Source organism: Actinacidiphila sp. DG2A-62 (genome assembly GCF_035825295.1).
Taxonomy (GTDB): Bacteria; Actinomycetota; Actinomycetes; order Streptomycetales; family Streptomycetaceae; genus Actinacidiphila.
On record NZ_JAYMGI010000002.1, the window covers coordinates 685,736 to 743,406 of the forward strand.

Sequence of the window (57,671 nt, forward strand, 5' to 3'; positions counted from 1 at the left end):
GACGGCACCGACGTGGTCGGTCTGGAGGCGCCGGACCCGTCCCGGATCACCGGGGTACGGGTCCGCAGCCGCCGGCCCGGCTCCCCCGAGGAGGTGCTGCCCGCCGACCTGGTGGTGGACGCCACCGGCCGGGGCTCGCGCACCCCGCGCCTGCTGGCCGAACTGGGCTACGGCACGGTCCGCCAGGAGCGCGTGGCGATGGATCTGACCTACACCACCTGCGACTTCGAGGGACCGCTCGACCCCGACCCGATCGGCGAGGACATCGCGCTGGTCGCGGTGGCCACGCCCGTCATGCCGCGCGGCGCGATCTTCGCCCGCCTGCCCGACCGCTACTCGCTGTCGCTCACCGGCCTCCTCGGCGACCGGCCGCCGACCGACCACGCCGGCTTCCTGGCCTATGCCGCCACGCTGCCGGTGCCGGAAATCCACCGGGCGGTCCGGAAGGCGGTCCCGCTCGGCGAGCCGGCCACCTTCCGCTTCCCGGCCAGCGTCCGCCGGCGCTACGAGGAACTCGACCGCCTGCCGGAGGGCCTGGTCGTGATCGGCGACGCCGCCTGCGTGTTCAACCCGGTCTACGCGCAGGGAATGTCGGTCGCCGCCATGGAGGCCCTGCTGCTGGCCCGGCAGGTGGCCGAAGGCCCGCTGTCGCCGCGGCGGTTCATGGCCGACGTGGCGGCGCTGACCGACGCGCCCTGGGAGATGGCCGTCGGCGCCGACCTGGGCTTCCCCGGCGTGCAGGGCCTGCGCACCGCGGACGTGCGGATGGGCAACAGCTACCTGCCGAAGCTCCAGGGCGCCGCCGCGGTCGACCCGGAGTTGTCCACGGCGTTCCTGCGCGCCGCCGGTCTGATCGACCCGCCGCAGGCCCTGCTGCGGCCGGAGACCATGGCGCGAGTGCTGAGCGCCCGCGCCGCCTGACCCGCGGGGCCCAGGCGCCTGGGCGCCTGGGCGCCTGGGCGCGCAGGGGGCCTGGGCGCGCAGGGGGCCTGGGCGCGCAGGGGGCCTGGGCGCGCAGGGGGCCGGAACCGCTCACCGCGGTTCCGGCCCCCTGCTCCTGGCGGATCCTCCGTGCGGTGCCCACGGGCCCGGCGGCCGGGGACGGCCGGCGGGCCCGGCTGCCTCAGATGAACGCCGAATTGGGCTCAAGCCCGCACAGCACCCGCCCGTACAGCTCGCGCGTGGCGCTCGGCAGGTGCAGCGAGTGGACGGTGATGGCCTGGAGGTTGCGGCGGATCCGCTGGATCAGCTGGTCGCTGTAGATCGACGACGCGCCGCTCGCCCCGGCCAGCAGGTTCACCGCCTCACTGGCCAGTTGCGGCACCCGGCCGCCCATGGCCCGCGCGTACGCCCGCTCGCGCAGCGTCCACTCCTCGCCGGTCTTGGCCTTCTCGTCGGCCATCGCGGCGATCCTGCGCGCGTGGAACTCGGCCTCGTCGACCTTCAACGACGCCTCGGCCAGCTGCAGATGGGTGATCGGGGCGTCGATCTGCCGCTCGTAGTCGGTGTTGGTGATCGGCCGCCCGGCGATCCTGGCGAGGAAGTCGTCGATCGCCGCGCGGGCCATGCCGACGCTCTTGCCGCCGGTGGAGGCGCCGACCGCCGTCACCAGCGGGGCCTGGAACATCGCCAGGCCCGCGTTGAGCTGCGAGTCGTACTCGCCCCGGGTGAAGGCCGGGATGCTCATGATCCGCGCGGTGGGCACGAAGACGTTCTCGGCCTCCACCGTGACGCTGCCGGTGCCGCGCAGTCCCGCCGAGTCCCAGTCGTCGAGCATCCGCAGCTGGGTCATCGGCACCACGGCCATCACCGGTTCCGGCTCGCCGTCCGCGGTGGGCCGCATCACCGACAGCAGCTTCCAGCTGCTGTGCGCGGCACCGCTGTTGAAGCGCCAGGTGCCGTTGACGACGGCGCCGCCGCTCTTGGGCTCGGCGGTGCCGCCGATCACCAGCGTCCCGCAGATCCGTGCGTCCGGATCGGCGAAGACCTCGTCCTGCGCCTCGTCGGAGAACAGCCCGACGTTCCAGGAGGTGATCCACCAGGTGGCCAGGCAGAACGCCACCGCGCCGTCGCCGCGGCCCAGTTCGATGCCCACGTCGACCAGCGTCGACCAGTCGGACTCGTAGCCGCCGTACCTGGCCGGCACCCGCAGCCGGAAGATCCCTGCGTCGGTGAGCGCCTGCACGGTCTCGTCGGCGAGACGCGCGTTGCGCTCCGACCAGTCGGCGTTGCGCCGCAGCACCGGGGCGAGGGCGGCAGCCCTCGCCACCACCTCGTCCCGGCCGGGCCTCACTTGGGTCTCCACGGATCGCCTCCTCGGTGCGCGCTCGGTGCGCGCATTCCGCCGGATCGCCTGCACTCGTCCCACGATGCGAAGCCTGACCGGCTTCCAGCTTCTCCGAGGGTGCCGTGGGCGATCCGGCGCACAGCCGCGCCGAGGCCGGCGTCGGCCGAGACGATCGACGCCGGCGCTCGACGGCACCCGGCGCCCCCGCGGGTGCCGTCCGGCCGGGGAGGCGGCCTCCGGGCCGGGGGAGGCGGCCCCCGGGCCGGGGCGGGGCCCGACGCCGGGCCGGGGCGGGGCCCGACGCCGGGCCGGGGCGGGGCCCGACGCCGGGCCGGCGACCTCCGGGCCAGGGCGGTCCGTCCGGCCGGGGCGGCAGCGTCCGGGGGTGCCGCCCGCCGGGACGACGGCGTCCACCGGGGCAGTGCCGCCCACCCGGGGGCGATGGCGTCCACCCGCGGCGGTGGCGTCCGTCCGGTTCCTGCGGCGGCTCTGCGGGCGGGACGGCCGGCGGTGCGGGCGAGGGTTTCCGGCCGTTTTCCGGTGTGGCCGACGAGGCGGGCGGCGATCGGGCGCCCGCAGGACGGAGCCGGCTCCGGGCGGCTTCCGGGACGGGGGGCGGCTCGGTGCCGGGGACCGGCGCGCACCGGCGGGGCGGGTAGGGCACGGTGCGTGCGGGACGCGAGCGCGCCGCGCGTGCGAAGGTGCGGCGTCCGCGCGGATGCCGCACCGGCCGTCTCCGGGTCGGGGCCGCGGGCGGGCGCTCCGCAGCGCCGTCGCAGCCGTCGCAGCCGCCGACACCGGTTGCCCGCGGCCCGGACCCGGCGCTGAACTGGGCAGACGCGGTCAGGGGTTCAGCCGGCGACGCCCGCGTACAGGAGTACGGTCCGGCGGCGGAACGGTCGGAGCGAGCCCGCCGCCGGGCGGCCGGCGATGTTCCTCGGTCTGCGGTCCGGCGCCATGCGGCGGCCTCGGCGCCGCGCCCGCACCGTCGCGGGGACGGCGGCGAGCGGAGCCGTACGCCACCGGCGCCACGGGAGCCGGCGGGGACGGGAGCAGCGGCGAGAGGGGGCATCGGCCGGACCCGTACGCCCGGCCCCGGGCCACGCCGGTCCCGGTGACCGCCCGACAACGCCTGTACACGACGGCCGAATCGTCTCCGTTCGCGGCCTCCGCCAGTACCGGCGCCGCCACGCCCGACACGCGACGGCGCGTCACGACGACGCCCCCGGCCCCTTCCCCTGCCCCCGCGCCTACCCCGCGCGCGGTCCGCCCGCACAGAAATGTCAGCGTTTCCACCCCTCGCGCCGGTCCCGCTCCCCCGCCGCGCGCTCCGGCGAGCACCGGCCGCCGCCCGGCGGTGCCACGCCCACCGTGGGGCTCCCGCACGGCGGTCCACCGCGTGCCCGGCGCACACGCCGAGCGCCGGCGCACCTCACGCCGCGCCGTCGCGCATGGCCGAGTCCTCCTCCTGACGCCCAGGACCCCCTCCCGCCACAGGGTCCCCGTCTCCTACCGTCAAAAGTCCCGACACAACTCCCTTCTCATCATCTCGCGTGATCAGTCGCCGAAGTCAAGACTCCGGCGCGGCGGTCCCGCACGCCTCCGCGCCCCCCGCTCCCGCACGAACACGCCGTGCACACTCCCCCACGTCGCCCGCCGTCCGGGCCCCTTCCGCCGCTCCCCCACCCCCCGCCTGCGCCGGCGTCCACCCGCACGCCGGACCGGCTCGCCCGCGGGCTCGCACCCCCGACCCGCACCCGGCTCACCCCTGACCACCCGACAGGAGTCCGCATGACCACGCACGCCACCGCCTCCTCCGCGCACGCCACCGCCCTCACCGCGGCGACCGTCGCCCCCGCCGCGGCCGTCCCCGCCGGGCGTCCCAGAAGGGCTGCGGGGATATGAGGCGGCACGCCGCAAGGGTGGCCGCCCTGCTCGCTGCCGTCGTGGCCGCGGCGACGGCCTGCACCGCCGCCACCGCGGCCGGCGGCCAGGCGGCGCACTGCCGCCCCACGACCTACCGGGTGACCGTCCCCGGCTCCGGGCCCGGGCAGTTGACGGGCGACCGCTGCGTGCCCGCCCACCCCAACGGCACCACCCTGCTGCTGGTGGCCGGCGGCGGCGAGAACGCGGACTACTGGAACATGCCGGGGTTCGCGTCCTACAGCCTGGTACGGGCCGCGGTCCGCTCCGGCTACACCACATTGGCGCTGGACCGGCTCGGCACGGGACGCTCCAGCATGCCGCGCAGCACCGCCGTCACGTACGCCGCGCACGTCCTAACCGTCCACCAGGTCGCGACGGCCCTGCGCCGGCAGGGCGCGGACCGGGTCGTCGGCGTGGGCCACAGCCTGGGCGCGGGTGTGCTGACCGGCGTCGCCGCGAGGTACCCGAAGGACATGACCGCGCTGGTGCTCACCGGCTACGGCTCCGCGGTCTCCGCGGTGACGCCGCAGCACAACAAGCTCTACCAGCGTCCCGCGGCCGACGTGGACTCCGCCAAGTGGGGGTCGCTGGACGACGGTTACGTCACCGTCGTGCCCTCCGGCGTCCCCGACGACGGCCTGCTCTACCTGCCGGGCGCCACCGAGGCCGCGCTCACCGCCGTCGAGACCCACCAGGGCACGCTGAGCAGGACCGAGCTGGCGACCCGCCCGCAGGGCCGGGCCGCCACCGCCCAGGGGGCCGCGCTCCGGCTGCCGCTGCTGCTGCTCGACGGCCGGTTCGACGAGCACTACTGCACCGTCAACGCACTCCACGAGCCGCCGCGGACCGGCCCGCGGTGCGCGACGGAGCAGGCGTTCGGTCAGTACGGCCGCGCCTTCTTCCCCCACGCGGACCTGACGACGGCCCTGGTCCCCGACGCCGGCCACGCGCTCGAACTGCAGACGAACGCGCCGGCGACCAACGACCGCGTCCTGGACTGGATCTCGGCCCATCCGACCTGACGGCGCACACGTGACGTGGCCGCGCCCACCGGAACCCGACCGCGCCCACCGGACGTGCCCGCGCGGGCGAACGGGACCGGGCGGACATACCGCCGCAACCGCCCCCGTCCGCCCGCGCGGTAGCGTGGCCGTATGCACGCCACGCAACCGGTCGCCTCCGTGCTCTGGGACCCGGGCGGCGGCCAGGGGCTGCGGCAGCTCGGCGAACTCGGGCTCGCGCTGCTGCTGTCGACGCTGATCGGGCTGGAGCGCGCGGTCCAGCAGAAGAGCGCGGGACTGCGCACGCACACCCTGGTCGGCGTCGGCGCCGCGCTGTTCATGGAGGTCTCGCAGCACGGCTTCGGCACGGTCCTGGGCCACCAGGGCGTCGTCCTGGACCCGTCGCGGGTGGCCGCCCAGGTCGTCAGCGGCATCGGCTTCATCGGCGGCGGACTGATCTTCGTACGGTGCGACGCGGTGCGCGGGCTGACCACCGCGGCGACGATCTGGCTGACCGCGGCGATCGGCATGGCCTGCGGCGGCGGGCTGGTGCTGCTCGCGGTCGCGGCGACCGCCGGGCACTTCCTGGTGGTACGGATCTTCCCGCTGGTCACCAGCAGGTTCCCGGCGGTGGCCGGGCCGGGCCAGACCGACCTGCAGATCGCGTACCAGGTCGGCGGCGGAGTGCTCGCCCGCATCCTGGAACGCTGCACCGGCGCGGGACTCCGGGTGGTCGCGCTGCGCGTCGAACGGGCGCCGTGGTCGGAGGCCGGCGAGGAACGGCCGGCCGCCGCGGGCGCGGCGCAGGTGCAGGTGTCGATCGAGGGCACCGGCGACGTCCCGGTCCTCGTCACGCACCTGGCGGAGATGTCCGGCGTGATAGGCGTGTGGTCGCCCGCGGGCGACGGCGACTACTGAGCCGCCGCCCCGGCGGGCAGGCCGCCCCGGGCACGCCGCGTGCCTGGGCCGCGGGTCAGGCGCTGAGCTGGAACAGCTCGCCCAGGCCGGCGAAGACCTCGGTGTTGAAGACGAACGCCCGCCGGCACTCCTCGACCACCCGCTGCCGCTCCTCCGCGTCCACGGTGAGCGCGTCCAGCAGGTGCCGGTACTCGCGCTTGAACGCCGCGGGGTTGTCGATGCCGTCGAAGACGTAGAACCGCACGCCGTCGCCCTTGCGGTCGAAGCCCCAGGTGCGCTCGGCGACGCCGCGGATCACCTGGCCGCCGGACAGGTCGCCGAGGTAGCGGGTGTAGTGGTGGGCGACGTAGCCGGCCGGCCAGGTCGCGGCGACCATGCCGATCCGCTCGGCGTAGCGCGCGGTGGCCGGCAGCGGCTCGGCCCGCTCCCGCCAGTCCCCGCCGAGCAGGTGCGCGAGGTCGCGTTCGAGCGCCGCGCCGCGCAGCAGCTCCGGCCGCAGGAAGGGTCCGACGACCGGGTCGCCGGCCAGCTCCCGCGCGCCGTCCTCCAGCGCGCGGTAGACGAACCACAACTGCTCGGTGTAGCGCGCGTAGGCCGCCACGCCGAGCCGGCCGCCCAGCATCTGGGACATGAAGGCGGAGTTCTCCGCCTCGGTGTGCCGGTCCTGGCTCGCCGCGCGCAGCTCGGCGGAGAAGGGCTGGTTCGACAAGGGGACCTCCTGCGTCGTGGACGTTCCCACCCTTCCCGACATCATGTCGGGAAAAACCTCGCGGGCTGCTCTCAGGCGGGCCGGCCGTGGCGGTCGGGGTGCGGGTGGCCGTACGGGCGGGCCTGCGGGCGGCCCTGCGGATGGGCGAGCAACGCGTGGATCTGGTGGCCGAGTTCGTCCGGGTCCGACAGGGGCCGGGGGAACGGCAGGCGCACGTCGCACTGCCGGCGGTGGTACTCCAGTCGCAGCACGATCCCGTAGCGGTCCAGGGCCAGGGGGGTCACTCGCGTGACGCCCATCAGGTGGCGGTCCTCCAGCAGCCGGGCCAGCGCCTCGACGTGCGCGCGGTGCCCCTCGGCCAGATGCAGCAACAGCCTGGCCTCGCAGGTCGCGACGGGGTCGGGCCGCGCGGCGAGCAGCGACCGGCGTTCGACCTCGGCGGGCTCGCGCCCGCCGGCCGTCAGCTGCGACCGGCGCACGTCGAGGTGGAGGCGCACCGTGTCGCCGGGCCCGGGCTCCAGGTCCGTCATCCGGACCGCGAGGCGCACCCTGGCGCGCACCCGGTCGCGGACCGGGACCGGCGCGAGGTCGGTCCACTCCAGCACCGCGGGGACCGGCGTCGGCGAGGCGCACAGCATCTCGCCGACGACGTGGCAGTCGGCGGGCACGCGCAGCCGGATGCCGTCGCCGAACTCGGCGGCGGCGCCGGCCATGATCTCCTCGCGCGCGCCGGCGGTGGTCACACTGAGCGAGCCGGACGCCGCGAGGATGCTGCGCACCCGCTCGGCGGGCGACGGCTCACAGCGGGCGGGGGACTTGACGACGCTCACACAGCCTCCAAGACTTAGGTAAGGCTCACCTTAGTTGGTGGATCGCGATCCCGCCAGCACCCCCGACCGCCCACGGCCCTCGCGTCGGCCGGCACGCGGGCCGACCCCAGGACCGTACGGCCGAATTCGTCATCGCCATTGACATAAACCTGCCACCCTCCTACGGTCGCCGTCGAAACGCTTCGACGCCGTTCGTCGAAGCGCTTCGACGACGCGTCGCCCGCCATCCTTCCGATCCAGGTGGAGGTCCTTCAATGTCGAAGGCACGCAGGCCCATAGCCCTGACCGCACTCGCCCTGACGGGCGCCCTCCTCCTCGCGGCGTGCGGGAGTTCGGGGGGCGGCGCGCAGGGCGACGGCAAGACGCTCAAGCTGTGGCACTACGAGGCGCCGGACAGCGCCATGGGCGTCGCCTGGAACCAGGCGATCGCCGAGTTCAAGAAGACGCACCCCGGCGTCAAGGTGGAGTTCGAGGCCAAGGGCTTCGAGCAGATCCAGAAGACCGCGTCGATGGTGCTCAACTCCCACGACGCGCCGGACGTCATGGAGTACAACAAGGGCAACGCCACCGCCGGCCTGCTCGCCAAGCAGGGGCTGCTCACCGACCTGACCCCGCAGGTCACCAAGTACGGCTGGGACAAGCTCCTCAGCCCGAGCGTGACCACCACCAGCAAGTACAACGCCCAAGGCGTGATGGGGTCGGGCCAGTGGTACGGCGTCCCCAACTTCGGCGAGTACACGATGGTGTACTACAACAAGGACCTCTTCCGGCGAAACGGCGTCAAGGTGCCCACCACACCCGCCGAGTTCACCGCCGCGCTCGCCGCCTTCAAGGCCAAGGGCATCACACCGCTGGCCGACGCCGGCGCCGAGTACCCGGCTCAGCAGTACTTCTACCAACTGGCCCTGACCAGGGCCGACCGCGCCTGGGTCGACTCCTTCCAGCTGTACAGGGGCAAGGCCGACTTCCACGACCCGGCCTGGACCTACGCGGCCGACACCTTCGCGGACTGGGTCTCCAAGGGCTACATCGCCAAGACGTCCAGCAGCGCCAAGGCCGAGGACGCGGGCGTGTCGTTCATCAACGGCAAGTACCCGATCTTCTTCTCCGGCAGCTGGTGGTACGGCCGCTTCAAGACCGAGAACAAGTTCAGCTGGGGCACGTTCCTGTGGCCGGGCACGACGTTGACGCCCGGCTCCGGCGGCAACCTCTGGGTCGTGCCGAAGAACGCCAAGAACAAGCAACTCGCCTACGACTTCATCGACATCACGATGAAGAAGCAGGTCCAGAACACGCTGGGCAACAACGGGGGCGTCCCGGTGGCCGCCGATCCCTCGGCGATCACCGACCCGGCGTCCAAGCAGCTGATCGAGAACTTCGACCACGTCTCCGGCTCCGACGGCCTGGCCTTCTACCCCGACTGGCCGGTGCCCGGCTTCTACGACGTCATGGTCTCCGCGGTCCAGAAGCTGATCACGGGCAGCGCCAAGCCCGGCGACGTCCTCGACCAGCTCCAGAAGGCCTACGACGAAGGCGTCCCGGCCTCATGACGGTCCGCACGCGCGGCCCGCGCACCACGTACCCGCTGTACCTCCTGCCGGGCGCGGTGGCGTTCCTCGCCGTCGTCGCCCTGCCGTTCGGCATGAACGTCTGGTACAGCCTCACGCGCTGGCAGGGAGTCGGCACCCCGTCCTGGGCCGGACTCGCCAACTACCGGCAGCTGATCCACGACTCGCAGTTCTGGGAGTCCTTCCGGCACAGCCTCGCCATGGTCCTGGCCATGGCGGTGATCCCCACCGTCATCGGGCTGGTGGTCGCCGCGGCGCTGTTCGACTTCGTCGCCAAGCACTACGGGTCGAAGCCCGCCAGCGTGCTGCGGGCGTGTTTCTACCTCCCCCAGGTACTGCCGATCACCGTGGCCGGCATCGTCTGGAGCTGGATCCTGGCGCCCGAGGGCGGCTCGCTCAACGCCCTGCTGAAGGACGTCGGCCTGGGCTCCGCCCGGCAGGACTGGCTGGGTGATCCCGGCATCGCGCTCTACAGCGTGATGGCCGTGATGGTCTGGGTCCAGCTCGGCTTTCCCGTGGTGATCTTCATGTCGGGACTGCAGCGGGTCGACCCGGCCCTGCACGAGGCCGCCGAACTCGACGGAACCTCCTGGTGGCAGCGGTTCTGGCATGTGACGCTCCCGCAACTGCGCCCGGAGATCTACGTGGTGATGCTGTGGTGCACCATCGCGGCACTCAAGGTCTTCGGCGCGGTGTACGTCCTGACCAAGGGCGGACCCGCCGGCGCCACCGACGTGCCGTCCTACTTCTCCTTCGCCACGTTCTTCGAGAAGACCCAGGTCGGTTACGGATCCGCGATCGCGACCGTGCTGACGCTGATCGTCCTGGCGCTGGCCGTGGTGGGCCTGCGCTTCCAGACGAAGGCGGAGGACGAACGATGACCGCCCTCAAGCGCTTCCCCGCCCTGGCCGCGATCGTCCTCGGCGCGGTCCTGATGGTCCTGCCCCTGCTGATCGTGCTGAACAACGCGCTGAAGTCGCCGGGCGACTACTCGGCCCACGGCCCGCTGGCGCTTCCGCACGGCATCTACCTCGACGGGCTGAAAGACTTCTGGAACCGGGTCGACTTCGGCCGGATGCTCCTCAACTCCACCGTGATCTCCGGCTCGGTGGCGGTGCTGGGCGTGGTCCTGTCGGTGTTCAACGGGTACGCGATCGGCATCGGCCGGCTCAAGGGCCGCGTGTGGATCCTCGGCTTCTTCGTGCTGGCCAACGTGCTGCCGCAGGAGTCCCTGGTCTATCCGCTGTACTACCTGTCCAAGCAGGTAGGCCTGTACGACACCCGGCTCAGCCTCGTGATCGTCTTCACGGTGATCCAGTCGGCGTTCGGCACCTATCTGCTCTCCTCGGTGCTGGGCGCCTTCCCCCGGGAGATCATCGAGGCCGCCAGGATCGACGGCGCCAACAGCTGGCAGGTGCTGTGGCGGATCGTGGTGCCGGTCAGCCGGTCCACGCTCGGCGTCCTGCTGGTCTTCTTCTTCATCTGGACCTGGAACGAGTTCCTGCTGCCCCTGGTGCTGCTGCCGTCGAACGACAACCAGACGGTGTCGCTCGCGCTGGGCGTGCTCCAGGGCCAGCGCCTGATGGACGCGACGATGACCAACGCCGCGGGCCTGCTCGGCGCGCTGCCCGCCGTCGTCTTCTTCCTGCTCTTCCAGCGCACGTTGACCCGTGGAATCGCCGTGGGCGCGGTCAAGTGAGGCCACCGGTCTCCCCGTCCGTGCTGCCCGCACCACCCCCGTTCTCCCGCCGCCCGACCGCGAAAGGGCCCCACGATGAAGTTCACCGACGGATACTGGCTGCTCCGCGAAGGGGTGACGGCGGCGTATCCGGCCGAGGTGCTGGACGTGGAGGTGGGCGACGGCACACTGACCGTCCACGCCCCCACCCAGCCGGTCCGCCACCGCGGAGACCTGCTCAAGGGCCCGCTGGTGACGATCGACTGCACGGCGCCGATGCCGGACGTCATCGGGGTGCGCGTCACCCACTTCGCCGGCGGAGAGGACCGCGGTCCGTCCTTCGCCCTGGCCGGCGGCACGCACGCGGCGGTGGCCGAGGCCGGCGCCGAGGAGGCCGTGCTCACCAGCGGCGGGCTGAGCCTGCACGTCGGCCTGCGTGGGGCGTGGTCCATGGACTTCCGGGCCGGCGGCCGTACGCTGACCAGCAGTCCGGGCAAGGGCATGGCCTTCATGGAGACGGCCGACGGCCGCCACTACGTCCGCGAGCAGCTCCGGCTGAACGTCGGGACCTCGGTGTACGGCCTGGGCGAGCGCTTCGGACCGCTGGTCAAGAACGGCCAGAGCGTCGACGTCTGGAACGCCGACGGCGGCACCAGCAGCGAGCAGGCCTACAAGAACGTGCCCTTCTACCTGACCGACGCGGGCTACGGCGTCTTCGTCGACGACCCCGGCAAGGTCTCCTTCGAAGTCGGCTCGGAACAGGTCTCCCGGGTCGGGTTCAGCGTCGAGGGCCACACGCTCCAGTACTACGTGATCCACGGCCCGACGCCGAAGGACATCCTGCGCAGGTACACCGCCCTGACCGGGCGTCCGGCGCTGCCGCCCGCCTGGTCCTTCGGCCTGTGGCTCTCCACCTCCTTCACCACCTCCTACGACGAGCGGACGGTCACCGAGTTCACCGACGGCATGGCCGAACGGGGCCTGCCGCTGTCGGTGTTCCACTTCGACTGCTTCTGGATGCGCGAGTTCAACTGGTGCGACTTCGAATGGGACCCACGGGTCTTCCCCGACCCGCGGGGCATGCTGCGCCGGCTCAAGGAGCGCGGGCTGAACATCTCGGTGTGGATCAACCCGTACATCGCGCAGCGCTCACCGCTGTTCGCGGAGGGGAAGGCCGCCGGGTACCTGCTCAAGCGGCCGGACGGCGGGGTGTGGCAGTGGGACCTGTGGCAGCCCGGCATGGCGCTGGTGGACTTCACCAACCCGGACGCCCGCACCTGGTACGCGGCCAAGCTCACGGCGCTGCTGGACATGGGCGTCGACTGCTTCAAGACCGACTTCGGCGAGCGTGTCCCCACCGACGTGGTCTACTTCGACGGCTCCGACCCGGAGCGGATGCACAACTACTACTCGTTCCTCTACAACAAGACCGTCTTCGACGTGCTGCGCACGCACCGCGGCGAGGGCGACGCGGTGGTGTTCGCCCGCTCGGCGACCGCCGGCGGCCAGCAGTTCCCCGTGCACTGGGGCGGGGACTGCGAATCGACCTGGGAGTCCATGGCCGAGTCGCTGCGCGGCGGTCTGTCCCTCGGCCTGTCCGGCTTCGGCTTCTGGAGCCACGACATCGGCGGATTCGAAGGACTGCCCGACGCGGACCTGTTCAAGCGCTGGACGGCGTTCGGCATGCTCTCCTCGCACAGCCGCCTGCACGGATCGTCGTCCTACCGGGTCCCGTGGCTGTTCGACGAGGAGGCGGTGGACGTCCTGCGCACCTTCACCCGCCTCAAACTCAGCCTCATGCCGTACCTGTACCAGGCGGCGTACCAGGCGCACACCGAGGGCGTCGCGATGATGCGGGCCATGGTGCTGGAGTTTCCCGACGACCCGGGCTGCGCCCATCTCGAACGGCAGTACATGCTGGGCGGCGACCTGCTGGTCGCGCCGGTGTTCTCGCCCACCGGCGAGGTCTCGTACTACGTGCCCGAGGGCACCTGGACCCATTTCTCCACCGGGGAACGCGTCACGGGTCCGCGGTGGGTGCGCGAGACGCACGACTACCTCAGCATCCCGCTGCTGGCGCGCCCGGGAGCCGCGATTCCGGTCGGCGCCCGGGCGGACCGCCCCGACGTGGCCTGGGCGGACGACGTGACCGTCCGGGTGTTCCAGCCGGCGGACGGCTCGCGCACCACCGTGCGCGTCCCGCGCCACGACGGTTCGGCGGGGACGGTGATCACCGTCGTCCGCGACGGCACGACGCTGCGCGCGGAGAGCAGCGACACCACGTTCCCCTGGGGCGTCGAGGTGGTGGGCGGGCCCTCGGCCCGGGCCGCGGCGGGCACCGGTAGCCTCACCCTGGATCTGTCCGGCTTCTGACGGAAGGTCGTATCAGCGGGCCGTCGACCGAGGGAGCTCATGGTCAAGATCAGTGACGTCGCCAGACACGCCGGGGTGTCGCCGAGCACCGTCAGTTACGCGCTCAGCGGCAAACGCCCGATCTCCGAGGAGACACGGCTGCGTATCGAGCGCAGCATCCTCGAACTCGGCTACCGGCCGCACGCCGGCGCCCGGTCCCTGGCCAGCCGGCGGTCCCAGGTGATCGCCCTGGTGCTTCCGCTGCGCAAGGGCATCCATGTGCCGGTGGTGATGCAGTTCGCCACCTCCGTGGTCACCGCCGCCAGGGAGTACGACTACGACGTGCTCCTCCTCACCCAGAGCGAGGGTGAGGAGGGGATCGTCAGAGTGGCGAGGAGCGCCATGGCGGACGCCTTCGTCATCATGGACGTGGAGCTGCACGACCGCCGGCTCCCGCAGCTGCGGACGCTGGACCGGCCCTCGGTGCTGATCGGGTTCCCCGCCGACCCGACCGGTCTGACCTGTATCGACCTCGACTTCCAGCAGGCGGGCGAGACCTGTGTCGACCACCTCGCGGCGCTGGGGCACCGCAGTGTGGCGCTGGTCGGCTCGCCGCCGGAGGTCTACGCACGCGGCACGGGCTTCGCCCAGCGGGTGGCGGCCGGAGTCGGCGCCGCAGCCGAGCGCAACGGCCTGCGCGCCACGGTGCTGCCGTGCGCGGACACCCCGACCGCGGTCCGGGCCCTGGCCGAGCGTCTGCTGCGCGAGCAGCCCGACCTCACCGGCATCGTGGTGCACAACGAGCCGATCGTCCAGCCGCTCATCGAAGCACTGATGTCCCAGGGACTGCGGATCCCGCGGGACGTGTCGGTCACGGCGATCTGCCCCGACGAGATCGCCGAGCACGCCCCGGTCCCCATCACCTCGGTGTCCATCCCGTCGGCCGAGGTGGGCCGCAGGGCGGTGGAGCTGCTGATGTCCAAACTGCAGGGCGACGAGCCCCCCGAGGCCACGGTGCTTCCGGTCCGCTTCACCGCGCGGGCCACCACGGCCGCGCCCCCGGCCCGGTGACGGACGACGAGGACGACCGGCCGCGTGGCGGAACGGGAGAAACGGCCGGGGCCGGCCCGCCGGTGGCCGACTTTCGCGGTTGCCGACGCGGCGCCAGCGGCGCGCTGGGAGGGTGAGCGGGTGATCCTTCGAGCCGACACGAAGCGTTCGACGGCGAACCGGCTGATGCTGGTCGAGGACGACCGGGAGACCGCGGACATGCTGGTGGAGCTCTTCACCGCGGAGGACTACCTGGTCGACGTGGCGCACGACGGCCACCGCGGCCTGCACCTGGGCCTGCAGCCGGCAGCATCAGGTGATGGTCATCGACCGGATGCTGCCGGGCATCGACGGACTGAGCCTGGTACGGCGGCTGCGCCGGGCCGGCGTGGCCACCCGCGTGCTGGTGCTCTCCGCGCTGGGCCAGCTGGACGAGCGGGTCGAGGGGCTCGACGCGGGCGCGGACGACTACCTGGTCAAGCCGTTCGAGGCCGACGAACTCCTGGCCAGGGTACGGGCGTTGCACCGGCGCGACCTGTCGGACGCCGAGCTGCTCCCGCTGGGGGCCGCGCAGCTGGACGTGGCGCTGCGGGAGGTCGTGCTGGCCGACGGGCGGCGGATCGAGCTGTCCTTACGGGAGTCCGCGCTGCTGCGGGTGCTGGCGGAGGAGCCGCGGAGCGTGCACGAGCGCGCCGAGCTGCGGGCGCGCGTCTTCCCCGACACCTCCGCCGAGTCCATCGTCGACACCTACGTCTACTACCTGCGCCGCAAGCTCGGCCGGGACGTGGTCCGCACGGTGCACGGCCGCGGCTACCAGATGGGGACGGCGTGAGGCCCGCGGCGCTCGCCGCCCGCAGGTCCGGCCGGCCCGCCCCGGCGCGGCGCGGCCTGTCGCGCGCCCAGTGGTCGATCACGCTGCGGATCTCCGCGGTGATGTCGGTGATCATCCTGCTGATCGGCGTCATCGTCTACTGCGTGATGCTGTTCGCCCAGCGCGCGGACGCCGAGCGGGACACGCAGTGGGGTGTCGAGCACAACACCGTGGAGAGCCCGCCGGTGTGCGTGTTCATGATCATCGAGGAGAATGGGGTGGTGACCCGGACCCCGGGCACGCCCCGCGGCCTCCCTGTCCGCTCCAGCATGGACGCGGTCCGCGCCGGAGCGGCCCCGATCCTCCAGCGGGTGACCAGGGACGGCGAGCCGTACACGGTGCGCACCGCGCGGCGGGGTTCGCAGGTCGTGCAGGCGGCGTACGGCGAGCGGTTCCAGCGCGCCGACCGCGACCACCTGCTGACGGCCTTCGCGGCGGCCGAGGGCGTCGGGCTGCTGCTGGTCGCCCTGGCCAGCGGGATGCTGGCGCGGCGGGCGATGACCCCGCTGGCGGAGGCGCTGGAGCGGCAGCGGCGGTTCGTCGCCGACGCCAGCCACGAGCTGCGCACGCCGCTGACCCAACTGCACACCCGCGCCCAGCTGCTGGCCCGGCGCTCCGACGCGGCCGGGCCCGGGGCGCTGTCGGCGGACCTGCGCCGGCTGGTGGCGGGGACCCGGCAGCTCGGCGAGGTCATCGACGACCTGCTGCTGTCGGCGCAGCTGTCCTCCTCGCCGTCCGGCCCCCGCGCCCTGGTCGATCTCGACGGCCTCGCGCGGGAGGCGGTGGCGGCGGAGGACGCGCGGGCGCAGGCGGCGGGGGTGTCGGTGCGGCTGCGCAGCGGCCCGGGGCGGCACGTGGTCGCCGGCACCGCCTCGGCGCTGCGCCGGGTGATCGCCGGGCTGCTGGACAACGCGCTGGCGCACACCCCGGCGGGCGGCGAGGTCACGGTGACGCTGGACGCCCTCGGCGCGGACACCGTGCGGCTGACCGTGCGCGACGACGGCACGGGGTTCGATCCGCGGGAGGCCGAGCGCATCTTCGAGCGGTTCGCCCGCGCGTCCGGCGGGCAGGACGGCGGACGCCGCTTCGGGCTCGGCCTGGCGCTGGCCCGCGAGGTGGTCGAGGCGCATCGGGGCCGCATCACCGCAGAGGGGAAGCTGGGCGAGGGCGCGCTGTTCACGGTGGAACTGCCGGCGGCCCGGTCGTCCGCCGACGCGGTCCCGCGCCGACGCCCCGGGGCGCCCGCGGGCGCTTCCGGCGCCGCGGACGAGCGCAGGCCCGGCGCCTTCCGCCGCTGAGCCGCCCGCGCGCCCGTGCTGCCGAACGCCGCGCCGTCCGCCGACCACCCGCGCGCACGCTGCCGCACGCCGCCTCCTCCCCCGCACGCCGCCTCCGCCGCCGCCCCTCCGCCGCCGCACGCCCCTGCGCCACCGAACGCCGTGCGCCGGCGGCCGTTCACGCCGCTCCCGCGCCCACCGGCCGGACGCCTCGGGCCGCAAGGCCGGCGGGGTGCGCGGGTAGCGGGCCAGCGCCTGCTCGTCGAGGCTCTCCGCGAGCGCGGCCAGGGGCGAGCCCGGGGCCCAGGCCAGCGACGTACGGTGCCGGAGCCGGCCGTCGACCACCTGCTTCAGCAGCAGCCCCGGGCGGTACGCGCCCGGCCCGGTGAAGGCGCCGACCGCGCTCCCCGCGCCGACGATCGCCGCCGCGGTCGCCGGGTCCGCGCCGAAGTAGCGGAAGCGTGGGGTGAACCCGGCCCGTTCGCAGGCGATCCGCAGGCTCAGGCCGAGGCCGTCGGAGCGCTCGCCCGGCGCGACCCAGGTCTCCTCGGCCAGGTCCTCCAGGCAGATCCGCGGCCGGCGGGCCAGCCGGTGCCCGGGGGCCATGCCGATGAGCACCGGCTCCGTGCCGAGGTCGCGCACCGCGAGCCCGCGGACCTTCGGCGGCGTGACGTCGGGGAACTCGCTGACCACCGCGAGCGCGATCCGTCCGGCCCGCAGCAGGTCCAGGACCGCCTGGGAGGAGGGCTCCAGGTACGTCACCTGCTCGTGCTGCGGCAGCAGGTCCCGCACCATCGCCGCGATCACCGGCACCCAGGAGCCGTCCACCCCGCCGAGCGCCACCGCCTGCGCGGGCTCCGCCGACCGGGCCAGCGCCCGCGACGTGGACAGCAGCTCGCCGAAGCCGTCGAGCAGTTCCCTGGCCCTGCCCAGGACATGGACGCCCAGCTCGGTCGGGACCACGCCGTCCGGCCGCCGCCGGAACAGCGGCCCGCCGAACTCCTGCTCGATCCGCCGCAGTTGCGCGGTCAGTCCGGGCTGCGCGATCTGCAGCGCGGCGGCCGCGCGGCTGATGCTGCCCGACTCGGCCACCGTGAGCACGATCCGCAGATGGCGCAGTCCCATGTCCATGTTGTGCCCCAGCGTCCTCTCGCGGCCGGAAGTACCCGATGACGAGCGCGGCGCCGCGGGCGGACGGGCGAGCCCGTCCGTGCGGCGGTCGACGTGCATGGCGTGCGGACGGCCGGTGCGGCGGCGTGCCGCCCGGCCGGTGGCGGCGGGAACCGCGGTCAGCGGTCCAGCGCGTGCCTGCCGGCGACGAAGACCCGGGCGAGTTCCGCGACGCGGCGCCCGAGGTGTTCCGCGGTCGCGAGGTCGGACTTGTGCACCGCGCCCGTTCTCTCGTCCACGTTCGTCTGCGCCGCGGCGCCGCGGTAGAAGCCGAGGCGATTCATGTCGAATTCGCTGCCGCCCGCGGAGTTCCAGCCGGCCGCCAGGCCGAGATTGATCCACGTCATGCCGTGCTGCGCGGCGAACGCCGAGAAGTAATCCAGGGTGCCGGACTTGTCTCCGGCCATCGACCCGGAGTTGGTGAACCCGGCCGCGAGCTTGTCCTGCCATCTGCGGGTGAACCACCGTCTGCCGCTGGCCTCGGCGAAGGCGTGGAACGGCGCGGAGGCCGTGCCCATGTAGGTCGGCGCGCCGAAGACGATGGCGTCGGCGTCGTCCAGCCGGTGCCAGAGCGCCGGCGTGATGCGGTCGACCGGGACGTCGAGGACCTCGGTGTGCCGTTCCCGGGCCGCCCCGGCCCGTACGGCTTCCGCCAGTCTGACGGTGTGGCCGCGTCCGCCGTGAAAGGCGATGGCGATGTGTACCCGTTCGGTAGGAGCCGTCACACCAGTCTCCTCGAAAAGCACGGTTGCAAATCCCGATGCAGCTGACCACAGCCTGCCAGACGTATCTCAGAAAAATCTCAGAGCGCCATAACGGCCGGGTTATCGAGTTCCGATATGCGCGCACTTTCTTCCGGTCGTGCGAGGCTGAACGAGGTGATCAGCCAGCGGGGGCTCACCTTTTTGAGAGGCATACCGAAGAATGACCGATTTCGGTAAAACATTACGCATGCGACGGCTGTCGCCGGCCGGTGACGGTAAATTCCTCTTCGTCCCGCTCGACCACAGCGTCTCCGACGGGCCGGTGGTGCCGCGGGCGGGCTGGGAGGAGCTGGTCAGGGCCCTGGTGGACGGCGGCGCGGACGCGGTGGTGGTGCACAAGGGCCGGGCCCGCACCATCGCTCCCGAACTCCTGGGCCGCTGCGGCCTGGTGGTGCACCTGAGCGCCGGCACCGGGCACGCCGCCGACGCCGACGCCAAGGTCCTCGTCGGGGAGGTCGAGGAGGCAGTGCGGCTGGGCGCGGACGCGGTGAGCGTGCACGTCAACCTCGGCTCGGACACCGAGCACCGGCAGTTGCGGGACCTCGGCGCGGTCGCGGCCTCCTGCGACGCCTGGAGCATGCCGCTGCTGGCCATGATCTACCCCAGAGGGCCGAGGATCGCCGACCCGCACGACCCGGTGCTGCTCGCGCACGCGGTGAACATCGCCGCGGACCTGGGCGCCGACCTGGTCAAGACGTCGGTGGCGCTGCCGCGCGAGCGGATGGCCGAGGTGGTGGACAGCTGTCCGATCCCGGTGCTGGCCGCCGGCGGGCCGCCCGACGGCTCCGACCTCATCGGCCACGCGACCTCCCTGATGCTGGCCGGCTGCAGCGGCCTGGCCGTCGGCCGCCGCGTCTTCTCCTCGTCCTCGCCCTCCTGGCTGACCGCACGACTCGCCGCGGTGGTCCACGCGGCGGAGCCCGGACCGACCACCCGCCCCTCGACGATCGCGACAGGTGCCTCATGAAGTTCGCATGGATCGATCTGCGCGCAGTGCCGCAGTCACAGCTGGAGTCCGTCGTCGACGCCGCCGTGCACGCACGGGTGCAGGGCGTGATCTCCGACGACCAGGGACTGCTGCAGGCACTGCCCCCCACCGTCACCGGCATCACGCCCACCGTGCTGACCGACGAGGAGGGGCTGCACGCCCTCGGCCCCGACGCCGTCGGCTGGGTCGACGTGGCCGACGACCGGACCCTGCGGCTGGCGTGCGCCGCCGCGGTGGCCCTGCCGGCCACCGTGGTCCGCTTCGCCGACCCGACCAAGATCCCGCTGGAGATCGTGCTCGCCGCCGACCGCTCGGCCGGCAAGCTGGTCACCGTCTGCGCGGACCTCCAGGAGGCGGCGATCGTCCTGGACGTGCTGGAACGCGGCTCGGACGGCGTGCTGCTCGCCCCGGCCGACGCCGCCGAGGTCTTCGCGCTGACCCGGCTGCTGGAGGCCGCCATCCCGCAGCTGGACCTGACCACGCTGACCGTCGACGGGATCGAGCACCACGGGCTCGGCGACCGGGTGTGCGTGGACACGTGCAGCCACTTCGCCGAGGACGAGGGGATCCTCGTCGGCTCGTACTCCACCGGGTTCATCCTGTGCTGCAGCGAGACGCACCCGCTGCCGTACATGCCGACGCGTCCGTTCCGGGTGAACGCCGGGGCCCTGCACTCCTACGTGCTGGGCCCGGACAACCGGACCAACTACCTCAGCGAGCTGCGCTCCGGCAGCACCACGCTGGCCGTCGACTCCCAGGGCAGGGCCCGGCGGGTGGTGGTCGGCCGGGCCAAGATGGAGTCGCGGCCGCTGCTGACGATCACCGCCCGTTCCGGGGACGGCGTCGTGGTGAGCCTGACCGTGCAGGACGACTGGCACGTGCGGGTGCTCGGGCCCGGCGGCAAGGTCCTCAACGTCACCGAGCTGAAGCAGGGCGACGAGCTGCTCGGGTACCTGGCCACCGACCAGCGGCACGTCGGCTTCCCCATCGGCGAGTTCTGCAAGGAGGCCCGAGATGGCCCCGGACATCCGGGCGCTGGTCGACCGGCTGCTCGGCGCCCACCCCGGCGACCTGCCGTGCCTGGTGTACGGCGACCACGGCCAGAGCCGCGCCGAGGTCGCGGCCGCGGTGGACTTCGAGGCCGCGGTCTTCGCCGCGCACGGGATCGGCGAGGGCGCCACGGTCATGCTCCAGGTGCCGCCGAGCTACACCCAGGTGCACGTGCTGCTCGCGCTGTGGCGGCTCGGCGCGCAGGTGATGCTGGTCGACCACCGGCTCAAGCCGCCGGAGGTGGAGGCGCTGCGGGCGCTGTGCCGGCCGCAGTTCATGGTCTCCACCGGCGTCCCCGGCGGCTCGCTGATGCGCTTCGAGGCCCAGTACGAACTGGTCACCAGCCGGCGCGCGGACGGCCGGGCCTCGGCCACCGCGCACGTCCTGGTGCAGTTCAGCTCCGGCTCGACCGGGTCGCCCAAGGTGATCGGGCGGACCGCGGCCTCGCTGTCGGACGAGATCGACCGGTTCGCCGCGCTCCCGGGGATGCCGGCGCGGGGCGAGCGGCTGCTGCTGCTCAGCTCCACCGCGCACAGCTTCGGCCTGCTCGCGGGGCTGCTGCACTCGCTGCTGGCGGGGGTCACCGTGGTCTTCGCGCGGCGGGTGTCGGCCCGCGACATGCTGGCCGCCGCCGCGCAGCACGAGGTGCACGCGGTGTTCGGCACGCCGTTCCACTACGAGGTGCTGGGCACCGCCCAGGAGCCGCCCGCGCTGCCCTCGCTGCGGGTCGCGGTCTCCGGCGGCGAGCTGATGCCGCCCGAGACCGCCGAGCGCTTCGAGCGGCGCTTCGGAGTGCCGGTCGGCGAGTCGTACGGGACCACCGAGACCGGCGTCATCGCGATGGACGTCAGCGGCGCCTCGCGGCCCTCGGTGGGCCCCGCGGCCCCCGGCGTGGTGCTGCGGGTCCGCGACGGCGAGCTGGAGGTCCTGCTGCCCGAGGGCTCGCCGTACCTGCACGGGTCGGCCGGCGAGCGGTACGCCGACGGCTGGCTGCTCACCCGCGACCGCGCGCGGATCGACGCGGCCGGCGGCGTGCACCTGCTGGGCCGCGGCGACTCCCTGGTGGTCGTCGGCGGGCTGAAGCTGGATCTCGTCGAGGTCGAGGACGTGCTGCGGCTGCATCCGTCGGTCACCGCGGTGGTGGTCGTGCACGCCGGCGCCACCGAGGCGTACGTGTCGGCGGCGGACGGGGACGCGGCGCTCGAAGGGGAGCTGCTGCGCTGGTGCCGCGACCGGCTGGCCGACTACAAGGTGCCCCGGGTGGTGCGCGTCGTGCCCGACCTGCCGCGCACCTCCAACGGCAAGCTCGTCCGCCGCCGCGACGTGCTGCACGCACTGCCCGGCTCGGGCTGCCCCCCACCAGCCCGGCACGGGCCGACCCCCGACCGCATCCGGGCCGCGCCCCCGCCGGGCAGCGGCCGACATCCCCGGGCGCCGGGCACGGCGCCCGGCCCCCACTCCACGCGCAGAAGGGCCCGCACCATGCAGACGGATGTGCACCAGGAGATCCGCGCCTTCGTGCTCAGCACCATCACCGAGGACATGAACCTGCCGCTCGACACCGACCGCGTGACCGACGACAGCCCGCTGGGCACCGGCGGCATCGACCTGGACTCGCTGAGCCTGATCGAGCTGGCGCTGCGTCTGGAGCGCCGGTTCGGGGTGGAGTTCCCGGACGACGACATCGAGCCGGTGGGCGCGATGAAGCTCGGCGACCTGGTCCAGGACGTCGTACGACGGGGCGCCACCGCATGACGGCGGCGCCGGGGTCCGGGCAGCGTCCCGGGCAGCCGATCACCGCGGACGCGGTGCGCGAGCTGCTGTCCGACCCGAAGCTCTTCGCGGGGCTGCCGCCCGGGCTCGACGACGACGCCGAGATCGCGCTCGACTCGCTCGGGCTGGTGTGGTTCCTGCACCAGGTGGAGCTGCGGTACGGGCTGGTGATCGAGCCGCAGGAGGAGTTCTTCGCGGACTTCACCTCGGTGCGGCGGATCACCGCGTACCTCACCGCGTATCTGGCGGACGCCGGCGGACCGGGCGGGCGCCCGTGACCGGCGGGGTGGTGGTGACCGGGTTCGGGGTCCGCACGGCGTTCGGCGCCGGCGCGGACGCCGTGCGCGACGGCGTCTTCGACGGCCGGCCCGCGTTCGCGCGATCACCCGTTTCGACACCGGCCCGTACCGCACCGGCGTGGCCGCGACCAGCGGTCCGGCAGCGCCGCTGCGGGAGGTGCTGGCCGAGACCGCCTGGGCGGCGGTGGCCATGGCCGGGCTGCCGGCGGGAGCGTCCGCCGCCGTCCTGGTCGGCACGGCGGGCGACTTCACCGGCCTGACCCGGTACTGGCGGGCCGCCGCCGCGGGCAGTGTGGTCGACGCGGCAGGCACAGTCGGCGCGGCAGGCAGAGTCGGCGCGGCAGGCAGAGTCGGCGCGGCGGACGGAGACATCCGGCGGGCCGCAGGCACGGGCGGCTTCGAGAGCGCGGGCGGCGTGGCGACGGCGTACCGCGTCGGGGCCGCGGGCGGCGCGGGCGTCGCGGGGAGCGCGCTCAGCGGCCCGGCGGGCGCGCTCGGCGTCGAGAGCGCGGGCGGCGTCGAGGACGCGGGCGGCGTCGCGGAGACCGTGCCGGCGTGGCAGGCCGCCGCGCTCGGGGAGGCGCTCGGCGTGAAGGGCCCGCGGATCGCGTTCACCAACGCGTGCGTCGCCTCCGCCACGGCGGTCGCGCACGGCTGCCGGCTGATCGCGTCCGGTCGCGCCAAGACCGTGGTCTGCGCCGGCGCGTATCTGGTGGAGGAGGAGAACCTGGCCAAGTTCGGCTCGGGGTTCGCGCTGTCGGGCGAGGGGACGATGCGGCCCTTCTCCGCCGACCGCAGCGGGCTGCTGCTCGGCGACGGCGCCGGCGCCGTGGTGCTGGAGTCGGCCGCCGGCGCGCGGCGCCGCGGCGCGCGGGCGCTGGCCGCGCTGACCGGGTGGGGCGCGGCCTCCGACGCCCACCACGTCGCGCGCCCGCACCCGCGGGGCGCGGGGCTGGCCGCCGCGGCCGCGCGGGCGCTGCGCGTCGCCGGCGGCCCGCGGGTCGACTACGTCAACGCGCACGGGACCGCGACCCGGCACAACGACCCCGCCGAGACGCTGGGGGTGCGCGCGGTCCTCGGCACGGGGGCGGACCGCGTGCCGGTCAGCTCGACCAAGAGCACCACCGGGCACCTGCTGGAGGCCTCCGGGGTGGTCGAGCTGGTGATCACCCTGCTCGCGGTGCGGGACGGCGTGCTGCCGCCGACCGCCGGCTTCACCGGTCCCGATCCGGCGTGCGATCTGGACTACGTGCCCAACCGGCCGCGCCGGGCGGACATCCGCACGGCGCTCTCCCTCAACGCCGCGTTCGGCGGCGCCAACACCGCGCTCGTCGTGGAGCGGGCATGATCGCCGCGGTGTCCGACGCGTCCGCGCCCCCGGTCCCGGGCTTCGTGGACTCCGCCTTCAGCCCGCTGGTGCACCAGGCCGTCACGCGCTGCCTGTCCGCCCGGCCGGGCGACGGCGCGCGGACCGCCCTCGTCCTGGGCAGTGCGATGGGCGACGCGACGACGCTGGACTCCGGCAGCCGGCTGCTCGTCGCCGGCCAGGTGCACAACGCGCTGCTGTTCATGCAGAGCACCGCCAACGCGGTCCTCGGCCGGATCAGCTGCGACTTCGGCGTCACCGGGCCGCTGCTGAGCCTGTCGGTCGACGGCGACCTCGCCGACGAGCTGCTTGATACGGCGGAACTGCTGCTGGCGGACGAGGAGGTGGAGCGGGTCGTCGTGGTCGGCGTCGAACTGGCCGCGACGGGGCGCGCCGCCGCGGCCCACCGCGGGCTCGGCACGCTCCCGCCGGCGGCGGACCGCGCGGTGGCGGTCCTGATCGAGCGCGGCGACCCACTGCCGCGCGCACCCCGCGACGCCGCCCGGACCGACGACACCCCGGCCGACGACGCCCCCGCCGACGACGCCCGGGACGGCCGCACCCCGCACCGCACCACCCCCGCACACGACTACGGCAACCTCCGCGGCCTGATGGACCTGGCCGCCCGAATCCAGGGGACGACGCAATGATCTCCAAGGAAGACCGCGCGCGGATCGCCGCCGACGCCGCCTTGGGCGCCGGGAACGTGATCCACCGGCTGAAGGCGTACGGCAGGCCGATGGACGAGCCGGCGCTGTGGACGGACCGCACCTGGCAGGCCCCGGACAGCACCCGCCCCGGCGTGCTGACCCTGGGCGAGCTGCACGAGGTCGTCGAGGCGTACGCGGGGTGGTACCACACGCGGGGCGTCGGGCCGCGCGACCCGGTGGCGATCCAGACGTACTCCAGCACCGAGTTCGCGATCAACTACCTCGCGCTCACCGCGCTGGGCGCGATCCCGTCCTTCGTCAACGGCAACCTGCGCCCGGAGACGGCCCGCGAGTACGTCCGCCGGCAGGGTGCGGTGGGCGCCTTCACCGACGAGGCCCACGCCGCCGTGCTGGGCGAGAACCGCGAGGAGCTGGGGCTCGCCTTCCACGCGACGGCGGCCGACGTGCACCCCGGCGACCGCGCACTGCTCCCGGCCGGCTACCCCTACCGCCACCACGCCACCGACCCGATCATCATCTCGCACTCCTCGGGCACGACCGGGATGCCCAAGGCCGTGCCGCACACCCACCAGACCCTGCTGTACGCGCAGTTGCACCGGCTGAAGCTGTCGGTCGGCACCGCGATGGGCCGGCTGCTGGTGGCGCTGCCCGGCTCGCACAACGCCGCGATCTCGGTCATGCTGTTCGGCCTGATGCTGCGCTCGCCGGTGATGATGCTGTCCAGCCAGCGCGGCGCGGATGTGCTGGACGCGATGGAGTCCTTCCGGCCCACGACGGTGTTCGCGTTCGCCGGCACCTACGGGGAGATGGCCGCGCACGACCTGTCGGCGCGCGACCTGTCCAGCGTGGAGGCCTGGTACAACACCGGCGACGCCGCGCACGAGGCGCACATCAGGGCGCTGATCGCCCAGGGCAGCCATATGACGGTCGGCCGGGACCTCCAGCGGCGGCGGGTGGCCGGCTCGGTCTTCACCGACGGCCTCGGCTCCTCCGAGACCGGCTACTCCCTCTTCCACAACGGGCACCGGCCCGGCCGCTCGTCCTTCTCCCGCTGCGTCGGCAAGCCGATGAGCTTCGCCGAGGCGGCCGTGCTGGCCGAGGACGGCACCGAGCTGCCGCCCGGCGAGGTGGGGCGGCTCGGCGTGCGCTCCCCCACGCTCACCCCCGGCTACTGGAACGACTCGCTGACCTTCCACCGGCTGCGGTTCGGCGGCTACTGGCTGACCGGCGACCTGTCCTACCGCGACGAGGAGGGCAACTTCTACCACCTGGACCGCGCGCCGGACGCGATCCGCACCGCCGCGGGCATCGTCTTCAGCACCCGCACCGAGGAGTTGCTGCTGCGCGAGCTGCCCGAGCTGGACGACTGCACGGTGGTCGCCGTCGCGCCGGAGGGCGTGCGCGCCGACTGGGACGGCGACGGCACCGCGGAGGCGTACGTGCTCCTCCAGGCCGGTGCGGACGCGCCGGACCGCGACGACGCCGCGTGGGCGCGGGAGGTGAACCGGGTGCTGGCGGCCGAGGGCTTCCCGCCGCTGGCCGGCGCGCTGCGGATGGACGCGGGCGACGTCGTCAAGGGCGCCACCGGCAAGGTGCTCAAGCGCGAGATGCGCAAGCGGTTCAGGGCCAGGGCGGCGGCGGGCGGCGGTCTCGCGGCGGCGGCCGGCGACGGCGACGCCGCAGCCGGCGGTGTCCGAGGTGTCGGCGGTGTCCGAGGTGTCGGCGGTGTCGGCGGGGCGGCGCGGTGACCGCGGCCGAGCGCACGCCCCCCGTCCCCGGCCGGCCGGGGCCCCGGCTCCGCCCGGCCGGGCCCACCCCCTGCCCCGCCCGATGGACGTCTACCGCCAGTGGTGGACGCACGACGCCCGCTGGTACCAGGGCGTGGCCCGGCGCTTCGGGCACGCGGCGGCCAACGAGATCAACGCCGAGGCGATGCGGTACGTGGCCGTCACGGTCGGCCGGCGGGTGGCCCGCGAGTTCGGCGGCCGGCCCCCGGCCGACCGTGAGGAGCTGCGCCGTCGCTACGACATGTGCTCGGAGTGGATGTTCCCCAGCGAGCTGCGGGACGGCGGCACCGCGGTCCTGCCCGGCGGCGAGATCGAGCTGGTGATGCGGAGGAACTTCGCCGTCACCATGGTCAGGATGGCCGGCTCGCTGGACGGCTACGCGTGCCCGTGCACCGACATCCACGCCGGCTGGTCGGAGGGGCTGGGCGTACGCCTGGTGCGCAACTGCTCGACCGCGTGCCTGCGCGACGGCGACCCGGCGTGCCGGCTGCTGATGGCCGTGGCGGACCCGGACGAGGCGGCGGACCCGGCCCCCGCGGAGCACCCGGGCCCGGCCGGCCTCGCGGGCGCCGCGGCGCCCGCTAACCTGGCCGTCCCCGCAGACCTGCCCGTCCCCGCGGACCCGGCGGCCCCCGCAGACCCGGCGGAGCCCACGGACCCGGTGGAGCCCGCCGGCCGAAGTCCCTGACGTTCCCGCGGAGAGGGAGTGACGATGCGCGTACTGCTCGCCGGGGCCACCGGCGTCGTCGGCCGGGCGCTGGCACCGCTGCTGCGCGAGCGCGGCCATCATGTGACGGCTATGGTCAGGTCGCCGGAGGCGGCGCCCGGACTGGACGTGGACGCGGTCGCGGTCGCCGACGCGCTGGACGGCGCGGCGGTGTCGGCGGCCGTCGTCCCGGCCCGGCCGGACGTGGTGGTCCACCAGCTGACCGCGCTGCGCGCCACGGGACCCGCCGCGTTCACCGACACCGCGCGACTGCGCACCGAGGGCACCCGCAATCTGGTCCGCGCGGCCCAGGAGTCCGGGGCGCGGCGGATGGTGGCGCAGAGCATCGCCTTCGCCACCGCGCCGCAGGGCCCGCGGGTGCTCGCCGAGGACGCCCCGCTCTACCTCGACGCGCCGGACCCGGACTGGGCGTTGACGGTACGGGCGGTCGCCGACCTGGAGCGCCAGGTCCTCGGGGCCGCGGGCCTGGACGGCGTCGTGCTCCGCTACGGAACCCTGTACGGGCCGGGGACGCTGTACGAGCCCGGTGGCCGGGTCGGCGCGGCGGTGGCCCGCGGCAGGCTGCCCCTGCCCCGGGACGCGGCGGGCGTCACGTCGTTCCTGCACGTCGAGGACGCGGCGCGGGCCGCGGCGGCGGCCGTCGACGCGGACGCCGGCGGGGTGGTCAACGTGGCGGACGACGACCCGGCCGAGGCCGCGGACTGGGTGCCCGGCTACGCACGGCTGCTCGGCGCGCCCCCGCCGCGCACGGTCCCGCCGGAGCTGGCCGGGCGCCTGCTCGGCTGGCTCCTGGCCCACCAGCTCACCGCGATGCGCGGAGCGGCCAACGACCGGGCCCGGCAGTCGCTGGGCTGGAAGCCGCTGACCCCCAGCTGGCGGACGGGCCTGGACCCTCGCTGAGCGGAGCGCCACCTGTCGCCGCGCGGGTAGCGTGACCATGTCCCCGGTGTCGTGGATCGCGTCGCGCGCCAGCGTCCTGACCGTCGGCTCCAGGCTGCCCGGGAACAGGTCCAGGTGGTCCGCCCTCGTCCACGTCCCGGTCGATGTGCCGCACCAGCGGCTCCGCGACCGGCCGGAGGACCTGACGCCGTCATCGTGCGTCTGGTTCTGCTTCACGCCGGGATGCGAGGGCGTGGTGGGTGCCTTCTACTGGGAGACGAGGACCGGCGCCGCGGACGGTAAGGCCCCCGCGGGAGTGAGGCGATCGCCCCCCCGAGACCCCGTGGACGGGCGGGCTCGTGTCCGGGCGTACCCCCACATCCGCGAAGGAGGAAGCGCATGCCGTACTGCACCACGCGTGACGGGGTCGAGATCTTCTACAAGGACTGGGGAAGCGGGCGCCCGGTCGTGTTCATCCACGGCTGGCCGCTGAACGGCGACGCCTGGCAGGACCAGCTCAAGGCCGTGGCCGACGCCGGATTCCGCGGCATCGCCCACGACCGCCGCGGACACGGCCGCTCCACCCCCGTCTGGGACGGCTACGACTGGGACACCTTCGCCGACGACCTCGACGACCTCGTCACGGGCCTGGACCTGCACGACGTCACGCTGGTGGCGCACTCGATGGGCGGCGGCGAACTCGCCCGTTACATCGGACGCCACGGAACCGGTCGGATCCGTTCCGCGGTCCTCCTGTCGGCCATCCCGCCGCTGATGCTCAAGGGCCCGGACAACCCCGACGGTGTCCCGCAGGAGGTCTTCGACCAGATCAAGGCCGGCATCGTCACCGAGCGCTCGCAGTTCTGGAAGGACACCGCGGTCGGCTTCTTCAGCGCCGACCGGTCGGGGACCAAGGCCACCCAGGGCAACAAGGACGCCTTCTGGCTGATGGCCATGCAGGAGACCATCGAGGGCGGCGTCGCCTGTGTGGACGCCTTCTCGAACACGGACTTCACCGAGGACCTGAAGAAGTTCGACGTCCCCACCCTGATCGTCCACGGCGACGACGACCAGGTGGTGCCCATCGACGCCACCGGCCGCAGGTCCGCGCGGATCATCCCCGACGCGACCTTGAAGGTCTACGAGGGCGGCTCGCACGGCATCGCGCTGGTGCCCGGGGACAAGGAAAAGTTCAACCGGGACCTGCTGGACTTCCTCCAGCGCTGACGCTGGGGCTCAGCGGACCGGACGTCGTACGGGCCGGCCGCCGCCCCCGTACGGCGGCGGCCGGCTCCGCCCGGTCCCGCGCGGGTCAGGCGAGCTCGGCCTGGAGGCACTGCGCAAGCCGCTCGGCGATCGCCTCCTGGTCGGCTCCGGGCAGTCGTGCGGCGCGCCGGTAGTCCGCGGCGGCGGCGCCGGGATCGCCCGCGGCCTGGTGGACGTAGCCGCGGTTGAACAGCAGGTCGGGGTCGTCGCCCGTGACGTCGATCGCCCGGGTGAGGTCGGCGAGCGCCGCGGGGTGGTCGCCGGTCTCGGCGTGCAGCACGGCCCGGTTGGCGAGCGCGGCGGCGTGCCGCGGATCGCCGTCCAGAGCCGCGTCGAAGGCCAGCCGCGCGGCGCCGAGATCGCCGTCCTCCATGGCCAGCAGGCCCTGGGCGCACAGCAGTTCCGGATCGCCGGGATGGATCGACAGGCCCTCGGCCACGCGGTGCGCCGCCTCCTCGGTCAGGCCCTCCTCGGTCAGCAGGGAGACGAGGTTGACCCGGGCCGGATGGTAGTCGGGCTCCAGCTCCAGGACGTACCGCAGGTCGGCGAGCGCGCCCTCGGCGTCGCCCGCGGTCCTGCGGGCGTCCGCGCGGTTGTAGTGCAGCTCGTGGATCGGCGGGGTGAGCGGCACAGCGCTGTCGTAGTCGGCCAGCGCCGCCGCCACATCGCCCCTGCGCAGGTGCAGCGCCGCCCGGTCGCACAGGTACTCGGGGTAGCCGGGGTCGACGGCCACCACTCCGTCGTAGTCCGCCAGCGCCTCGTCCAGCCGGCCGAGCGCGGTGTTGACCTGCGCCCGGTTGTGCAGCAGCACCGAGCGGTGCAACGCGCGGGCGCCGGGCGGCAGTTCGCGGTCCAGCCGGGCCAGCCCCTCGGTGACCAGCGACAGTGCCGTCTGGGCCGGCCCTCGCGCAGTTCCACCAGTGCCAGGCCGTTCTGCTGGAAGACGGTGTGGAAGGCGCGTTCCTCGGGATCGGCCAGCTGCGAGGCGATGGCGATCGCGTTGTTGACGTATTCCCGGGCCACCGCGGTGTCCAGGCGCTCCTGGGGGTGGGCGCGGGTGTAGAGCATGGAGATCGCGTAGGCGGAGACCATGTGCACCACCGGGTCGGTGAACCGCGCGCGCTGCTCGTGGTAGATGGCCTCGGCCTCGTCGGTGCGGCCCAGCGCGCCGAGCGCCTGCGCGGTCTTGCCGCTGGCGACGATGTACAGCCGCTCCTGGGTGAGCGGGTCGAAGGCGGCGCGGCCCTGCCGGCCCAGCTCGACGGTGGCCTCGTAGTAGCCCATCCGCAGGCAGTAGTCGGCCGCGGTCATCAGCGCCCGGCCCTCCTCGTCGCTGCGCGGGCCGGCCTGGCTGCGGTGGTACGCGATCGCGCCCAGGTGCAGCGTCCACTCGTCCCGGTCCTCCAGCTCCCGGGCCCGCGCCAGGTGCAGTGCGGCGCGCGTGTCGGGGTCGGCGGCGGCGTGGGCGGACTGCTCGGCCGGGTCGTCGCTGGTGCCGTCGGAGGCGACGTAGGCCCGCAGCAACTCCTCCGGGTCGCGCCCGCCCGGCTTCTCGGAGGCACGCGCCGCGGCCGGTAGGACGGTGGGCGCGGCGTACCGCTCCAGCGCCTCGGCCAGGGCCTCGGACCGGGGTGCGACGGCGCTGCCGACCACCACGCGAAGCGCGTCCGGCCGGGCCCGGCGCAGCAGGATCGCCACCAGCTCCTGGTCGGTGGGGTCGGCCTCGTCCAGGTCGTCGAGGAACAGCGTCCACGGCCCGCGATCGCGCGAGGCCGCGGCCCAGGCATTGAGGAACTCCGTGATGCCGTGCGCCAGGCGGCGGGTGCGCAGCGGCGAGTAGTAGCGGGTCCGCTCCGTCGGCGACGCGAGGGAGGTCAGCGTCCGCGGCGGGGCCGGCAACCGGTCGGTGAGCTCGGGCGCCACCGACAGGATCTCGATGACGTGCCGGGCGGGCAGCTCCGGCCGCGTGGCGAGCACGTCGGGCACGACGGCGCGCAGCAGGTTCCCGGCGGCGGTGTACGGGCCGCGCAGCCTGCGGTGGCCGGCGACGCGCGTGGTACGGCCGGGGTGCGCGGCGGCAGCGGCGGCAGCGCGGGAGGCGCGGTCGCCGCCGCGCAGCCAGGAGTGGGGCAACGCCGTTGCGGAGCTGGTCATGCGGGGTGTTCCTCTCTTATGACACGGCGGGTCGTCCTCCCCGAGCGCAGGAGGAACGGCACGGTGAACTGGGCGACGATCAGGACGGCGGAGCCGGTGGAATCCCAGAAGCGCGGCCCGGTGGGCTGCGTCCCGCTCAGGCCCTCGGCCATCCGCCGGCCGAACTCGAAGAGCGCGGGGCCGATGCCGAGCGCCGCCCACGCCAGCAGCAGCACCACTCCGGCGGCCATCGCCGGGGCGTACCAGCGGGCGACCGCGGTGTCCCGCGTGGGCCAGGCTCCGTCGCCGTCCTCCCGGCCGCGCCGCACGGGGGTGCGGCGCCCGGTGTCGGGGTCCGGCCGGTCGCGGCGCAGCCGGTCGTGCGGCAGGGCGCGGCGCAGCCGGGCCACCGCGGCGCCGTGCAGGTCGGTGCAGCCCAGCGCGGTGGAGACCATGTAGTAGAGGTCGGTGCGCAGGAAGAAGAAGAACTGCCAGGCCATCCGGAACAGGGTGGGGAAGGCGAAGGCCAGCGCCGCCCGGCCGGGCCAGGACAGGCCGCCGGAGGCGGCGTCAAGCGCGGCGCCCGTGGTGAGCGCGGAGAACAGCAGGCCGTCCGCGACGAGTCCGGCGGCGAAGGGGAGGTAGCGGCGGCGCGGCGGGACGGTCAGCAGTCCGTCGAGATGCGTCTCCAGGACCAGGAAGTACATCCGCCGGCCGACGGTCATCCGCGAGCCGACGCCGAGCCGGCGGGCCGCGAGCACGTGGAACAGCTCGTGCCACAGCAGCCCGGGGATCTGGCCGGCGAACAGCACGACCTGGGTGAGCAGCAGCGAGTCGGCGAGGAAGATCGCGTGGGGACGGGGCCGGGACTGCGGCTCCCGCACCATGGCCAGCGCGCAGGCGGCGGCGACGGCCGCGAAGAGCACCCAGGCGGGCGGCGAGAACAGCCACCGGCCGAGCCCGCGGTAGCGCACGTTCGCCGGTGTCGCGCCGCCGGGCCCGGTCGTCTTCGCCGCGGCGGCTCCCGCGCTCCCGCCGGCCCCTGCGGTGTCGGACTCCTCGCCCGGGGACCGGACGAAGCCGCAGTCGGCCAGCGTCTCCAGGAAGTCGGCGATGTCGACCTCCTCGCCGTAGGTCCCCTCGTACCAGCGGGCGGCCTCGCGGGTGTCCATGCCCTCGACGAGCCTCCGCAGCAGCTCGGCGCCGTCGGCCGGCAGGCTCACGTACGAGTCGATGTCGGGCCTGCCGACGGTGACCTCGCCGTGCTCGGCGACGAACGTCAGCCGGTGGAACTCAGGACGGGCCAATTCCACGAGATTCTCCCGAATGGAACCGGAGCCCGTGTGCGAGAGGGAACTCCCGCACCCGGGCCCGCGGCGGTGTACCTGCTCAGCAGAAAGGCCAGGTCCCGTACAGCGACGAAGCCGAGGTCAGCTTGACCGGGCCCTTCTGGCGAACGGAGATCTTCTTCATGACATCACCCCCTTTGCGGTCGGCCATCAGCTTAGGGACATCACCAGGCTTTCCGCACAGAGCGAAAATCGGCCATCGCGCCATCCGCTTTCCGCCGGCCTGCGGGACGCTGACGGAAAAAACACTGGCCGGCCACGTCAGTACGCTCTGCCGAAGCACGGGGGTCGCGGCAACTCTCGCCACACCTGTATCTGAGTTCACGGGAGCGCGCAATTTCCCAGTTGGCGGGCGAAGCATTCGGCGCACGGGATCGCCGCGTGCGCTCGGCCCCGCTTCTGCGCAATACGCGGGAACCGGCCAGCGTGACACGGAGGATGTGGCGGCTCCCGGACACACCGGCGCAGCCGCCGGTTCCGGCGGGCGGCTCGCCGCCTGCGGCGACGCGGGCGCGGAGACGGCCGCCGACGCACGACCGTGGCCGGAACCGGGGTTTGCCGCGGCCGGGCGTCCTCCGGGCCGGGCACGGAAAAGCACGATCGGAGATGTCCGCGGAGAAGCCGCGAAGAAATCTGCCGGGCGTGCGGTGCGGAAACCGCGCGCACCGCAGGACGTCCCTTTCCCGGGCGTCGCGGAACACGTCCGCGCGGTGACAATCCTGCCCCGGGAGAGCAGTCCGGAAGAACGCAGAGGGCTGCGCCCGGCGGCCGCACCGGCGGGCATTCACCCCGGACGGAAATCAGGCGCACGGGAGGGCGCACCGGGCGGGTCCGCGTCATCGGCTTTCGCGTCCGGCCGCGGCGAAAAGCGCGACATGGGCACCGCACGGGCGGCCTCAGACGGTGCGCGGAAAATCCGACGGCGGGAAAAGCGTCGGACGGCGGACGACCGGTGATCCGCCGTCCGAGAACGGTCGACGCGTCGGCACACCGGCACGTCACCGCACAGCCGGTGCGCGGTCAGCCGGGGCCTTCGCTCGCCGACGCGAGCAGCGGCACCACCACGTCGCTGACGGGCGTCGGGATGCCGTGGGCCCGGCCGCGGCGTGCCACCACGCCGTTGCGGATGTCCCATTCCAGCGGCAGGCCGGCCTCGCGGTCGGCGAGGATGGACGTTCCCAAGTCGGCCGGGTAGGCGAGGAATTCGTCGAGGATCCGCTGCGGCACCGCGTCGTCCAGCGCCGCGCCCTCGGCCCGGGCGACCCGGAGGCACTCGCGCAGGTAGTCCAGGGACAGCCGGCGGATGTCGGCGCGGTGGAACATCCCGGCCCGGCGGCCGGTGAGGGCCATCAGCCCGGCGAGCGCGTTCTGCAGCAGCTTGCGCCACGCCACGGAGGTGAAGTCCGCGGCCAGGTCGACCGAGCACCGGGTGCCGCGCAGCGCTTCGGCCACCACGCGGGCCGCGGGCACGTCCGGCACGGTCAGGCGGGGCTCGCCGCGCAGCCACACCGAGCCGTCGGGCCGGGCCTGCGCCGGGAACCACACGACGGAGGGCAGCACCGGGCGGCCGGGGGCGTGGGGCGCGACGGCCGACTCCTGCTCGACGCCGTTCTGCAGCACGCAGACGACCGTGTCCGCACCGCACAGGGCCGCCAACCACGGCGCCGCCGCGTCGACTTGCGTCGCCTTGACGGCGAGGAGAACGAGGTCGACCGTGCCCGCGGTCCGCGCCGGATCGGTCCGCACCGGGCCCGGCACGACGACCGAGCCCTCGGCGTCGCGCAGTTCGAGGTGGTCGCGAGCCGTACGGCCGCACAGCGTCGGTGTCCGGCCGGCCTCGTGCAGCGCCGCGGCGACCGTGGTGCCGATCGCCCCCGGGCCCACGACGGCGACGGTGGGACGCGCGGAGACCGCGGACGGAACCGGGGTGCCGAGCGGGAAGCCGGCCGTCTCGTCGGCCGGGGATGCGTGCGGAGTGTCGTTCTTGGCCATGGGCGCCATGTTACCGTGTTACACGTGACAGATGGCGATCGTAACACTGTTTCTCCGGATGCTCCGGGTGCTTTGGATGTTCCGAGTGTTCCGGATGTTCCGGGTGCTCCCCGCGGTGACGACCCGCTCACCCGCTGGCTGGGGAGCGTGCAGGCCCGCAGCGGCGATCTCGCGGCGAGCGAGGCCAAGGTGGTGGAACTCCTGCTCGCCGACCCGCTGTTCGTCGGCACCAGCACCACCGCGCAGGTGGCCGCGCGGGCCGGGGTGTCCGCGCCGAGCGTGGTCCGGGCGGCGCGGGCGATCGGGTTCAACGGCTTCACCGAGCTCAAGCTGGAGATCGCCCGTGCCCGCGGGACCACCGAGTTCTTCGCGCCCTCCGCGGCGCTCGCCGAGAACGCCCCGACCGCCGCCGTCCTGGAGACGTCCATCCGGGCCGGCGCCGACGCCCTGACCGCGCTCGGCGGCGCGTTGGACGCCGACGCGCTGGAGGCGGCGGTCGGCGCGGTGCGGGGAGCGGGCCAGGTGCTCGCCGTCGGCGCGGGCACCTCCGCGGCGGTGGCGGCGGACGCGGTGTTCCGCCTGCGGGCGCTCGGCGTGCGAACCTCCGGCATCGCGGACCACGAGTCGGCGATGATCGCGGCGCGGCTCCTCGGTCCCGGCGACGTCGTCCTCGCGGTCAGCTCGACGGGACGCACCTCGTCCACGGTCGCCGTCGCCGACGCCGCGAACGCCGCCGGAGCGACGCTGATCGCGATCACCAACCAGTACGGCACGCCGCTCGCGGTCCTCGCCGACATCGCCCTGGTGGTCGGCGGCGCGCCGCTGACCACGCAGATGGCCGCGGCGGGCAGCCGGCTGGCCCACCTGGTCGTGGTGGACGCGCTGGCCGCGGCCCTCGCCGTACGGGACCCGGACCGGCGCCGCCGGGCCGAGCACGCCGGCATCGACCTGCCCGACATCACCTGATGCCGCTGGGCACGACGGTCCTGGTCCTGATCGCCGCGGCCGCCCACGCGATATGGAACACCGTCTCGAAGTTCAAGCGCGGCGACACCGTGCTGTTCGTCTGGGCCTACACCTGCGCGGCGGCACTGCTGTGCGTCCCCCTCGGCGTCGTCCCGGTGGCCACCGGCGCGCAGCCGGTCGGTCGGCGGCTGGCGGTCGCCTCGGCGGTCTCGGCGGCGCTGCACCTGGTGTACTCGCTGACGCTGCAGACCGGTTACGACCGCTTCGAGCTGGGCGTGGTCTACCCGGTCGCGCGCGGGACCGGGCCCGTGCTGACGATGGCGGCCGCGATCGTCCTGCTGGGCGAGCGGCCCACCCGGGTCGCGGTGCTCGGCGCGGCCGTCGTCGTGGCCGGCATCGTCGTCGTGGCGGGCAACCCGCTGCGCGGCGGCGGGCGCCGTCCGCTGCGCGGGGTGCTCTGGGGCGCCGCGACCGGCGCGACGATCGCCGCGTACACCCTGTGGGACGGCTACGCGGTGTCGACCGCGGGCCTGTCCCCCGTCACGTACTTCACCGGGACGTTCCTGCTCCAGGGCCTGGTCCTGACCCCGCGGGCGCTGCGCCGCCGGGGCCGGGTGCGCGGCGCGCTGCGGACGGACGCGGCGCCGATCCTGACCGTCGCGGTGTTCTCCCCGCTGGCGTACATCCTCGTCCTGACCGCCATGCGCACCGCGCCCGTCGCCCTCGTCGCACCGCTGCGTGAGTCCTCCATCGTCCTCGGCTCCCTCCTCGCCTGGCGCCTCTTCCACGAAACCCACCTCGCGCGCCGCGTCGTCGGCGCGGTGATCGTGCTCGTGGGCATCGCGGCGATCAGCTGGTGACCCGCCGTGGGCCCACGGCGGCGTGGGCCCACGGCGGCGTGGGCGCGAGGAGCGGGGCGCGCGCGGCGCGAGGCGCGCGCGGCGCGAGGCGCGCGGAGGCCGGCGCGGTCCGGTGCCGGCTCAGGCGCCCGCGTGCAGGTAGGCGGCCCACAGGTAGGGCACGCGGACGCGGTCCAGGCCGGCGGGCAGGTCGTCGCCGTCGCGCAGGGCGCGGACCGCCTGGTGGAGGGCGCGGGCCGAACGCCCGGGGTCCAGCGAGCCGGACGGTGCGCGCAGCCGGGTGTAGAAGGCGTCCGCGGTCGTCACCGCGATCTCGTCGTCGATCTCCCACAAGGTGCCCACCACGTGCGGGAAGCCGGCGAGCTGGAAGGCGGAGGTGAGGTGGACCGCCTCGTCGACGAGTGCGGCGGTGCGGGCGGCGGTGCGGCACGCCGACAGGTAGGCCAGCCGCGCGTGGTCGAGCCGGACCGGCGCCAGGTCGGCCACGGTCAGCGGATCGGTCGCGTGGTCGTGGAGCAGCAGCAGGCTGCGGGACGGGTCGGTCGGGTGGCTGTCGCCGTGGCAGGCGAAGTGCGCGACGGCGCACCGGCCCAGCTCCGCCAGGACGGCCGCTTTCGTCGGGAGGGCCGCCTCGGTCGGGGCCGACGTCGGGGCCGACGCCGCGGCCGGCTCCCGGGCGCCGGCCGGTCCTGGCGCCGACGCGCCGTCCCCGTCCGCGGGTTCCGGCTCGCGCAGCAGCACCGCACGCGGCAGGTGGCGGTGCAGCGCCTCGACCTCCGCCGGGACGTGGTCGAGGCGGCCTCCGCCGGGCAGGCCCGGCGTGCTGGGCATCGCGACGACCAGCGCCCGCTCGGCCGCCGTCCGCGGGGCGGGCCGCGCGGGACGGCGGGCGTGGCGCAGGGCGCGCACGGTGGGCGTGTACGAGGAGACCACCCGGTCCATGACGGTACGTCGGGCGCGGCCGTCCGCGGCGTCGGTGTGGTGGCCGGCGGCGTGCAGCGGCAGCAGGGCCAGCGGACCGCCGGGGACCCACCACACCCGGGGCCACTCGGCGCCCTCCTCGGGTTCCGTTCGATGGCCCAGCTCCTGGAGCACCGGCCCGGCGGCGGCGTCCCAGAGCCAGCCCAGCGTGTCCAGCATGGCGGCCTGCGCCGCGCGGCGCGCCGCCCGGTCGGCGTCGGCGTCGGACGCCGTCTCCAGCGCCCGGTGAAAGGACGCGATGTGCCCGGCCAGGGCGTCCGGGGTGAGCAGCGGGAGTTCGAGCGAGGCGATGCCGTCCGCGGTGAGCAGCAGCGCGTCGCCGCGGCGGGGGCCGGTGGTGAAGGTCACGACCGGCCCCCGCGCCGCCTCGGCGAGGAGTTCGTCGGTGGTGGGCGGCAGCCCGAACCCCTCCAGCCCGTCCAGCGCGCGGATCTCGGCCAGGACGCCGGCGAACTCGCGGGCCTGCCGGTGCCGGTCGGGGCCGGCGGGGCGGCGCGCGGCGCCCGCGGCGCCGGGCTCGGAGCCGCGCGCGGGTGCGAGGTCGGCGTCCCCGGTCGCGGGCCGGTCCAGCGCGGCGCGCAACCGTACGAAAGCCGCGGCCAGGTCGGGCCGGCGCTCTGTCAGCTCCGCCAGGTCGCCGCGGGTGTCCAGGGCCTGGCTCAACAGCACCGCGCGGCCGGCTTCCAGCAGCCGCAGCGCCCGGGTGGCGCGGCTCCGCGGCGTGCCGCCCGGATCGGCCAGGGCCAGGGCGGCGGCGGTCCCGGCCAGTCCGGTGAAGCGGGCCAGCGCGTGCTGCTGGTCGGAGCTGCCCAGCGCCCGCGGCGCGACCTCGGGCAGCAGCCGCACCGCCGCCTCGGCCGCGTCCGCCGCGGCCCCGGCCGCCCGGTTCCCGGCCGTCCCGTCCGCCGTCGTCGCCGCCTCCAGCAGCGCGGCGGCCGCGCGGGCCGCCTCGATCCGTAGCGAGGGCGGCCCGGAGCCCGCCCGGTAGGCGCGTGTGTACGCCGACACGGCCGCGTCCAGGTCGCCCCGCCCGCCGCTCATGAGGTACCGGGCGCGCAGGGCCCCGCCGAGGTTGAACAGGCGTCCGGTCCGGTCGGGGTGGTCCTCGGCGGTGTCCTCGACGGCGGCCCGCAGATGGTCGACGGCCTCGTCCAGATCGGTCGGCTGAGCACCCGTCAGGCCGCGATCGGCCGGCTCCGGGCCGACCACGGACGAGCCGGCCACGCGCGAGGGAGCCACGGGCGCGTCGAGCGCCTGGGGACCGGTCCCCGACACGCCCGTCCGGGCGGCGCCGCCCGCCGGGGTCGCGCCCGGGCCGCCGCCCGGCGCGCCGGCGCGCCGCAGGGCCCGTACGAACAGCGTCGCGCCCAGGTTGGAGCGGGCCGCCGCCCGGCCGGGGTGGTCCCCGGGGAGGGCTGCCAGGGCCTCGCGGCCCGCGGCGACGGCCGCGTCGGCGTCCGCGGGGTCGCCTCCGTGCTCGAACCGCTCCCGCAGCGCCAGGCCGAGGTTGGACAGATGCCTGGCCCGTTCGGGATGGTCCGGCGCCGTCGCCTGCACCGCGGCGCGCAGCCATCCGACCGCGCCGTCCAGGTCGGCCGGCCGCCCGAAGCGCCCGAAGCGCTCCAACAGCGCGGTCGCGGCGTTGGACAGCCGGCCGGGCCGTTCGGTGTGGCCCTCGGGCGTCGCCCGTACGGCGTCGGCCCCGGCGGCCACGGCCGCGTCGGCGTCCGCGGAGTCCCCGGTGCGCTCGAACCGGGTCCGCAAGCCCAGCCCCAGGTTGGCCAGGTGCAGCGCCCGTTCGGGATGGTCCGCGGAAGTCGCCGCCACCGCGTCCCGCAGCCGTTCGAGGGCGTCGTCGAGGTCCGCCTCGCCGTCCGTCCGCTCGAAGTGCGAGAGCAGCGCGGTGCCCAGGGTCGACAGCCGCCGGGCGCGCTGGGGGTGGTCGGCCGGCGTGGCCGCCTCGGCGTCCCGCAGCCGGCGCAGCGCCTCGTCCAGGTCGGCGTCCTCGCCCGTGCGGTCGAAGCGCTCGACCAGCGCCGCGCCGAGGTTGGCCAGGTAGTCCGTGCGCTCGCTCTCGCCGGGCCGGCCGGGCGGCACCGCCCGCAGCGCGCGCCGGAAGTGGTCGACCGCGGTGTCCAGGTCCGCGCGATCCCCGGTGCGGACGAAGCGTTCCCGTACGGAGACGGCCAGGTTGGACAGCACGGCCGGGCCGTCGCGGTCCTCGGCGCGCAGGGCGGCCACCGCCTCCTGCCCGCGGGCGACGGCGTCGTCCAGGCCCGCACGGTCCCCGGTCCGCTCGAAGCGCTCGCGCAGCGCGAGTCCCAGGTTGGACAGCCGCCCGGCCCGGGCGGGGTCGGACTCCGGCGTGGCCCGTACGGCCTGGCGCCCCACCGCGACCGCCCGGTCCAGGTCGGCGCGGCTGCCGGTGCGGACGGTCCGGGCGCGCAGCGCGATCCCGAGCCCTGACAGGTGGCCGGCCCGGGCCGCGTGGCCCTCGGGGAGTGCCGCCACGGACTCCTCGCCCGCCGCGACGGCCCGGTCCAGGTCGGCCGGGTCCCCGGCGCGCTCGAAACGCAGCCGGAGCACGATCGCGAGTTCGGCGAGGGATTCGGCGCGTTCCGGGTGTCCGGCGGGGGCCAGGGCGACGGCTTCGCCGGCCGCGGTGACGGCGTCCCGCAGATCCGCGAGGCCGGCCGCGTCCCCGGTACCGCCGTACCGCCGGCGCAGCGCGTGGCTCAGGCCGGTGAGCCGCCGCGGACGGGCGGGGTCGTCCCGCGGGGTCAGGGCCAGGGCCTCCCGCCACGCGTCGACGGCGCGTTCGAGGTCGGCCGGGTCGCCGGTCCGGACGTGCCGCTGCCGGAGGGTGCCGCCCAGGTTGGCCAGCAGCGTCGCCCGGTGGCCGGTCGCGGGGTCGGCGGCCAGCGCGGCGCCGAGGTGGCCGAGGGCTTCCTCCAGGTCGGCCGGGTGGGCGGAGCCCGAGGCGCTGCCGGAGCGGTCGCTGAGCGCGGCGGCCAGGTTGCCGAGCAGCACGACGCGGTCGGGATGGCCGGGGGGTGCGACGCGCAGGGCCTCCCGTCCGGTGGCGACCGCCTCGTCCAGGTCCGCGGCGTCGTGGGTGCGGCCGTAGCGGGTGCGCAGGGCGGAGCCGAGGTGGGTGAGGTGGGTGAGGTGCTGGGAACGGGCGGCGGCCGCGGCCGCGCTCGCGGCGGGGGTCGCGTGCGCGGCGCGGGCCGGGGCGGCGGCCGGGGTCGTGGCGGCGTGCGGCGTGGCAGGGGCGTCCGGGGGCGCGGCGGCGTCCGTCATGGCGGCCGTGGCGCGGGCCGCGGACCGGAACAGGTCGACCGCTTCGTCCAGGTCGGCCACGGCACGGCCGCGGTCGTAGCGGCGGCGCAGCGCGAGCCCGGCGTTGGTGAGCATCGCGCCGCGTGACGGGTGGTCGGCGGGGGCAGCGCGCACCGCCTCCCGGGCGGCGGCCACCGCGTCCTCCAGGTCCGCGGCGTCCCCGGTGGCGTCGTACCGGTCGGCCAGGGCCAGCCCGAGATTGGACAGCCGTCCGGGGAGGGCGGGGTGGCCGGCGGAAGCCTCCCGCACCGCGGCCCGCAGCAAGCCGATGGCCTCGTCCAACTCCACCCGGTCGCGGGTGAGTTCGTACCCGCCGCGGAGCACCAGCGCCAGCGCGGAGCGGCGGTCGCCGAGGTCGGGGTCGTCGTCGGTCGTCGCGGCGACCATCCGCCGCCACACCCCGGCGACGAAGGCGTGCAGGTCCGCGTCCCCGCTGCCGAGCGCCTGTTGCAGCAGGCCGAGGGCGTACGGGCGCGCGGCGTCCGCGAGGCGCGGCAGCAGCGGCTCGGGGAGGTCGCCGTAGCCGACCAGGAAGCACGGGATCAGGATTTCGACCGCGGCTTCGAGGTCGGTACGGTCCTGCGCGGCCGCTTCTTCGTCCCGCGCCTGTCCTTCGTGGGCGGGCGGGGGCGCGGCGGTGTGCCGGAGCCAGTACAGGCGGCCGAGGTCGCGGCGCACCGGGAGGTCGCCGGGTTCGTCGGGGGCGCCGAGCAGGTCGGCCAGCTGCCGTGCCTCGCGGCCGGCGGCGGCGTCCAGCGCGGGCGCCGGGTCGCCGGTCTCGTCGATCCGCCGCAGCCGGGCCCGCAGGGCGGCCAGCAGGTCCTCACGCATCCCGGCCCCGTCCCACCGCTCTCCCGCTCCCGCCCCGCCGGGGGCCCAATTCGTCATACCCTAGGGCGCGTTGCGCCTCCGGCGGGCCGGAAACGGGGCCGCGTCCCGGTGCCGCACACCGCACGCGGGGCGGTGGGCCGGCGACCCCGGGGGTGCGCTCGGCGCGCGGCGTGCGCGCGGCGACACGCGGAGGCGCACGGCCGCGGGGCGGGGCAGGGGCAGGCACGGGCGCGGAGGCGGCCACGGCGCAGGAACGGGAGGGGTTCGGTGACAGGTGCGGGCGCGGGTGGCGCCACGGGCGCGGGCGCGGGAGGCACCGCCGGCGCGGACCGAGCCGCGGGCGCGGGCGACGCAGAGGGCGCGGCAGCCGTCCCCGGTCTGGGCGACAGCACGGGCGCCGGCGCCGGCCCGGATCGCGCTGCGGGGACGACAGGCGCCGGCGGCCCCGGCGACCGTTCGGGAAGGGCAGGCTCCACGAGTGCCGGCGCGGGCGCACACGCGACAGGCACCGCGAGCGCGGACTGGGCCGGGGGCGCGGCAAGCACCGGACGCGGCCGTGGGTGACGCCGCGGCGGCACGCCGGCTCGCGGCGGTCTGCGGCCACATGGCGGAGATCAGGGCGGACCTGCGGAACGGGCCTGGCGACGAGGGCCCGCTGGACCTGCTGCTCGCGGCCGTACGCGGCGGCCGGGACGTGTCCGCGCCGATGGCCGTGCTGCACGCGGCGCTCCAGGCCGGCGGCGACCCGCTCGGGCTCGACGGCTACGCGCCCGGCGGCGGGTCGGCCCGCGGTCTGCGGCTGACCGGGGTGGCCGACCGGCCGGCCGAGCCGGTGTACCTGTGCCCGTCGGGCCGCTGCGACCGGTACTGGTGGCCGCGGGGACCCGAACCGGTGCCGCACTGCGCGATCGACGGCGCCGAGCTGCGCGCCGAACGGCTCTGATCCCGTGGGCGATCTGCTCTCCGAGCTGGGCAAGAAGCTCGCCGAACGGTGGCTGTCGCTGCTGGTGCTGCCCGGCGCGCTCTACCTCGCGGTGGCCGCGGTCGCGCACACGCTCGGCCAGGCGCACCCGTTCGACCTGCGCCGGCTGACCGACCAGGTGTCCGCGTGGGCGTCCCGGCCCGCGGTGGACACCGCCGGCGGCCAGGTCGTCCTGCTGGCCGCGGTGCTCGCGGGCGCCGCCGCGGCGGGCTTGGCCGCGCAGGCGCTGGGCACCGCGGCCGAACGGCTCGGCCTGGCCGCCGACTGGCCGGCGTGGCCGCGCCCGCTGCGCGATCTCGCCGCTTGGCGCGCGGAATCGAGGAAGCGCCGCTGGACCGGGGCCGCGCGCACCTGGCACCAGCAGCGCGACCTCGCCGCGGGCCTGCTGGCCGGTTCGGGGCTGCGGCCGGACCCGGCCGAACGCCACCGGGCGCGGCGTACGATGCGCCGGATCGCCCAGGAGGAGCCCGGGCGGCCGACGTGGAGCGGCGACCGCGTCGACGCCGTCGCGGCGCGGCTGGAGCGCGATCTCCACGTGGATCTGGTGACGGTCTGGCCGCCGTTGTGGCTGGTCCTGCCCGAGGACGTCCGCACTCAGGTGACCGCCGCGCGCCAGGCGCTGTCGCGGGCCGCGGCCCTGGCCGCGTGGGCCGTCCTCTATCTGCCGCTCGCCGCGTGGTGGTGGCCCGCGGCGGTCGTGACCGCCGTGCTGCTGACGGCCGGGCGGTCCCGCTTCCGCACCGCCGCGGACACCTACGCCCTGCTGCTGGAGGCCGCCGTCCGCCTGCACGCCCGCGCCCTCGCCGACCACCTCGGACTGACCCCGGCCAGCCCGCCGGCCCCCGCCCTCGGCGACGCCCTGACCCGCCACCTCACCAGCTCGCCCCCGCCACCGCCCCCCTGATCCGAGGCTCCCCGGGCACGGCGCGGCCGAAGGGCTTCACCGCTGGGGAGCCGCTGAACGGAGCCCGTACTCGGCCAACCACTGGAGCAGGTCCTGACGAGAGGCCCCGACGAGGCGGCCTCCGGTGAAGCGGGCGTCGTCGGTCACCTCTGCCACGCACTCCGAAGGTGGCGTGAACGACCGGGCTTCCTCGTCGGTGGCGAACTCGCCCTCCGCCAGGACCAGACCCCGCAGACGGCCGTCGAAGACATCGACGCCCCAGGGGCGACACGCTGATACGCGTCTTGGTCAGCACCGCAGCCGGCAGTGAGGCGAGCAGGTCGTACTTCCCGCTCGATACGCGCGTACTTTCCCGGGTGAACGGTCTGACCTTGAGTCCCGCCGGCCTTGTCCCTCATGAAGACAGCTTCCCAGCCGGTCCCGCGGGAAGTGCCGGAGCGCCTTCGCCGGTCACAGCCCCTGCGGGTGTGGGGGCGTGGGGGCGAGGAGGGTGGAGGGGGGTCCTGGAGGTCGTCGATCCGGCGGTGACGGACGGCAGTCATCCCCATGTCGGGGGCCGCCATGACGCGGGCGGGGGTGTCGTCGACGCCGCGGCGCGGGCCGCGGGCCAAGAAGCAGCGTGCCGGTCACGACCGCCCGGTCCCGTACGGCTTCGGGCAGCGACCGGTCAACTGCCGTCGGTGGACTGCTCCGCGGCGCCGAGGATGCGCAGGATGTCGACCAGCGTCGACATCTGCTGCCGCGTCAGCGGTGCGAACAGCTCCTCCGCCGCGGCCTCGTAACCGGCCGTCCACTCCTCGGCCAGTGCCGCCCCTTCCGCCGTCACCCGGAGGAGGACGGAACGGCGGTCGTCCACGCTGGTCTGCCGTTCCAGCAGTCCGTCGCGGACGAGCGCCTCGACCAGGCTGGACGCGGTGCCCTGGGCGATGCCGACCGCGAGCGCCAGCTCGGTGAGGCGGACGGGCTGCGACCGTGCCACCTGGACCACCAGGCGGGACCTCGGCGTGGACACCCCGTGCTCGCCGAGACGTTCGTCGAAGTGGCGCACGAGGATCTTCGCCGTGCGGCTGAACTCGTCGGCGACCTGTGCGGCCGTGAGCTTCCCGCCCTGGGGCACCTGGGGCACCGCCCACCTCCTCCTTGACGCCTCGATCATACGGAAGGTTACATAGACGTAGATACATCGATGTCGAACTATTCGCCGCCGATGCATCCGAGGGGCGGTCATGCCCGCGCGCACCCGGCGCGGCGGCCGACGTCGCGCGCGGAGACCGCGCGCTCAACCGTGCGGAGTGGAACCATGAAGATCTTCGTCACCGGCGGCAGCGGTTTCGTCGGCAACGCGTCCGTCCACCGCCTGGTCGCCGAAGGACACGACGTCACGGCACTGGCCAGGTCGGACGCCGGTGCCCGGCGGGTAGGCGCGGCCGGCGCCCGGCCCGTTCGTGGGGATCTCGCCGACCTCCGCCAGGACGCCGCTGCGGCGCCGGGCTGGCTCGCCGAACTGCGGGGGGCCGACGCGGTCGTGCACCTCGCGGCCCGCATGGAGTTCTGGGGGCCCGACGCGCTCTTCGCACAGGCCAACCAGATCCCGACCGTCGCCCTGCACGCCGCGAGCGTGGCCGCCGGGGTGCGACGCTTCGTGCTCGTCAGTGCCGCGTCGGTCTCCACCGGCAGCCAGCGCCGTCCCGTCGTCGACGAGTCGACGCCGGAGGGCCGCCCGAACACCGCCTACAGCCGCGTCAAGCTCGCCACCGAGCGCGCCCTCCGGGACGCGCCGAGCGGGAGCACCGAACTGGTGATCCTCCGCCCGCCGTTCGTCTGGGGCCGCGGAATGACGACGATCGACGCGATGGCCGAGGTCGCGGAGGCCGGACGGTTCGCCTGGATCGACCACGGCACGCACATCGTCGACTTCGTGCACGTCGAGAACCTGGTCGGCGCCGTGCTCCTGGGACTCACGCACGGCCGCCACGCACGCGCCTACTACGTGACCGACGGCACCCCGGTGCCCGTCCGCGACTTCCTGACCCCCTTGCTGGCCACCCGCGGCGTGGATTTGTCCCGCAGCCGCAGCGTCCCCCTGGCGGTCGCGGCGCCCGCGGCGGCGGTGATGGACCGCACCGCGCGCCTGCTGCGCCGCAAGACCGCTCCCCCGCTGACGAACTGGCTCGTCGGCTTCACCGGCCGGGACCGTTCCTACGACATCACCGCCGCGAGGACGGAACTGGGCTACGCACCCGAGGTGACCCTGGACAGGGGCCTGGCGGAGATGCGCCGACCCTGACACGCCCCCCGGCGCCCTCCGGCCGGGGCCGGCCCCAGCGGCGCGATCGCGGTCAGCGGGCGTCGGCGGAGCGGCCCGGGGCGGTGGTGAGGACGTGGCGGCCGGGGCGCACGCCGGTCACCCGCAGACAGCCGTTGTCGTACGCGGCCGGGACCCGGTGGCCGTCCAGGTAGGCGAAGGCGGCGCCGTGGCCGGAGGCGTGCGCCGCGCCCCGGGGCGAGCCGTGCGCGGTGGTCGCGGCGCTCGGCAGGCAGACGTCGGCGCTGGTGTTGGGCGGGACGGTCACCGTGAGGTCGACATGGCCGTCGGCGGCGGTCCGGAACGCCGCGCCGATCCCGCCCCTCCGGGTCGGCACGGTGATGTGCGCCCAGCTCACCCCGCCCGGCTGGGGCCTGATGTCGAAGGTCGCGTAGCCGGGGGTGGTCGGCCTGATGCCGAACATGTCGCGCGGGATGTCGAAGGCGGGCGAGGCTGCCCACGGGTGGGAGTAGGTGGTGTTGGGCTTCAGCGACAGGTCCCAGGCCTCCATGGTCGCGCCCGCGCCCGCCCTGATCATGTTCAGCCAACTGTCGGTGCCGGTGGACGTCAGCAGCGCGTGGGCCAGGTCGGGCCGACCGCCGGCGTAGAGCGCCTGGATCATGAACGCGGCGCAGTAGACGCTGCACGCCATGCCGCGGCTGCCGAGGTAGGTCGCGACCCGCGCCGCCCGCCCGCTGTCGGCCAGGCCGAACGCGGTCGCGAACACACTGGCCTGCACGGCGTAGTGGCCGATCGGGGCGCCGGAGTCGTCCAGGCCGTCGCGGTACGCGCCCTTGACCGGGTCCCACATCGTCGCGTTCACCGCGGACTTGATGGCATCGGCCTTGGCGCTGTCGGCGGCGGCGTCCGCGGTGCGGCCGAGCGCGGTGGCGATGTCGGCCATGTCGCGGTAGGCGGCGTAACCGATCGCGTTGACCACGGTGTTGTACGAGCTGAACACGTAGCCGTCGCGCTCGGAGGCGGGCCAGTCCACGATGTCGCAGTCGGCGCCGCAGGTGCCGCCGGTGTCGCCGGTGGTCTTGTGGATCAGCCCGCTCGCCGGGTCGAACCACGTGTCGGGCAGCTTGCCCCGCAGCGCGGTGTAGCCGGCGGCGAGCGCGGTGGTGTCGCCGGTCGCCTCGTAGCTGTCGTGGACGGCGAGGACGAGATACATCGGCCACTCGGTGGGCCAGGTGCGGCTGGACAGCAGGAACCTGAGCGAGTAGTCGCCGAGCGCGGCGTCGCCCCCGGTGTAGAGGTTGGCCATCAACTGCAGGTAGGAGTCGGCCTCGTAGACGCCGCGCTCGCGCTCCCAGGAGTCGACGTAGAGGTTCTGGTCGGACATCTCCACGGTGTTCCTGGACAGCGCCCACACCTGGTCGAGCGCGGCGTCGGAGGAGTCGAAGACGCCGGCCGACTCGTCGAACGGGTAGACGTACGCCTCGGCCGTGAGGTCGGCGGCGGTCAGGCCGGTGGGCGCGCCGGTGATCTGGACGTAGCGGAAGACCCGCAGGCCCCAGGTCTCCAGGTGCTGGCTGCCCGCCTTCAGCGTCCACGTGTCCTCGTACGTGTTGCCCGCCGAGGTCTTGTATCTGACGGTGTTGGGGCCCGAGGTCACCTCGCCGTAGCGGATGTCGAGCACCTGCCCGGCGCTGCCGGTGAGGTCGAGGGAGAGCCCGCCGATCCAGCTGCGGCCGTAGTCGACGAAGTAGTCGCCGGGCGCGTACTCGACCGCGGAGGCCGGGGTCTTGAACTGCTGCCGCACCTTGGCGGTGGGGGTGGGCTCCAGATCGGCGAAGGCGGCCTTGACGACCGGCGCCGTCCACGACGAGGCGTCGAAGCCGGGGGCGGCGAATCCGGCGGGGTAGGCGCGGGAGTCGAAGTCCTCCATCGGCGCGGTGTAGTAACCGGTGCCGATGCTGCCGGCGTTCGGCAGGACGTCGGCGCCGCTTCTGGCCTTCCAGCCGGGCCCGGTGCCGAAGGTCTGGGTGCTGCCGTCGGTGTAGCGGACCACGAGGTCGGCCAGGAAGCGCTGGTCGCTGGTGGTGTAGGCGAGCACGCCGAGGGTGTTGACCGCGCCGGGCCGCAGCAGCGACGCGACGTCGTAGCCGTCGTAGCGGGTCTCCGAGCCGACCGGCCGGGTGGGACCGACCCCGGTGAAGGCGCCGTTGACCCACAGCTTGTAGACGAACTGCCGGGTCGGCGCCGTGGAGGCGCCCGTCGCGTACAGGTGGGCCCAGGCGATCCGCTTGCCCGCGGCCAGGGTGGTGTCGCCGCGCAGGAAGACCCAGTCGACCGAGCCGAAGCCGGTGCCGCAGCTCCTGCTCTTGTCGATGAACAGCGCCTGGTCCACGACGGTGCCGCAACTGAAGCCGCTGTCACCGGGGTTGCTGAAGTCGTTGTGGTACAGCAGGGTCCCGCCGGAGCCGGTGACGGTGATGTCGTCGAACGTGGCCTGCTCGGTCAGCCCGGTGCGGAAGCCGACGCCGCCGGAGGCGAAGGTGGCGTCGGTGGTGGTGTCCACCGGCGTCCAGGCGGTCGCGGCGGCGGGCTTGAGGTAGGTGGTGAAGGTCGGGCCGGCGGCCACGATCCGGAAGTCGTACGCCGCTCCTGTGGCCAGCGCGAAGGGCAGCGGCTCGGCCGCCTTGAGGTCGGAGAAGACGCCGTTCTTCTGCACCTGCGGGGCGATGGTGTTCTCGCCGTTGCCCTTGAACTGCCACAGGTAGAAGTCGCGCGTGTCGGACTCGCGGAAGGTGACGCTCGCGTACTTGGCGTCGATGACGAAGCTGCCTTCGAAGGTGTAGTCGCGCCACAGCGCGTCGGCCGCCCAGATCGGCGAGGCGCCGGTCCAGCTCGTGCCCGGGCCGGTGCCGAAGGACGCGGTGGCCGACCAGGCCGAGGCCGCGCCCGACGCGTCCCAGGTGCGCACCCGCCACACGTACCCGGAGGCGGCGCGCAGCGCCGGGCCGCCGTAGGCGACGTTGCCGCTCGCGGCCGAGGCGACCCGGCCGGAGTCCCACACGTCGGGGGCGCCGGCCAGGGCGGCGGCCGTGGTCGCCACCTGGATCTGGTATCCGCTCTGGCGGCCCGCGCCGACCTGCCATCCCAGCAGCGGCGTACGGCTCGCGTCGAGGTCGACGGGAGCGGTCAGGCCGCCGACGGTGAGGCCGTGCGGGGCCGCTCCCGCGCCGTCGCGGGGGTGCGCCGCCACGTGACCCGCTCCGTGGCCCGCTCCGTGGCCCGGTCCCGCCGCGGCGGCGGGCGACGCCGGGGCGCCGAGCACGAGGCCGGCCACGGTGAGCCACGCGGTCAGCGCCGCGAGCAGCATCAGCACGGGGCGACGAGCGGCGGGCCGGCCGCTGGCGGTTCTGGGCTGCACCATCGAAGCCTCCGAAAATGAAACGATTCATCCCCGGAGGGCGCGAAAGCCTCCTCCAGGACAGGCGCGGGACGGGTGCCATCTTGATGGCGGCGGCGAGGAGTGTCAATGAGACTGAAACGTATTCGGGGCGCCGGGGACGGCAGGTGCGGGCCTCGTCGGACCGACGAACGCCTGGCACGCGTGACCCGTACGCGGCGCGTCCGATCCTGCCGGGCGGGTTGACGTGGACCTGGCGTGCGTCGAGACTGCGGGACGATCCCGGCGTGAGAGCGCTCTCAGAACGAGGGCGTTCAGGAGACGGCCCCATCCCCCACAACGGTGCGCGCCTTCCGGTCTCCGCGGCTGCCCGGCCCTCGCCCCGATCCCGCGCACCGGCGGAGAGGTCAGGTTCTGCCGTGAAACGTCTGCCGTGGTTTCTGCCGTGGTTCGGTGCGGCACGTGGTGCCGCCGCCCCGGCGTCCGAGGTGCCCGAGGCGTCGGGCGCGCGTGGGCACACGCGCGGCCGGCGCGGGCCGCTCGCGGTGCTGAGCGCCCTGCTCCTGCTGGTCGCCGGCGCGCTGGCGCTGACCGTGTCCGGCGGCTCGACCGCGCTGGCCGCCCCGGCGCCGCCGTCGGGGTGGACCACCGTCTTCAGTGACGACTTCAACGGCGCCGCGGGCACCGGGCTGAACCGCTCGAACTGGCTCTACGACCTCGGCACCGGTTACAACTACCCGGGCGCCGCGGGCAATTGGGGCACCGGCGAGATCGAGTCGGCCACCGACTCGACCACGAACGTCTACCAGGACGGCGCCGGCCACCTCGTCATCAAGCCGGTCAAGGACGCGTCCGGGCACTGGACGTCGGGCCGTGTCGAGACCCAGCGCACCGACTTCGCCGCGCCGGCCGGCGGCCAGTTGGAGATCAGCGCGTCGCTCCAGCAGCCCAACCCGGCGCACGGACTGGGCTACTGGCCCGCGTTCTGGGCGATGGGCGCGGACGCCCGGCCGGTCGGGGCGACCAACTGGCCGAGCATCGGCGAGCTGGACATCATGGAGGACGTCAACGCGCTGAGCCAGCACTCCACCACCTTCCACTGCGGCGCCTGGGCCGGGGAGTGCCATGACCCGGACGGCATCAGCAGCGGCCTCCAGGCGTGCGCCGGCTGCCAGACCGGCTTCCACACGTACTCGGTGATCGTGGACCGCACCACCACCTCGGCGGAGCAGCTGCGGTTCTACCTCGACGGCTCCCTGACGTACACCGTCAACGAGAACCAGGTCTCGACGGCCACCTGGCAGGCTGCCGTCGATCACGGCTTCTTCGCGATCTTCGACGTGGCGATCGGCGGCTCGTACCCCAACAAGGTCTGCGGCTGCACCTCGCCCTCGGCCGACATCAGCTCCGGCGCGGGCATGAGCGTCGACTGGTTCGCCGTCTACCGGAGCACGGGCGGCGGCGCCGGCACCACGACCGGCGGCACCACCGCCGGGGGACGACGACCGGCGGCACCACGACCGGCGGCACCACGGGCGGATCGACGACCGGATCGACCGCCGGCAGCACCGGCGGCACCTCGACGCCGGACTTCACCGAGAGCGTCACCCGGACCGACGCGAGCCACGCGCTGATCAGCTTCCAGCCGACCACCCCGGCCGCCTACGTCGACGTGCACTACCTGGTGGGCGGTGTGAACCAGCAGAACTTCCGGATGACGAACAACGGCGGCACCTGGACGCAGACCGTCGGCTCCCTGACCGCGGGCTCGGTCCTCACCTACTGGTTCACCTACGAGAAGAACGGACCCCAGTACGACTCCCCGCACTACACCTACACCCAGACCTGAGCCCGGCCCCGGTCCGCCACCGGTCGTGACCCGGCGACGTGGCCGGCCGGGGCGGCAGCCGCGCGTCGGGCGGCTCGATCAGCGCCCACACGTCGGCGTCGGGGCGCGACGGGGAGGTCAGCGAGGTGCGGCGAGTACGTCCCGGAGGACGGTCGCGAGGGTGACGCGGGCCAGTTCGTGTCTCACGGTCTCCTCGATGCCCTCGTAGATGCTCCGCATCGCCGGCTGGATGCCGTGGCCCACCACGCACCCCTGGTTCGGGGTGGCGCGGTGCAGGGCGAACAGCGGCCCGGGTTCCACTGCCTCGTACACGTCGAGCAGGGTCATCGACTCCAGCTCGCGCGCCAGCGACCAGCCCGCGCCCACGCCCCGCCGGGACTCCACGAGCCCGGCCCTGCGCAGGTCGCCGAGCAGCCGTCTGATCACCACCGGATTGGTGTTCGCGCTGGTCGCGATCTGCTCGGACGTGGCGACCTCATGCCCCTGGCGCTGGTAGAGGCCGATCCAGGCCAGCGCGTGGGCGGCGATGGTCAGCCTGCTGTTGGCGCTCATGGGCTCCTCCTGTCGGCTACAACGCTTCATGGTATCGGCAGTCGTAACAGTGGTGGTTGCACCAGAGTGTCGTAACAATTACTGTTGCGACAGCCGGAAAAGATCCATCACCGAGGTGAGAAGAATGAGCAAGCCACTGACGGGCAAGGTCGCCCTGGTCACCGGGGGGTCGCGGGGGCTGGGAGCCGCGACCGTACGGCTGCTGGCCGAGCAGGGCGCCGACGTCGCCTTCACCTACGTCAGCTCCGAGAAGCAGGCGCAGGCCGTCGTCGACGAGGTGCACGGCAAGGGAGCCAAAGCCGTCGCCCTCAAGTCCGACCAGGCGGACACGAGCCGGGCGCCGGCGCTGATCGACGACGTGGTCGCGCACTTCGGCGGCCTGGACATCCTCGTCAACAACGCGGCGATCTCCGTGGAGCAGGGCCGCAGGGTGGACGACCCGGACGCCGACACCGCCGCGCTGGACCGGATGCACGCCACCAACTACCTCGGCGTGATCGCCGTCATCCGGGCCGCCTCTCGAGTGCTGCGCAGGGGCGGCCGCATCATCACGGTGAGTTCCGGACTGGGCTCCCGGGTCGGCATCCCGGGCGTGGCCGACTACGCGGCGACCAAGTCGGGCGTCGAGAGGTACACCATGGGGGTCGCACGGGACCTCGGGCCCCGCGACATCACGGCCAACGTCGTGGAGGCCGGGCTGATGGACAGCGGCATGCAACCGCCGAACCCCGACACCCTCAAGGCCCTGCTCAGCTCGCTGTCCCTGCAACGCATGGGGCACCCCGACGAGATCGCCGCGGCGATCGCCTTCCTGGCGAGCCCCGCCGCGTCGTACGTCACAGGCGCGGTGCTGGACGCCCACGGCGGCTACAACGCCTGAACGCGAACTCCTGCCGCGTGCCCCGAAGGACACCGCGGCGGGGCGGTCGCCGCGATCGGCGCCGTGGCCTTCGGCGAGGCGCCGGGCCGGCTGCAGTGGGCGGGCATCGCCCTCGTCGTCGCCGGCGTGGTGGTGCTCAACGTCCGCGGCGCGCGCTCAGGCCGCCGTCCGGCGCGCTCTTGCCGTGCCGGCGGAGTTGGGCCAGGGTGAACCACCGTGCAGCCACCGAACGGTTCCGACGAGCACACGGCGCCCGGCGCCTCCGGTGGGGCGGACGGGCGGGACGGTACGCGGACGACCGCCGTGGAGGGCCTGCGCGTGGGCACGGGCCTGCCCTTCGACCGCCGGGTCCTAGATGAGTAAGTCCGAAGTCTTCAGGGTGCAAAGGCGCGAGGGCCTCGTTGTTTGTGTGTGACGACAAACCTCAAGGCCCTCGCGACAGCACTCTACGTGAAGATCGATGACTGTCTGGCAGGATCGCGGCGCTCAGGACGCCCGCCCCGACTGTCGGACGCCGAACTGCTGACGCTGGCGGTCATGCAGGCACTGCTCGGCTTCGTCTCCGAGGCCAGATGGCTGCGCTACACCCGCACCCACCTGTCGGCCGAGTTCCCCTACCTGCCCGGCCAGTCCGGCTACAACAAACGCCTACGCGCCGCGAACACCCTGATCAGCCGCTTCATCCGCACACTGGCCCGCGACAGCGACCTGTGGCACGACGACGTGTGGATCGTGGACTCCACACCGGTGGAATGCGCCCGCTCCCGCCCGACGGCCAAACGCTCCGACCTGGCCGGATGGGCCGGCTACGGCTACTGCCCCTCGCACTCACGGTTCTTCTGGGGCCTGCGCCTGCACCTGATGTGCACCCCCGGCGGACTGCCCATCGCCTGGGCTCTGGCCAACCCCAAGGTCGACGAACGCGAAATCCTGGCCGACATGCTCACCCGCGACCCCGACCTGCCGGCCACCCACCCCGGGCAGACCATCATCGGCGACAAGGGCTACGTCTCCCACCAGCTCGACGCCCACCTGGCGCAACTGGGCCCGACCCTGATCAGACCCAGCTACCGCAACCGCAAACCCCGCCCCGACGAGCACCTGCTCAAGCCGATCCGGCAGCTCATCGAGTCCGTCAACGACACCCTCAAAGGCCAACTCGACCTCGAACGCCACGGCGCCAGAACACCAGAAGGAGTCCTGGCCCGCATCGGCCAACGCATCCTCGCCCTGACCACCGCCATCTGGCACAACCGCAACACCGGAAGCCCCATCACCAGATCACTGATCGCCTACGACCACTAACCCCCAGACTTCGGACTTACTCATCTAGTGCTGGTCGAGATCGCCGACGACGTCAACGAGATCGCCCTGGCCGAGGAGTTGTTCACCGCCAGCGGCTGGCCGGTCCGCGCCGCGGAGGAACGCGAGCGGGCCGGCTGCCCGGCGGGCCGTACGGCGCGGGTGGTGGAGGTGCGGCTGCCCGGCGAGCGGGACGGCGCGATCGAGCGGGCGCTGGGGCAGGTCGACCGTCTTGCCGTGACCGCCTCGCTGAAGATGTGGGCGCGCGACGCGGTGCTGCTGGAGCACGAGCCGGAGCGGTACACCGCCTGGCGGGTGCGTGCCGCCGGCTCCGCGCACCCCAGCCGGGTGATCAGGGCGGTCGAGCCGCGCGGCCGGGCGGGCGCGCTGGCCGATCTGCGGGCCAGGACGCTGGCCGGCCGCTCGGACGGCTCGGCACGCGTCACCCTCGACGCCGCCGCCTCCGTCGACGTGCGCGCCAACGTGGTGCTCGTCAACCTCGGCAACGCCCTGGCGCTCACGGCCGCGGTGCTGGCCGTGGCGTCCCACGGCGGCTGGCAGGTCTTCGGCTGGATGATCACGGTGGTGTTCGGCGCGTGGTGGCTGGTGGCCGGGGTCCGCGCCGCGTTACGGGGGTCGCCTGCGAGGCGCGCCGTGCTGTGGGCGCTGCCGCTGGCGTCCCCGGTCCTGTTCCCCCTGGTCACCTGGATCGGCACCCTGGTGCAGGAGCGGTACATCGGCGTGTTCGGCATCCCTCCGGACTCCGTGCACGTCAGCGCGACCGGACGCCTGTGGGCGGGGGCGCTGTCGATGCTGGGCGTCCTGTACGGCGCCGTCCTCGGCGTCGCGGCAACCGGATGGAACCGCCGCGTGCACGCGGATCCGACCGGTCTCGACGTACGGGACATCGCCCTCGCGGCGGGAGTCGGCCTGATGATCGCGGGGTTCCTCACCTTCGCGCCCCTCTTCGTGAGGGCACGTCCGCAGGCGGCTCTCGACGCCGAGGCCGACGCGGTGCGCCAGCAGCAGCCGCGGAGCGCTTACGGCCTGCACCCCGTCCTCGTCTGCGTCAAACCGCTCAAGGACGTCGCGCATCCCGAACTCGGCCTCCCGGCCCCCGTCTACGGCGGCACCGTGCCGCTCACCTGGCCGGTTCTCACCTTCGGACCCGACGGCGACCGCATCTGGATCTGGGACCCGCGAAGCCAGAACGCCGTGAACATGGCCCTCGACGACGCCGCGTTCGTCCCCTTCGACGCGGACGCGTCGCAGGACGGCGGCTGCCCCTGACCGGTGCGGGCCGCGGGCGCCGGGCTCGGAGCCCGGCGGCCGTGGCCCGCGGTCGGGAGCAGCCGCCGTGGCAGGGGTCAGGCGGCCGTGGCAGAGGTCAGGCGGCCGTGGCGAGTTGCGCGCGACCGAAGAGCAGCGCGTAGCCGGGGGGCAGTTGGGCCAGGACACGGTCGGTGAGGGACCGGCCGGCCGCCTCGTCGAGGGCCGCGAGGACCGAGCCGCTGTGCCAGCGGGCCTCGGCCGGGGAGGTGCCGAGGGCGCGGGCCACCAGGTCGACGAAGCCCCGGGCGTCGACCGGCTCGGTCAGCGGGATCTGCGCGGCGAAGACGGTGCGGGCCTCGTCGGGGAGGACGGCGGCCAGGTCGCAGCGCTCGTCGCCGACGAGCTGTGCGCCGAGCGCGGCCAGCACCGCCCGCAGGACGCCCTCGGCCTCCCGGTCGGTGGTGTAACGGCCGAGGTCGCGCACCTTCCCGACGAGGTCGTGCCGGGTCATGGAACTCCTTCCGGATGTCGGAGCCGGATCGGTCCGGCCGAGGTCAGGCTCGGATCTGCTTGCGGTCGCCACGGTGGCTGATCGCGATCTTGCGGGGCTTGGCCTTCTCGGCCACCGGGATCCGCAGGGTGAGCACGCCCGCGTCGTAGTCGGCGCTGATGCCTTCCGGGTCCAGGGTGTCCGACAGCATGACCTGGCGGGAGAAGACGCCGAGCGGGCGCTCGGACAGCTCCCACTTCACGTTGTCGCCGTCACCGCGCGGGCGGCGCTCCGCCTTGACGGTCAGCATGTTCCGCTCGACGTCGATGTCGATCGCCTCCGGGTCGACGCCCGGCAGGTCGAAGCACATCACGTACTCGTCGTCGGTGCGGTACGCGTCCAGCGGCATCGGAGCCGGCCGGGACCAGGTGCCGTTGGCGCCCAGGAACTGCTGGGTCAGCCGGTCCAGTTCGCGGAACGGGTCAGTGCGCATCAGCATCGCGAACACCTCCATCGCTCTCTCACGTGGTGCCAGTGCGCTTCACCTGACTCCGTTGTAGCATGTCATCCATCTGATGACAAGCTGACGAGTCATGGAGTGGATGACATGACGAGCAACCAGCCCGAACAGCCCGCGTCCGAGGGGCGCGCCCCGGCCGAGCCCGTCTCCTTCATGGCCGCGGCCGCGGCCCTGTCCGCGATCGACGACGCGGTCCGGGCCGCACAGGACCCCAGCGGCCACCGGGAGACCGAGCAGCGGCCCGACCCCCAGCAGGCGATGGCCGCTCTCCTGCTGCTGCGCGAGCTGCGCACCCAGCTCGCCGGCTGGGAGGCCGGCATCGTGGAGACCGCCCGCGCCGCCGGCGCGACGTGGGCCGACCTCGCGCCGCCGATGGGCGTCGCCAGCCGGCAGGCCGCCGAGAACCGCTACCTGCGGCTGCGTCCCTCGCTGCCCGGGGCGGAAGGAACCCGCGCCGAGCGCGTCAAGGCCGTCCGCGACCGCAGGGCCGCCGACCGCACCGTCAGCGCCTGGGCCCGTACCAACGCGGCCGACCTGCGGGTGCTCGCCGCCCGGCTGACCGCCCTCACCGACCTACCGCCCGAGGCCGGCCCGGACCTGGCCGCCCTGCACACCGCGCTCGGCGGCACCGACGCCGCCGGCCTCGTCGCGCCCCTGGCCCGGCTGCGTCCCCACCTCGGCGCCGGCCACACCGATCTCGCCGCCCGCCTGGACGCCCTGGCCCACCACGCCGACGAACTCCGCCAGGACAGCAACCGCCGCCGCGCCTGATCCGGCGTGCCATAACAACCGCGTTATCGGAATTCGGTATGTGACCGCCGCGCCCGCGGCGTGCCAAAGTGAGGGCATGGGACGGGCAGGATTCGAAAACCGTTGAACGGGCCGGTGCGTACGTCGGCGACCACGGCGTTCGCACCGGCCCCCACACTGCGGCGGGAATTGTCGCGGGCGTTCCGCGTATTCTCTCCGCCGCTCCGGGCTTTTCTCCGCCACGCCCGGCCCGCGCCTCTTCCGCCGCCCCTCTTCCGCCGCCCCTCCCCCGCCCTTGCTCGCCCTTTCCTGCCCTTTTTGCGACCCTGTCCCGCCGGTTTCCGCCGTTTCCGTCCTTGTCCCGTCCCCGCGTCCGCCTCTTGTCCCGTTCCCGCCCCGTTCCTGCTCCGTCCTTGTCCCGCACGTCCCTCCGACGCTCCAGGAGACACGCATGAGCAGTGGGGATCTCGCCGTCTGCATCGTCGGCGCCGGCCCGCGCGGACTGTCGGTCCTGGAGCGGATCTGCGCCAACGAGCGGAAGTCCGCGTCACACCGCTCGGTGACGGTGCACGTCGTGGACCCCGCGCGGCCCGGTCCCGGCGCGGTGTGGCGCACCGACCAGTCCCCGCGGCTGCTGATGAACACCGTCGCCTCCCAGGTCACCGTCTACACCGACGCCAGCGTGGAGATGGAGGGGCCGGTCGAGCCCGGGCCGAGCCTGTACGAGTGGGCCGCCGCGGAGTTACGCGCCCCGGACCGCGCGCCGGGCCCCGACGACTACCCCAGCAGAGCCCTGTACGGCCGCTACCTCCAGGCCGCGTTCGACCGTCTGGTGGCCACCGCCCC

At 74.5% G+C, this 57,671-nt stretch carries 44 protein-coding genes and 3 pseudogenes (2 of these 47 running past the window's edge); 32 read left to right on the top strand and 15 right to left on the bottom strand.

The annotated features are described in order from the left end of the window. A protein-coding gene (locus VSR01_RS03415; protein WP_326447797.1) for an FAD-dependent oxidoreductase crosses the window boundary here: on the top strand, window positions 1-921 show its 3' portion. The gene continues 402 nt to the left of window position 1, outside the view; only the last 921 of its 1,323 coding nucleotides appear in the window; the start codon falls outside the window, past its left edge; the stop codon is at window positions 919-921. A 202-nt stretch (window positions 922-1,123) separates the two neighbouring features. Here the strand turns inward: VSR01_RS03415 and VSR01_RS03420 are convergent, their stop codons facing one another. Next, entirely contained in the window at window positions 1,124-2,305 is a 1,182-nt protein-coding gene (locus VSR01_RS03420) for an acyl-CoA dehydrogenase family protein (RefSeq protein ID WP_326447798.1), read from the bottom strand. Between the two features lie 1,904 nt (window positions 2,306-4,209). Between VSR01_RS03420 and VSR01_RS03425 the strand changes: the two genes are divergently transcribed. Both VSR01_RS03425 and VSR01_RS03430 read left to right on the top strand, forming a co-directional pair. Further along, window positions 4,210-5,235 carry an alpha/beta hydrolase gene (locus VSR01_RS03425; protein ID WP_326447799.1) on the top strand — a complete coding sequence of 342 codons (1,026 nt, stop codon included), beginning with the start codon at window positions 4,210-4,212 and terminating at the stop codon, window positions 5,233-5,235. 132 nt (window positions 5,236-5,367) lie between these two features. Further along, window positions 5,368-6,132 (top strand): MgtC/SapB family protein, encoded by a 765-nt coding sequence (locus VSR01_RS03430; RefSeq protein ID WP_326447800.1) that lies wholly within the window; start codon window positions 5,368-5,370, stop codon window positions 6,130-6,132. A 55-nt stretch (window positions 6,133-6,187) separates the two neighbouring features. On the opposite strand, the gene VSR01_RS03435 is transcribed toward VSR01_RS03430, so the two are convergent. Continuing rightward, window positions 6,188-6,883 carry a heme oxygenase (biliverdin-producing) gene (locus VSR01_RS03435; protein ID WP_442785638.1) on the bottom strand — a complete coding sequence of 232 codons (696 nt, stop codon included), beginning with the start codon at window positions 6,881-6,883 and terminating at the stop codon, window positions 6,188-6,190. A gap of 29 nt (window positions 6,884-6,912) precedes the next feature. Continuing rightward, window positions 6,913-7,671: a DUF2470 domain-containing protein gene (locus VSR01_RS03440; protein ID WP_326447802.1), complete on the bottom strand. Its 759-nt coding sequence runs from the start codon at window positions 7,669-7,671 to the stop codon at window positions 6,913-6,915. A 254-nt stretch (window positions 7,672-7,925) separates the two neighbouring features. Between VSR01_RS03440 and VSR01_RS03445 the strand changes: the two genes are divergently transcribed. From VSR01_RS03445 to VSR01_RS03475, 7 genes are all read left to right on the top strand, one after another. After that, complete coding sequence (locus VSR01_RS03445; RefSeq protein WP_326447803.1) at window positions 7,926-9,221, top strand: ABC transporter substrate-binding protein; 1,296 nt, start codon at window positions 7,926-7,928, stop codon at window positions 9,219-9,221. After that, complete coding sequence (locus tag VSR01_RS03450; protein WP_326447804.1) at window positions 9,218-10,120, top strand: carbohydrate ABC transporter permease; 903 nt, start codon at window positions 9,218-9,220, stop codon at window positions 10,118-10,120. Before VSR01_RS03445 ends, VSR01_RS03450 begins: the two co-directional genes overlap by 4 nt. Next, the gene (locus VSR01_RS03455; protein WP_326447805.1) at window positions 10,117-10,938 is read left to right on the top strand and encodes a carbohydrate ABC transporter permease; all 822 of its coding nucleotides are present in this window, start codon (window positions 10,117-10,119) and stop codon (window positions 10,936-10,938) included. Before VSR01_RS03450 ends, VSR01_RS03455 begins: the two co-directional genes overlap by 4 nt. A 75-nt stretch (window positions 10,939-11,013) precedes the next feature. Next, window positions 11,014-13,290 (top strand): alpha-xylosidase, encoded by a 2,277-nt coding sequence (gene yicI / locus VSR01_RS03460; protein WP_326447806.1) that lies wholly within the window; start codon window positions 11,014-11,016, stop codon window positions 13,288-13,290. A 39-nt stretch (window positions 13,291-13,329) separates the two neighbouring features. Beyond that, window positions 13,330-14,340, top strand: coding sequence for a LacI family DNA-binding transcriptional regulator (locus tag VSR01_RS03465; RefSeq protein ID WP_326447807.1), 1,011 nt, complete (start codon window positions 13,330-13,332; stop codon window positions 14,338-14,340). A gap of 298 nt (window positions 14,341-14,638) precedes the next feature. After that, on the top strand, window positions 14,639-15,151 hold the full coding sequence (locus VSR01_RS03470; protein WP_326447808.1) for a response regulator transcription factor: 513 nt from the start codon (window positions 14,639-14,641) through the stop codon (window positions 15,149-15,151). Next, window positions 15,148-16,488 (top strand): sensor histidine kinase, encoded by a 1,341-nt coding sequence (locus VSR01_RS03475; RefSeq protein WP_326447809.1) that lies wholly within the window; start codon window positions 15,148-15,150, stop codon window positions 16,486-16,488. Before VSR01_RS03470 ends, VSR01_RS03475 begins: the two co-directional genes overlap by 4 nt. A 303-nt stretch (window positions 16,489-16,791) precedes the next feature. On the opposite strand, the pseudogene VSR01_RS37630 reads toward VSR01_RS03475, so the two are convergent. Both VSR01_RS37630 and VSR01_RS03485 read right to left on the bottom strand, forming a co-directional pair. Further along, window positions 16,792-17,697 (bottom strand): annotated as a pseudogene (locus VSR01_RS37630) (LysR family transcriptional regulator); the annotation flags it as partial. Window positions 17,698-17,756: 59 nt separating this feature from the next. Beyond that, complete coding sequence (locus tag VSR01_RS03485; RefSeq protein ID WP_326447811.1) at window positions 17,757-18,362, bottom strand: flavodoxin family protein; 606 nt, start codon at window positions 18,360-18,362, stop codon at window positions 17,757-17,759. 199 nt (window positions 18,363-18,561) lie between these two features. On the opposite strand from VSR01_RS03485, the gene VSR01_RS03490 reads away from it, so the two are divergent. The 10 genes and pseudogenes from VSR01_RS03490 (at window position 18,562) to VSR01_RS03535 (ending at window position 29,168) form a co-directional block, all read left to right on the top strand. Beyond that, complete coding sequence (locus VSR01_RS03490; RefSeq protein WP_326447812.1) at window positions 18,562-19,368, top strand: 2-amino-3,7-dideoxy-D-threo-hept-6-ulosonate synthase; 807 nt, start codon at window positions 18,562-18,564, stop codon at window positions 19,366-19,368. Next, window positions 19,365-20,396: pseudogene (locus VSR01_RS03495) on the top strand (3-dehydroquinate synthase II family protein); the annotation flags it as partial. The gene VSR01_RS03490 and the pseudogene VSR01_RS03495, both read left to right, overlap by 4 nt. Before the next feature lie 7 nt (window positions 20,397-20,403). After that, complete coding sequence (locus VSR01_RS03500) at window positions 20,404-22,194, top strand: AMP-binding protein (RefSeq protein ID WP_326447813.1); 1,791 nt, start codon at window positions 20,404-20,406, stop codon at window positions 22,192-22,194. After that, entirely contained in the window at window positions 22,191-22,490 is a 300-nt protein-coding gene (locus VSR01_RS03505; RefSeq protein WP_326453480.1) for an acyl carrier protein, read from the top strand. Before VSR01_RS03500 ends, VSR01_RS03505 begins: the two co-directional genes overlap by 4 nt. 139 nt (window positions 22,491-22,629) lie before the next feature. Then, window positions 22,630-23,859 carry a beta-ketoacyl-[acyl-carrier-protein] synthase family protein gene (locus tag VSR01_RS03510; protein ID WP_326447814.1) on the top strand — a complete coding sequence of 410 codons (1,230 nt, stop codon included), beginning with the start codon at window positions 22,630-22,632 and terminating at the stop codon, window positions 23,857-23,859. Beyond that, on the top strand, window positions 23,856-24,527 hold the full coding sequence (locus VSR01_RS03515) for a hypothetical protein (protein ID WP_326447815.1): 672 nt from the start codon (window positions 23,856-23,858) through the stop codon (window positions 24,525-24,527). The genes VSR01_RS03510 and VSR01_RS03515 overlap by 4 nt, the downstream gene beginning before the upstream one ends. After that, on the top strand, window positions 24,524-26,296 hold the full coding sequence (locus VSR01_RS03520) for a class I adenylate-forming enzyme family protein (RefSeq protein ID WP_326447816.1): 1,773 nt from the start codon (window positions 24,524-24,526) through the stop codon (window positions 26,294-26,296). The genes VSR01_RS03515 and VSR01_RS03520 overlap by 4 nt, the downstream gene beginning before the upstream one ends. Window positions 26,297-26,378: 82 nt before the next feature. Then, entirely contained in the window at window positions 26,379-27,023 is a 645-nt protein-coding gene (locus VSR01_RS03525) for a hypothetical protein (RefSeq protein ID WP_326447817.1), read from the top strand. A 24-nt stretch (window positions 27,024-27,047) separates the two neighbouring features. After that, window positions 27,048-27,962, top strand: a complete 915-nt coding sequence (locus VSR01_RS03530) for an NAD-dependent epimerase/dehydratase family protein (RefSeq protein ID WP_326447818.1) — start codon at window positions 27,048-27,050, stop codon at window positions 27,960-27,962. A 378-nt stretch (window positions 27,963-28,340) separates the two neighbouring features. Continuing rightward, window positions 28,341-29,168, top strand: coding sequence for an alpha/beta fold hydrolase (locus VSR01_RS03535; protein WP_326447819.1), 828 nt, complete (start codon window positions 28,341-28,343; stop codon window positions 29,166-29,168). Window positions 29,169-29,253: 85 nt separating this feature from the next. Here the strand turns inward: VSR01_RS03535 and VSR01_RS03540 are convergent, their stop codons facing one another. The 4 genes and pseudogenes from VSR01_RS03540 to VSR01_RS03555 form a co-directional block, all read right to left on the bottom strand. Beyond that, window positions 29,254-29,838 carry a tetratricopeptide repeat protein gene (locus VSR01_RS03540; protein WP_442785639.1) on the bottom strand — a complete coding sequence of 195 codons (585 nt, stop codon included), beginning with the start codon at window positions 29,836-29,838 and terminating at the stop codon, window positions 29,254-29,256. Window positions 29,839-29,883: 45 nt separating this feature from the next. Then, window positions 29,884-30,960, bottom strand: a pseudogene (locus VSR01_RS37635) (hypothetical protein); the annotation flags it as partial. 397 nt (window positions 30,961-31,357) lie between these two features. Then, on the bottom strand, window positions 31,358-32,653 hold the full coding sequence (locus VSR01_RS03550) for a hypothetical protein (protein ID WP_326447821.1): 1,296 nt from the start codon (window positions 32,651-32,653) through the stop codon (window positions 31,358-31,360). A gap of 1,056 nt (window positions 32,654-33,709) precedes the next feature. After that, window positions 33,710-34,681, bottom strand: coding sequence for an oxidoreductase (locus VSR01_RS03555; protein ID WP_326447822.1), 972 nt, complete (start codon window positions 34,679-34,681; stop codon window positions 33,710-33,712). 147 nt (window positions 34,682-34,828) lie between these two features. Here VSR01_RS03555 and VSR01_RS03560 point away from each other — a divergent pair, with 147 nt between their 5' ends. Beyond that, window positions 34,829-35,647 (top strand): MurR/RpiR family transcriptional regulator, encoded by an 819-nt coding sequence (locus VSR01_RS03560; protein ID WP_326447823.1) that lies wholly within the window; start codon window positions 34,829-34,831, stop codon window positions 35,645-35,647. Next, complete coding sequence (locus tag VSR01_RS03565) at window positions 35,647-36,507, top strand: EamA family transporter (RefSeq protein WP_326447824.1); 861 nt, start codon at window positions 35,647-35,649, stop codon at window positions 36,505-36,507. Before VSR01_RS03560 ends, VSR01_RS03565 begins: the two co-directional genes overlap by 1 nt. 120 nt (window positions 36,508-36,627) lie before the next feature. On the opposite strand, the gene VSR01_RS03570 is transcribed toward VSR01_RS03565, so the two are convergent. Then, complete coding sequence (locus VSR01_RS03570) at window positions 36,628-41,661, bottom strand: CHAT domain-containing protein (protein WP_326447825.1); 5,034 nt, start codon at window positions 41,659-41,661, stop codon at window positions 36,628-36,630. A gap of 556 nt (window positions 41,662-42,217) precedes the next feature. On the opposite strand from VSR01_RS03570, the gene VSR01_RS03575 reads away from it, so the two are divergent. Both VSR01_RS03575 and VSR01_RS03580 read left to right on the top strand, forming a co-directional pair. Beyond that, window positions 42,218-42,604, top strand: a complete 387-nt coding sequence (locus tag VSR01_RS03575; RefSeq protein ID WP_326447826.1) for a hypothetical protein — start codon at window positions 42,218-42,220, stop codon at window positions 42,602-42,604. 4 nt (window positions 42,605-42,608) lie between these two features. Then, window positions 42,609-43,547 carry a hypothetical protein gene (locus tag VSR01_RS03580; RefSeq protein WP_326447827.1) on the top strand — a complete coding sequence of 313 codons (939 nt, stop codon included), beginning with the start codon at window positions 42,609-42,611 and terminating at the stop codon, window positions 43,545-43,547. Between the two features lie 667 nt (window positions 43,548-44,214). Here the strand turns inward: VSR01_RS03580 and VSR01_RS03585 are convergent. Then, a complete protein-coding gene (locus tag VSR01_RS03585) occupies window positions 44,215-44,673 on the bottom strand; it encodes a MarR family winged helix-turn-helix transcriptional regulator (RefSeq protein ID WP_326447828.1) in 459 nt (152 codons plus the stop codon). A gap of 174 nt (window positions 44,674-44,847) precedes the next feature. Here VSR01_RS03585 and VSR01_RS03590 point away from each other — a divergent pair, with 174 nt between their 5' ends. Next, window positions 44,848-45,834, top strand: a complete 987-nt coding sequence (locus VSR01_RS03590) for an NAD-dependent epimerase/dehydratase family protein (RefSeq protein WP_326447829.1) — start codon at window positions 44,848-44,850, stop codon at window positions 45,832-45,834. A 52-nt stretch (window positions 45,835-45,886) separates the two neighbouring features. Here VSR01_RS03590 and VSR01_RS03595 read toward each other — a convergent pair whose 3' ends face one another. Further along, complete coding sequence (locus tag VSR01_RS03595) at window positions 45,887-49,234, bottom strand: family 78 glycoside hydrolase catalytic domain (RefSeq protein ID WP_326447830.1); 3,348 nt, start codon at window positions 49,232-49,234, stop codon at window positions 45,887-45,889. Window positions 49,235-49,629: 395 nt separating this feature from the next. Between VSR01_RS03595 and VSR01_RS03600 the strand changes: the two genes are divergently transcribed. Continuing rightward, complete coding sequence (locus VSR01_RS03600; RefSeq protein WP_326447831.1) at window positions 49,630-50,844, top strand: glycoside hydrolase family 16 protein; 1,215 nt, start codon at window positions 49,630-49,632, stop codon at window positions 50,842-50,844. Further along, window positions 50,844-51,059 carry a hypothetical protein gene (locus VSR01_RS03605; RefSeq protein ID WP_442785640.1) on the top strand — a complete coding sequence of 72 codons (216 nt, stop codon included), beginning with the start codon at window positions 50,844-50,846 and terminating at the stop codon, window positions 51,057-51,059. Before VSR01_RS03600 ends, VSR01_RS03605 begins: the two co-directional genes overlap by 1 nt. A gap of 117 nt (window positions 51,060-51,176) precedes the next feature. Here VSR01_RS03605 and VSR01_RS03610 read toward each other — a convergent pair whose 3' ends face one another. Continuing rightward, window positions 51,177-51,611 (bottom strand): Rrf2 family transcriptional regulator, encoded by a 435-nt coding sequence (locus VSR01_RS03610; RefSeq protein ID WP_326447833.1) that lies wholly within the window; start codon window positions 51,609-51,611, stop codon window positions 51,177-51,179. 124 nt (window positions 51,612-51,735) lie between these two features. Here VSR01_RS03610 and VSR01_RS03615 point away from each other — a divergent pair, with 124 nt between their 5' ends. The 3 genes from VSR01_RS03615 to VSR01_RS03625 all read left to right on the top strand — a co-directional run bounded on the left by VSR01_RS03615 (window position 51,736) and on the right by VSR01_RS03625 (window position 55,083). Next, complete coding sequence (locus VSR01_RS03615) at window positions 51,736-52,491, top strand: SDR family NAD(P)-dependent oxidoreductase (RefSeq protein WP_326447834.1); 756 nt, start codon at window positions 51,736-51,738, stop codon at window positions 52,489-52,491. 411 nt (window positions 52,492-52,902) lie between these two features. Next, window positions 52,903-53,796, top strand: a complete 894-nt coding sequence (locus VSR01_RS03620) for an IS982 family transposase (RefSeq protein WP_326447835.1) — start codon at window positions 52,903-52,905, stop codon at window positions 53,794-53,796. A 27-nt stretch (window positions 53,797-53,823) separates the two neighbouring features. Then, the gene (locus VSR01_RS03625) at window positions 53,824-55,083 is read left to right on the top strand and encodes a hypothetical protein (protein ID WP_326447836.1); all 1,260 of its coding nucleotides are present in this window, start codon (window positions 53,824-53,826) and stop codon (window positions 55,081-55,083) included. A 97-nt stretch (window positions 55,084-55,180) separates the two neighbouring features. On the opposite strand, the gene VSR01_RS03630 is transcribed toward VSR01_RS03625, so the two are convergent. Together VSR01_RS03630 and VSR01_RS03635 are read right to left on the bottom strand one after the other, a co-directional pair. After that, window positions 55,181-55,576 carry a DUF2267 domain-containing protein gene (locus VSR01_RS03630; protein ID WP_326447837.1) on the bottom strand — a complete coding sequence of 132 codons (396 nt, stop codon included), beginning with the start codon at window positions 55,574-55,576 and terminating at the stop codon, window positions 55,181-55,183. A gap of 43 nt (window positions 55,577-55,619) precedes the next feature. Beyond that, window positions 55,620-56,054 carry an Hsp20/alpha crystallin family protein gene (locus VSR01_RS03635; protein ID WP_326447838.1) on the bottom strand — a complete coding sequence of 145 codons (435 nt, stop codon included), beginning with the start codon at window positions 56,052-56,054 and terminating at the stop codon, window positions 55,620-55,622. 108 nt (window positions 56,055-56,162) lie between these two features. Between VSR01_RS03635 and VSR01_RS03640 the strand changes: the two genes are divergently transcribed. Both VSR01_RS03640 and VSR01_RS03645 read left to right on the top strand, forming a co-directional pair. Then, window positions 56,163-56,846, top strand: a complete 684-nt coding sequence (locus tag VSR01_RS03640; RefSeq protein WP_326447839.1) for a hypothetical protein — start codon at window positions 56,163-56,165, stop codon at window positions 56,844-56,846. Between the two features lie 430 nt (window positions 56,847-57,276). Further along, window positions 57,277-57,671: the start of an FAD/NAD(P)-binding protein gene (locus VSR01_RS03645; protein WP_326447840.1), read on the top strand. Its footprint extends 1,165 nt past the window's final position; only the first 395 of its 1,560 coding nucleotides appear in the window; it begins with the start codon at window positions 57,277-57,279; its stop codon lies off the right edge, out of view.

Excerpts from the sequence above, each read along its gene's own strand:
- VSR01_RS03635 (WP_326447838.1), bottom strand. The coding sequence starts at position 56,054 with ATGCTGATGCGCACTGACCCGTTCCGCGAACTGGACCGGCTGACCCAG.
- VSR01_RS03445 (WP_326447803.1), top strand. The coding sequence starts at position 7,926 with ATGTCGAAGGCACGCAGGCCCATAGCCCTGACCGCACTCGCCCTGACG.
- VSR01_RS03450 (WP_326447804.1), top strand. The coding sequence starts at position 9,218 with ATGACGGTCCGCACGCGCGGCCCGCGCACCACGTACCCGCTGTACCTC.
- VSR01_RS03570 (WP_326447825.1), bottom strand. The coding sequence starts at position 41,661 with ATGCGTGAGGACCTGCTGGCCGCCCTGCGGGCCCGGCTGCGGCGGATC.
- VSR01_RS03515 (WP_326447815.1), top strand. The coding sequence starts at position 23,856 with ATGATCGCCGCGGTGTCCGACGCGTCCGCGCCCCCGGTCCCGGGCTTC.
- VSR01_RS03520 (WP_326447816.1), top strand. The coding sequence starts at position 24,524 with ATGATCTCCAAGGAAGACCGCGCGCGGATCGCCGCCGACGCCGCCTTG.
- VSR01_RS03470 (WP_326447808.1), top strand. The coding sequence starts at position 14,639 with ATGGTCATCGACCGGATGCTGCCGGGCATCGACGGACTGAGCCTGGTA.
- VSR01_RS03505 (WP_326453480.1), top strand. The coding sequence starts at position 22,191 with ATGACGGCGGCGCCGGGGTCCGGGCAGCGTCCCGGGCAGCCGATCACC.
- VSR01_RS03630 (WP_326447837.1), bottom strand. The coding sequence starts at position 55,576 with ATGACCCGGCACGACCTCGTCGGGAAGGTGCGCGACCTCGGCCGTTAC.
- VSR01_RS03590 (WP_326447829.1), top strand. The coding sequence starts at position 44,848 with ATGAAGATCTTCGTCACCGGCGGCAGCGGTTTCGTCGGCAACGCGTCC.
- VSR01_RS03430 (WP_326447800.1), top strand. The coding sequence starts at position 5,368 with ATGCACGCCACGCAACCGGTCGCCTCCGTGCTCTGGGACCCGGGCGGC.
- VSR01_RS03640 (WP_326447839.1), top strand. The coding sequence starts at position 56,163 with ATGACGAGCAACCAGCCCGAACAGCCCGCGTCCGAGGGGCGCGCCCCG.
- VSR01_RS03615 (WP_326447834.1), top strand. The coding sequence starts at position 51,736 with ATGAGCAAGCCACTGACGGGCAAGGTCGCCCTGGTCACCGGGGGGTCG.
- VSR01_RS03610 (WP_326447833.1), bottom strand. The coding sequence starts at position 51,611 with ATGAGCGCCAACAGCAGGCTGACCATCGCCGCCCACGCGCTGGCCTGG.
- VSR01_RS03435 (WP_442785638.1), bottom strand. The coding sequence starts at position 6,883 with ATGTCGGGAAGGGTGGGAACGTCCACGACGCAGGAGGTCCCCTTGTCG.
- VSR01_RS03490 (WP_326447812.1), top strand. The coding sequence starts at position 18,562 with ATGACCGATTTCGGTAAAACATTACGCATGCGACGGCTGTCGCCGGCC.
- VSR01_RS03525 (WP_326447817.1), top strand. The coding sequence starts at position 26,379 with ATGGACGTCTACCGCCAGTGGTGGACGCACGACGCCCGCTGGTACCAG.
- VSR01_RS03455 (WP_326447805.1), top strand. The coding sequence starts at position 10,117 with ATGACCGCCCTCAAGCGCTTCCCCGCCCTGGCCGCGATCGTCCTCGGC.
- yicI (WP_326447806.1), top strand. The coding sequence starts at position 11,014 with ATGAAGTTCACCGACGGATACTGGCTGCTCCGCGAAGGGGTGACGGCG.
- VSR01_RS03500 (WP_326447813.1), top strand. The coding sequence starts at position 20,404 with ATGGCCCCGGACATCCGGGCGCTGGTCGACCGGCTGCTCGGCGCCCAC.
- VSR01_RS03595 (WP_326447830.1), bottom strand. The coding sequence starts at position 49,234 with ATGGTGCAGCCCAGAACCGCCAGCGGCCGGCCCGCCGCTCGTCGCCCC.
- VSR01_RS03465 (WP_326447807.1), top strand. The coding sequence starts at position 13,330 with ATGGTCAAGATCAGTGACGTCGCCAGACACGCCGGGGTGTCGCCGAGC.
- VSR01_RS03565 (WP_326447824.1), top strand. The coding sequence starts at position 35,647 with ATGCCGCTGGGCACGACGGTCCTGGTCCTGATCGCCGCGGCCGCCCAC.
- VSR01_RS03530 (WP_326447818.1), top strand. The coding sequence starts at position 27,048 with ATGCGCGTACTGCTCGCCGGGGCCACCGGCGTCGTCGGCCGGGCGCTG.
- VSR01_RS03535 (WP_326447819.1), top strand. The coding sequence starts at position 28,341 with ATGCCGTACTGCACCACGCGTGACGGGGTCGAGATCTTCTACAAGGAC.
- VSR01_RS03555 (WP_326447822.1), bottom strand. The coding sequence starts at position 34,681 with ATGGCCAAGAACGACACTCCGCACGCATCCCCGGCCGACGAGACGGCC.